General features: G+C 74.3%; 46 protein-coding genes. 37 read left to right on the top strand and 9 right to left on the bottom strand.

The features are described 5' to 3' along the window. Positions 1-65 precede the first annotated feature (65 nt). Positions 66-1,154, bottom strand: a complete 1,089-nt coding sequence (locus tag LG943_RS23875; protein WP_270074603.1) for a DUF3558 domain-containing protein — start codon at positions 1,152-1,154, stop codon at positions 66-68. A gap of 506 nt (positions 1,155-1,660) precedes the next feature. Here LG943_RS23875 and LG943_RS23870 point away from each other — a divergent pair. Next, entirely contained in the window at positions 1,661-1,876 is a 216-nt protein-coding gene (locus LG943_RS23870; protein WP_270074602.1) for a hypothetical protein, read from the top strand. A gap of 104 nt (positions 1,877-1,980) precedes the next feature. Here LG943_RS23870 and LG943_RS23865 read toward each other — a convergent pair whose 3' ends face one another. Beyond that, on the bottom strand, positions 1,981-3,084 hold the full coding sequence (locus LG943_RS23865) for a coiled-coil domain-containing protein (RefSeq protein WP_270074601.1): 1,104 nt from the start codon (positions 3,082-3,084) through the stop codon (positions 1,981-1,983). 698 nt (positions 3,085-3,782) lie between these two features. On the opposite strand from LG943_RS23865, the gene LG943_RS23860 reads away from it, so the two are divergent. The 9 genes from LG943_RS23860 to LG943_RS23820 all read left to right on the top strand — a co-directional run bounded on the left by LG943_RS23860 (position 3,783) and on the right by LG943_RS23820 (position 13,346). Beyond that, positions 3,783-4,736: a methionine ABC transporter ATP-binding protein gene (locus tag LG943_RS23860; RefSeq protein WP_270074607.1), complete on the top strand. Its 954-nt coding sequence runs from the start codon at positions 3,783-3,785 to the stop codon at positions 4,734-4,736. Then, a complete protein-coding gene (locus LG943_RS23855; RefSeq protein ID WP_270074600.1) occupies positions 4,733-5,416 on the top strand; it encodes a methionine ABC transporter permease in 684 nt (227 codons plus the stop codon). The genes LG943_RS23860 and LG943_RS23855 overlap by 4 nt, the downstream gene beginning before the upstream one ends. 104 nt (positions 5,417-5,520) lie before the next feature. Next, positions 5,521-6,384, top strand: coding sequence for a MetQ/NlpA family ABC transporter substrate-binding protein (locus LG943_RS23850; protein ID WP_270074599.1), 864 nt, complete (start codon positions 5,521-5,523; stop codon positions 6,382-6,384). A gap of 286 nt (positions 6,385-6,670) precedes the next feature. After that, a complete protein-coding gene (locus LG943_RS23845; RefSeq protein WP_270074598.1) occupies positions 6,671-7,960 on the top strand; it encodes an extracellular solute-binding protein in 1,290 nt (429 codons plus the stop codon). Positions 7,961-8,199: 239 nt separating this feature from the next. Beyond that, positions 8,200-9,096 carry a carbohydrate ABC transporter permease gene (locus LG943_RS23840; RefSeq protein WP_270074597.1) on the top strand — a complete coding sequence of 299 codons (897 nt, stop codon included), beginning with the start codon at positions 8,200-8,202 and terminating at the stop codon, positions 9,094-9,096. Beyond that, complete coding sequence (locus LG943_RS23835) at positions 9,093-10,007, top strand: carbohydrate ABC transporter permease (RefSeq protein ID WP_270074596.1); 915 nt, start codon at positions 9,093-9,095, stop codon at positions 10,005-10,007. Before LG943_RS23840 ends, LG943_RS23835 begins: the two co-directional genes overlap by 4 nt. Before the next feature lie 38 nt (positions 10,008-10,045). Then, positions 10,046-11,464, top strand: coding sequence for a GH1 family beta-glucosidase (locus tag LG943_RS23830; RefSeq protein WP_270074606.1), 1,419 nt, complete (start codon positions 10,046-10,048; stop codon positions 11,462-11,464). Between the two features lie 103 nt (positions 11,465-11,567). Further along, positions 11,568-12,590 (top strand): LacI family DNA-binding transcriptional regulator, encoded by a 1,023-nt coding sequence (locus LG943_RS23825; protein ID WP_270074595.1) that lies wholly within the window; start codon positions 11,568-11,570, stop codon positions 12,588-12,590. Between the two features lie 75 nt (positions 12,591-12,665). Then, complete coding sequence (locus LG943_RS23820) at positions 12,666-13,346, top strand: hypothetical protein (protein ID WP_270074594.1); 681 nt, start codon at positions 12,666-12,668, stop codon at positions 13,344-13,346. 31 nt (positions 13,347-13,377) lie between these two features. Here LG943_RS23820 and LG943_RS23815 read toward each other — a convergent pair whose 3' ends face one another. Continuing rightward, positions 13,378-14,583, bottom strand: coding sequence for a M15 family metallopeptidase (locus tag LG943_RS23815; RefSeq protein ID WP_270074593.1), 1,206 nt, complete (start codon positions 14,581-14,583; stop codon positions 13,378-13,380). A gap of 597 nt (positions 14,584-15,180) precedes the next feature. Between LG943_RS23815 and LG943_RS23810 the strand changes: the two genes are divergently transcribed. From LG943_RS23810 to LG943_RS23795, 4 genes are all read left to right on the top strand, one after another. Then, positions 15,181-18,393, top strand: coding sequence for a sensor histidine kinase (locus LG943_RS23810; RefSeq protein WP_270074592.1), 3,213 nt, complete (start codon positions 15,181-15,183; stop codon positions 18,391-18,393). A gap of 235 nt (positions 18,394-18,628) precedes the next feature. Further along, positions 18,629-19,030 carry a roadblock/LC7 domain-containing protein gene (locus tag LG943_RS23805; RefSeq protein ID WP_179769872.1) on the top strand — a complete coding sequence of 134 codons (402 nt, stop codon included), beginning with the start codon at positions 18,629-18,631 and terminating at the stop codon, positions 19,028-19,030. Between the two features lie 20 nt (positions 19,031-19,050). Next, positions 19,051-19,530, top strand: coding sequence for a DUF742 domain-containing protein (locus LG943_RS23800; protein ID WP_270074591.1), 480 nt, complete (start codon positions 19,051-19,053; stop codon positions 19,528-19,530). Positions 19,531-19,564: 34 nt separating this feature from the next. After that, a complete protein-coding gene (locus LG943_RS23795) occupies positions 19,565-20,158 on the top strand; it encodes a GTP-binding protein (RefSeq protein WP_270074590.1) in 594 nt (197 codons plus the stop codon). A gap of 122 nt (positions 20,159-20,280) precedes the next feature. On the opposite strand, the gene LG943_RS23790 is transcribed toward LG943_RS23795, so the two are convergent. Beyond that, a complete protein-coding gene (locus tag LG943_RS23790) occupies positions 20,281-20,946 on the bottom strand; it encodes a cyclase family protein (RefSeq protein ID WP_270074589.1) in 666 nt (221 codons plus the stop codon). Between the two features lie 160 nt (positions 20,947-21,106). Here LG943_RS23790 and LG943_RS23785 point away from each other — a divergent pair, with 160 nt between their 5' ends. Beyond that, positions 21,107-22,762, top strand: coding sequence for a DUF885 domain-containing protein (locus LG943_RS23785; RefSeq protein ID WP_270074605.1), 1,656 nt, complete (start codon positions 21,107-21,109; stop codon positions 22,760-22,762). Between the two features lie 88 nt (positions 22,763-22,850). On the opposite strand, the gene LG943_RS23780 is transcribed toward LG943_RS23785, so the two are convergent. The 3 genes from LG943_RS23780 to LG943_RS23770 all read right to left on the bottom strand — a co-directional run bounded on the left by LG943_RS23780 (position 22,851) and on the right by LG943_RS23770 (position 26,152). After that, complete coding sequence (locus LG943_RS23780; protein ID WP_270074588.1) at positions 22,851-23,384, bottom strand: carboxymuconolactone decarboxylase family protein; 534 nt, start codon at positions 23,382-23,384, stop codon at positions 22,851-22,853. Between the two features lie 138 nt (positions 23,385-23,522). Further along, on the bottom strand, positions 23,523-24,986 hold the full coding sequence (locus LG943_RS23775; protein WP_270074587.1) for an MFS transporter: 1,464 nt from the start codon (positions 24,984-24,986) through the stop codon (positions 23,523-23,525). A gap of 11 nt (positions 24,987-24,997) precedes the next feature. Then, on the bottom strand, positions 24,998-26,152 hold the full coding sequence (locus LG943_RS23770) for a serine hydrolase domain-containing protein (protein ID WP_270074586.1): 1,155 nt from the start codon (positions 26,150-26,152) through the stop codon (positions 24,998-25,000). Between the two features lie 141 nt (positions 26,153-26,293). Between LG943_RS23770 and sigJ the strand changes: the two genes are divergently transcribed. From sigJ to LG943_RS23680, 18 genes are all read left to right on the top strand, one after another. Next, positions 26,294-27,199: an RNA polymerase sigma factor SigJ gene (sigJ, locus tag LG943_RS23765; protein ID WP_270074585.1), complete on the top strand. Its 906-nt coding sequence runs from the start codon at positions 26,294-26,296 to the stop codon at positions 27,197-27,199. 241 nt (positions 27,200-27,440) lie between these two features. Next, entirely contained in the window at positions 27,441-28,379 is a 939-nt protein-coding gene (locus LG943_RS23760) for a TerC family protein (RefSeq protein ID WP_270074584.1), read from the top strand. Positions 28,380-28,537: 158 nt separating this feature from the next. Continuing rightward, positions 28,538-29,083 carry an HIT family protein gene (locus tag LG943_RS23755; RefSeq protein ID WP_270074583.1) on the top strand — a complete coding sequence of 182 codons (546 nt, stop codon included), beginning with the start codon at positions 28,538-28,540 and terminating at the stop codon, positions 29,081-29,083. 47 nt (positions 29,084-29,130) lie between these two features. Then, positions 29,131-29,505 carry a thiol-disulfide oxidoreductase DCC family protein gene (locus LG943_RS23750; RefSeq protein ID WP_270074582.1) on the top strand — a complete coding sequence of 125 codons (375 nt, stop codon included), beginning with the start codon at positions 29,131-29,133 and terminating at the stop codon, positions 29,503-29,505. Between the two features lie 82 nt (positions 29,506-29,587). Next, complete coding sequence (gene pgsA, locus LG943_RS23745; protein WP_270074581.1) at positions 29,588-30,220, top strand: phosphatidylinositol phosphate synthase; 633 nt, start codon at positions 29,588-29,590, stop codon at positions 30,218-30,220. Beyond that, positions 30,220-31,245, top strand: coding sequence for a phosphatidylinositol mannoside acyltransferase (locus LG943_RS23740; protein ID WP_270074580.1), 1,026 nt, complete (start codon positions 30,220-30,222; stop codon positions 31,243-31,245). Before pgsA ends, LG943_RS23740 begins: the two co-directional genes overlap by 1 nt. Positions 31,246-31,249: 4 nt before the next feature. Next, positions 31,250-32,398: a glycosyltransferase family 4 protein gene (locus tag LG943_RS23735; RefSeq protein ID WP_270074579.1), complete on the top strand. Its 1,149-nt coding sequence runs from the start codon at positions 31,250-31,252 to the stop codon at positions 32,396-32,398. Between the two features lie 5 nt (positions 32,399-32,403). Further along, positions 32,404-32,979 (top strand): LemA family protein, encoded by a 576-nt coding sequence (locus tag LG943_RS23730; protein WP_270074578.1) that lies wholly within the window; start codon positions 32,404-32,406, stop codon positions 32,977-32,979. A 201-nt stretch (positions 32,980-33,180) separates the two neighbouring features. Next, positions 33,181-34,110, top strand: a complete 930-nt coding sequence (pdxS, locus tag LG943_RS23725; RefSeq protein ID WP_270074577.1) for a pyridoxal 5'-phosphate synthase lyase subunit PdxS — start codon at positions 33,181-33,183, stop codon at positions 34,108-34,110. Between the two features lie 264 nt (positions 34,111-34,374). Beyond that, positions 34,375-34,983 carry a pyridoxal 5'-phosphate synthase glutaminase subunit PdxT gene (gene pdxT / locus LG943_RS23720; protein ID WP_270074576.1) on the top strand — a complete coding sequence of 203 codons (609 nt, stop codon included), beginning with the start codon at positions 34,375-34,377 and terminating at the stop codon, positions 34,981-34,983. Continuing rightward, on the top strand, positions 34,980-35,729 hold the full coding sequence (locus LG943_RS23715; protein ID WP_270074575.1) for a YebC/PmpR family DNA-binding transcriptional regulator: 750 nt from the start codon (positions 34,980-34,982) through the stop codon (positions 35,727-35,729). Before pdxT ends, LG943_RS23715 begins: the two co-directional genes overlap by 4 nt. Positions 35,730-35,888: 159 nt before the next feature. Beyond that, the gene (locus tag LG943_RS23710) at positions 35,889-36,512 is read left to right on the top strand and encodes a DUF4282 domain-containing protein (protein ID WP_270074574.1); all 624 of its coding nucleotides are present in this window, start codon (positions 35,889-35,891) and stop codon (positions 36,510-36,512) included. Positions 36,513-36,709: 197 nt separating this feature from the next. Further along, positions 36,710-37,276 carry a crossover junction endodeoxyribonuclease RuvC gene (gene ruvC, locus LG943_RS23705; protein ID WP_270074573.1) on the top strand — a complete coding sequence of 189 codons (567 nt, stop codon included), beginning with the start codon at positions 36,710-36,712 and terminating at the stop codon, positions 37,274-37,276. 2 nt (positions 37,277-37,278) lie between these two features. Beyond that, the gene (gene ruvA / locus LG943_RS23700; RefSeq protein WP_270074572.1) at positions 37,279-37,899 is read left to right on the top strand and encodes a Holliday junction branch migration protein RuvA; all 621 of its coding nucleotides are present in this window, start codon (positions 37,279-37,281) and stop codon (positions 37,897-37,899) included. A gap of 15 nt (positions 37,900-37,914) precedes the next feature. Continuing rightward, entirely contained in the window at positions 37,915-39,048 is a 1,134-nt protein-coding gene (gene ruvB / locus LG943_RS23695) for a Holliday junction branch migration DNA helicase RuvB (RefSeq protein WP_270074571.1), read from the top strand. 837 nt (positions 39,049-39,885) lie between these two features. Next, positions 39,886-40,209: a preprotein translocase subunit YajC gene (yajC, locus tag LG943_RS23690; protein WP_270074604.1), complete on the top strand. Its 324-nt coding sequence runs from the start codon at positions 39,886-39,888 to the stop codon at positions 40,207-40,209. 132 nt (positions 40,210-40,341) lie between these two features. After that, a complete protein-coding gene (locus LG943_RS23685) occupies positions 40,342-40,872 on the top strand; it encodes an adenine phosphoribosyltransferase (protein WP_270074570.1) in 531 nt (176 codons plus the stop codon). Between the two features lie 530 nt (positions 40,873-41,402). Next, the gene (locus LG943_RS23680) at positions 41,403-43,586 is read left to right on the top strand and encodes a RelA/SpoT family protein (RefSeq protein ID WP_270074569.1); all 2,184 of its coding nucleotides are present in this window, start codon (positions 41,403-41,405) and stop codon (positions 43,584-43,586) included. On the opposite strand, the gene LG943_RS23675 is transcribed toward LG943_RS23680, so the two are convergent. Then, on the bottom strand, positions 43,583-44,254 hold the full coding sequence (locus tag LG943_RS23675) for a hypothetical protein (protein ID WP_270074568.1): 672 nt from the start codon (positions 44,252-44,254) through the stop codon (positions 43,583-43,585). The two genes, LG943_RS23680 and LG943_RS23675, sit on opposite strands and share 4 nt — an antisense overlap. A 92-nt stretch (positions 44,255-44,346) precedes the next feature. On the opposite strand from LG943_RS23675, the gene LG943_RS23670 reads away from it, so the two are divergent. The 3 genes from LG943_RS23670 to LG943_RS23660 all read left to right on the top strand — a co-directional run bounded on the left by LG943_RS23670 (position 44,347) and on the right by LG943_RS23660 (position 45,529). After that, on the top strand, positions 44,347-44,937 hold the full coding sequence (locus LG943_RS23670; protein WP_270074567.1) for a MarR family winged helix-turn-helix transcriptional regulator: 591 nt from the start codon (positions 44,347-44,349) through the stop codon (positions 44,935-44,937). Between the two features lie 68 nt (positions 44,938-45,005). Next, positions 45,006-45,167 (top strand): hypothetical protein, encoded by a 162-nt coding sequence (locus LG943_RS23665; RefSeq protein WP_270074566.1) that lies wholly within the window; start codon positions 45,006-45,008, stop codon positions 45,165-45,167. Positions 45,168-45,196: 29 nt separating this feature from the next. Further along, positions 45,197-45,529 (top strand): cupin domain-containing protein, encoded by a 333-nt coding sequence (locus tag LG943_RS23660; protein WP_270074565.1) that lies wholly within the window; start codon positions 45,197-45,199, stop codon positions 45,527-45,529. Positions 45,530-45,622: 93 nt separating this feature from the next. Here the strand turns inward: LG943_RS23660 and LG943_RS23655 are convergent, their stop codons facing one another. Continuing rightward, positions 45,623-46,855, bottom strand: coding sequence for a DUF349 domain-containing protein (locus LG943_RS23655; protein ID WP_270074564.1), 1,233 nt, complete (start codon positions 46,853-46,855; stop codon positions 45,623-45,625). 515 nt (positions 46,856-47,370) lie between these two features. Between LG943_RS23655 and LG943_RS23650 the strand changes: the two genes are divergently transcribed. Further along, complete coding sequence (locus LG943_RS23650; protein ID WP_270074563.1) at positions 47,371-48,066, top strand: MBL fold metallo-hydrolase; 696 nt, start codon at positions 47,371-47,373, stop codon at positions 48,064-48,066. Positions 48,067-48,161 lie beyond the last annotated feature (95 nt).

The raw sequence follows: 48,161 nt of genomic DNA, 5'->3' as shown, positions 1-48,161 counted from the left end.
GGCGCGGCCAGTGGCCGCGCCCCCGCGCATGGTGCCCGTTGGTGCCCGTGGTGCGGGCGGCGGACTCAGCCGCCGACCGGACCCAGGGCCTCCGAACCCAGCGTGTGCATCATGTCCTCGACGTCGGAGAACTCCAGCGGCGCCGGCGTGTCCTCGGTGGCGCTCAGCCCCGGCGACAGCGAGTAGCGCACCTCGATGTTCATGTTCTCCTTGCGGATGAGCATCGTGGCCACGGAGTCCTGCGTGGTGAGGATGACCTCGGTGGAGAACACCAGCTTGGCCTCGTCGCCGAGGTCCACGTCCTCCTCGTTGTGCACCTCCAGCTCGCTGAAGCTGCCGCTCTCGTCGGTGACGTAGTCCAGGTTGGTGTTGAACTCCTCCTTGGCGCCCTCGACGGAGTCCGAACCCGCGTACGGGGTCTGGTAGGTCAGCGTGACGCCGCCGTAGGTCTCGCCCTCGCCGTCGACGTACCAGTTGCAGGTCGAGGTGGAGTCGGTGAGGCTCTTGCTGCCGTCCTCGATGCCGTACTGCGACAGCGTGCCCTCCGAGATCGCGCTGCACGGGTCCTCGGGCAGGGCGTAGGGCGGTCCGCCCGCCGCCGGCTCCGTGGGCTGCTCCTCGGTGGGCGCCTCGGTGTTCTGCTGCTCGGAGGGCGCCGTGGAGGGGTCGGCCACCGGCGGCGGGTCCTCCGGGTTGCGCAGCAGCACCACCAGCACCGCGATCACCAGGGCGACGATGACCACGCCGCCGCCGATGACCACGAACAGCCCGGCGTTGCTCTTCTTGGGGGGCTGCTGGTAGCCGCCGGAGTCCATGGGGCCGGGGCCGTAGGGCGGCTGGCCGCCGCCGGAGAACATCTGCTGGTCGGCCGGCTGCTGGAACTGCGGGCCGCTGGGCGGACCGTAGCCGGGGCCGTAGCCGCCCTGCCCCGCGTTGGGGTCGCCGCCGTAGGGGCCGCCGCCCGGCCCCTGCGGTCCGGGGGGACCCTGGGGGGACTGGTAGGGGCCCGTCCCGTAGGGCTGGCCGGAGTAGGGGGCACCCTGATCGGGACCGGGCTGGCCGTAGCCACCGCCGTAGGGCGGCTGCTGCCCGCCGGTTCCGCCCTCGCCTTCCGGATACTGCGGAGGCTGTGTGTAGGGTCCGTTGTCGCTCATGACTCCCCTCGCGCCAGCTTTGCTTTAAACGCATTGTGAGACGCGCGTCGGCGCGCTTCCGGTTCCACCTGCCGCGCACGGGCCGCCGGAGGGCGGCCGCGGGCGTTGTCGCGCTCCGCCGCACGGTGGCGCGGCGGCGCGGGCGGAACGTGACGTGTCGCCCCGCCCCATGGGCGCGGGCGGCACCGCGACAGCGGTGCGAGGCCGAGCGGGGGGCAGGACGTTCGCATCCTAGCTACCGAGTGTGCCCCGCCATGCCCCCTGAACGGGACGAAAGGGCCAACATCGTCATCGTTTCGTGGTCGGAACGGGTTGTTCCGTTTCCCGGTGGGGGAGGTGCGGCGGCCAAGTAAGGGCTGCGCGAGGCGGTGGGGGCGGGCCGATCGTTGCGCTATCGCAACCGGTGTCCCGCCGCCGCGTAGGGGTGCGGGCTACGGTGGACGGCGACCCCATCCACCCGGTGTCCGCCCGGCCCCCGCACGGGCCGCGCGGTGGGAAGGCCGGAGATGAGCCCCACCGACCCCGCCCCGCCCGACGACCCCGGCGCGCGCGACGCCCGTGGAGTGCCGGAAACCCCCGGTGCGCCGAACGCTCCCGGCCCGCCCCGGCGGCGCTACGGGTTCACGGCCTGGGCGGTCTTCGTCGCCGCGATCCTGGCCGTGCTGACCCTGGTCACCGGCTGCCTGTCGGTGCTCTACGGCCCCCTGCTCACCGGCGGGTGAGACAGGGGAGGGCCGCGGACGGCGGATGGCCGGCGTGAGCGGGCATCGGCCGTCCGCCCCGCCGACCGCTCACCGCCGGCCGCGGACGCGCTCCCCTCACCCGGCTAGAACATCGAGATGTGCACGTGGTCGAAGTGGTTCTCGGTGATGCTGCCCCGGTCGGACATGTCGCGCCACCCCTCGTCGCCGCGGCGGACGTCCCAGATCTGCTGGCGGTAGATGATGTACATGATCCCCAGCCGCTCCGCGTTGTCCTGCGCCCACTCGGAGATGGCGTACCCGCGGTCGATCTGCTTCTGCGAGGGCATCTCGCCGTTGGCGTTGAGCATGAAGTCGCAGGCGCGGCCCTTGGGGTGCTCGCCCACCACCCAGCCGCCCACGGGCCGGTAGCAGCCCACGCCGCCGGTGTCGGGGCTCTCGCCGAACTCCTCGATCACCAGCGCGCGCATCTGCTCGGTGCGCGGGGTCAGGTTGTACTGCCCGCCCATCTCCTGGGCCGGGTAGTCGGCGATCAGCTCCTGGACCTCCGAGCGCCGGGCCTCCAGCTCCTCCAGGTCCTCCTCGGCGGCCGCCAGCTTCTCCTCGGCGTTGTCGCGCGCCTTCTCGTCGCGCTCGATGGCCTGCTCCAGGCGGTCGATCTTGTCCTGGTTGGTGTTTGACAGGTGGCCCACCAACTGGGCCTGGTCGATGATCGCCTGGGGGTCGTCCTCCACGAACATCGCCATGGCGGGGTCGATGCCGCCGTTGGTGTAGCTGGCCGCGGCGAGTTCGCGCACCTGCACCTGGGCGTCCTCGACCTCCTCGCGGGTGGCGTCGGCGCGCTCCTCGGCGTCCTCGGCCGCGTCGATGACGCCCTCCATGTCGCGCAGCTCGCCCCGGTACTCCTCGCTCAGGGCGTCCGAGCGCGCGCGCAGGTCCTCCAGATCCTCGGCGGGCAGCGGCGCGGCCAGGCTCGCGGGGGAGGAGGCCAGCCCCCCGGCCAGGACGCACGCCGCCAGGACGGCGGAGGCGGGCCGGCGGGGGTGGAGCGGGAGGCGGTCGGCGGGGTCGCGCGGGCACGGGGGGTCGGGCGCCCAGAAGTCGGCGAAGTCGGCCGCGTCAGCGTGACCGGCGGCAGCGGCGCGATCAGCCCGATCGGCGGATGCGGCGCGTTCGGCGACGCCGGCGGCGGAGGCGTCGCGCGCGCGGTCGGATCGGTCGGGTTCCACGAGGGTTCGCTCCTCGGCTGGCGCGCGGACCCGGGGCGGAGCAGGGGGCCGCGCGCTGGGGTCGGTTGCTCGGGGCGGCCGCGGCGGTCGAAGGCGCGGGCACGGGCGAGCACCCGCGGAACACGCGGGCGCGGGCCTCAGCAGGGTAGGGCACCGCACCGGGTTTGCCAATCGATCGGCCGCCCGCGAGCGCGCTCGGGCCGCCCGCTGGCGGCCCTTGGATTGTACGGAAAGCCCCTGCCCGCCGGGGGCGCGGGCGCGCCCGGCGGGGCCGGCGCGGCCCCGGTGCCCAGGGGGGCGGCGGGGGCGCGGCGGGGCGCCTGTGGCGAACCTAACGCCGTGTCCAGGCGCTGGGGCGTGGCAACGCGCCGCTCCTATGGTTAGCTGGAGGACGTGCCCACGACAGACCGCCGCGACACCGCCCCCGGCCGCCGACCCGTAGTCGGCGGCGCGTGTCGGCGCTGTCGAATGCGCGGGCTCTGTAGCGGCTGAGGACCCTGAGGACTCCCCTCCACCGTCTTCGCCCCCTGCGCGATCCGGCGCCCCGGCCCCCTTCGGCCGCGCGCGACCGCCGGACCCCGCTCGCCGCGCCCCCGACCCCGGGCGCGCCGGGCCGCCGCCCCCGAGGTCCCATCATCCCGCCTGCGCACACCCGTGCGCGCGGTGCGACAACGACGAGGATTCCCGTGATTGAGGCTGTGGGCCTGCACAAGGTCTACCGATTGAAGGGACGCCAGGTGCGCGCGCTCGACGGCGTGGACCTGCGCGTCGAGCAGGGCGAGGTCTACGGCGTCGTGGGCCAGAGCGGCGCCGGCAAGAGCACCCTGCTGCGCTGCGTCAACCTGCTGGAGCGGCCCACCTTGGGCACCGTCACGGTCGACGGCACCGAGCTGACCGCGCTGCGCGGCCCCCGCCTGCGCGCCGCGCGCCGGCGCATCGGCATGGTGCACCAGCACTTCGCCCTGCTGTCCTCGCGGACCGTCGCCGGCAACGTCGCCTTCCCCCTGGAGGTCGCCGGCACCGACCGCGCCGAGCGCCGCCGCCGGGTGGGCGAGCTGCTGGAGCTGGTCGGGCTGTCGGACAAGGCGCGCGCCTACCCCGCCCAGCTCTCCGGCGGCCAGAAGCAGCGGGTGGGGATCGCCCGCGCGCTGGCCTCCAACCCCAGCGTGCTGCTCAGCGACGAGGCCACCTCGGCGCTGGACCCCGCCACCACCGAGTCCATCCTCGACCTGCTGCGGGGGCTCAACCGCGAACTGGGCCTGACCATCCTGCTGATCACCCACGAGATGGACGTGATCAAGCGGGTGTGCGACTCCGCCGCGATCCTCACCGACGGCACCGTGCGGGAGTCGGGCCGTGTCATCGACCTCATCGGCCGGCCCGGCTCCCTGCTGGCCCGCTCGCTGTTCCCGCTGCCGGCCGTCGACCACCCCGACGCCGTGCACCTCACCTACACCCGCTCCTACGACGAGCCGCTGATGTCGGAGCTGACACGGCGCTACGACGTGGACGTCAACGTCCTGGGCGGCGCGATCGAGGAGGTGTCGGGCCACGCGGTGGGCCGGCTGGCCGTGCGCGTCAGCGGCGCCCGCCGGGCCGACGCCCTGGCCTGGCTGGACGGAAAGGGACTGCTCGTGGAGGCCGCGCGATGACCGCACTGCTGGAGGAGATCGCCCGGCGCTGGCCCGAGATGGCGCCCGAGCTGTGGCTGGGCACCCTGGACACCGTCTACATGGTGGTGTGGTCGGCGCTGTTCGCGGTGCTGGGCGGGCTGCCCCTGGGCGTGCTGCTGGTGACCACCGACCGCGGCGGCCTCACCCCCGCCCCGGTGCTGCGCGCCGTGCTCAGCGGCATCGTCAACGTGGGGCGCTCGCTGCCCTTTATCGTCCTCATGGTGGCGGTGCTGTCGCTGACCCGGCTGCTCACCGGTACCACCCTGGGCCCCACGGCCGCGATCGTGCCGCTGAGTATCGGCGCGATCCCCTTCTTCGCCCGGCTGGTGGAGACCGCCGTGCGCGAGGTGGACCGGGGCGTGGTCGAGGCCGCGCACGCCATGGGCGCGGGCAAGCCGACCATCGTGGCCAAGGTGCTGCTGCCCGAGGCCCTGCCCGGCCTGGTCGCCGGCCTGGTCATGACCCTGGTGACGCTGGTGTCCTACTCCGCCATGGCCGGCGCCATCGGCGGCGGCGGGCTGGGCGACATCGCCATCCGCGAGGGCTACCAGCGCTTCGACGACCTCTACCTGTGGGCCACGGTGGTGCTGCTGGTGGTCGTGGTGCAGGCCGCCCAGTCCCTGGGCGACCTCGTGATCCGCCGGATCTCCCACCGCTAGCACCCCCCGCCGCTCCACCCTAACCCGCGCGGCCGCCCCCCGCTCCCGCCCCCCGCCGTCCCCGGTGCCGACCCGGCACCACGACCCCATGTGAAGAAGGAACCATGAACACCGAGCTGCGAAAGATCTCCGGAGTCCTGGGCGCCGCCGCCCTGGCCGTGGGGCTGAGCGCGTGCGGGAGCCCCAGCGAGCAGGCGGCCGAGGAGGACTCCGGCGGCGGCGACCGCACCACCGTCCGCGTCGGCGCCACCCCGGTGCCCCACGCCGAGGTGCTGCGCTTCGTGCAGGAGGAGCTGGCCGCCGACGCCGGGCTCGACATCGAGATCGTGGAGTTCACCGACTACAACCAGCCCAACGCGGCGCTGGCCGAGGGCGAGATCGACGCCAACTACTTCCAGACCAAGCCGTTTTTGGCCGACTACGAGGACGGCAACCCCGACGCCGACCTGACCTGGGTCTCCGACGTCCACCTGGAGGCGTTCGGGCTGTACTCCGAGACGCTGGAGGAGGTCGGCGGCATCGAGCGCGGCGCCGAGATCGCGGTGCCCAGCGACGCCTCCAACATGGGCCGCGCGCTGAACCTGCTCGACGCCGAAGGCATCATCACCCTGGCCGAGGGCGCGGGCGAGACCGCCGGCGAGGGCGACATCGAGGAGAACCCCAAGGACGTCGAGCTGGTGCCGGTGGACGCCGCCCAGCTCCCGCGCTCGCTGGCCGACGTCGACGCCGCCGTGGTCAACGGCAACTTCGCCCTGGAGGCCGGGCTGGCGGAGTCGGCCAACGCGCTTGCCTGGGAGGAGACCGAGGGCAGCCCCTACGGCAACGGCCTGGTGGTCCCCGCGGGCCACGAAGATGACGAGAGCATTGCCAAGCTCGACGAGCTGCTGCACAGCGACGAGGTCCGCACCTTCATGGAGGAGGAGTGGGACGGCGTCGTGCTGCCCCTGGAGGGCGGCGGCGAGTCCTGACCGCGCCCCCTTCGGGGGGTTACGTCGACGCAGGTCACGGTCGTACCCTGGCGGGGGGGGGGGGGGGGGGGGGGGGGCGCCCCCCCCCCCCCGCCGTGTTTTCGCCGGTTGCCCCGCCCGGCGGCGGTGCGGCGGAAGGGGCCCTGCGGGTAACGGTTGAATTTCGTCAGTGTGTCCGGGCATTGACTGCGGCGGGTGATGGGGCTTGTCTTGTGGGAGCGCTCCCAAGAAGGGGGTACGGGGTCGCGGTCAACAGGTATTCCTCGTGACGTAAGGGGTCGCAACCATGTCAAAGCGTAGGCGCGGTGCCAGAGTGGCCGCCGCGATGCTGGGCGGCGGAGCGCTGCTCATGGCCACCGCGTGCGGCGGAGGCGGCGGCGAGGAGGACGGCGAGATCACCCTCGTCCTCGACACGTTCGGCGTGATGGGCTACGACGCTCTCATCGAGCAGTACGAAGAAGAGCACCCCAACATCACGATCGAAGAGCGCAACGTCACCGACCTCGCCAACTACACCCCGCAGCTCCAGCAGAACATCGCGGCGGGCAGCGGCGCGGGCGACGTGGTCGCCATCGAAGAGGGCAACATCGCCCAGTTCCTCGCCCAGCCCGACCAGTTCGTGGACCTCAACGACCACGGCGGCGCCGAGCTGGAGGACAACTTCCTGGGCTGGAAGTGGGAGCAGGGCCACGCCGCCGACGGCCAGCTCATCGGCCTGGGCACCGACATCGGCAGTATGGGCATGTGCTACAACGTCCCCCTCTTCGAGGACGCCGGCCTGCCCACCGAGCCCGACGAGGTCAGCGAGCTGTGGCCGACCTGGGACGACTTCATCTCCACCGGCGAGGAGTTCACCGAGGCCGACACCGGCGCCTCCTTCGTCTCGACCATCCAGCCCTACTTCCGCTCGGTGGTCGCCCAGCAGGGCGGTGAGCCCTTCCAGAACCGCGAGGGCGACCTGGTCGTGGAGCAGACCGACTCCACCCGCGAGGCCTACGACACGGTGACCGCCATGGCCGACGCCGGCCTGTCGGCCAGCCTGCCGATCTGGTCGGAGGAGTGGAACGCCGGCATCCAGAACAACGCGTTCGCCACCCTGCCCTGCCCCGCCTGGATGCTCGGCCACATCGAGAGCACCGCCGGCGAGGAGGGCGAGGGCCAGTGGAACGTCGCCGACGTCCCCGGTGAGGGCGGCAACTGGGGCGGCTCCTTCCTCGCGGTCCCCGCGCAGAGCGAGCACCCCGAGGAGGCCGCCGAGCTGGCCAAGTTCCTGACCAGCCCCGAAGGCCAGCTCAGCACCTGGGAGGAGGCCAACGTGCTGCCGTCCTCGCCCGAGGCGCTGGAGAGCGACGAGGTGACCCAGTTCACCCGCCCCTACTTCAACGACGCCCCCGTCGGCGAGATCTACAGCGCCACCGCCCTGGAGCTGGAGCCGGTCTACTACGGCCCCGACATGCAGGCGATCGACGACGCGTTCCGCCAGGCCCTTGAGTCCGTCGAGCAGGGCCAGGCCGAGCCCGACGAGGGCTGGGACAACGCGATCGAGGAAGCCCAGCGCGCCACCGGCGAGCGCTAGCCCCTCCCGGCACGGCGGCCCGGCCTCTCCCCTCCGGTGGTGAGCACGCCCCCTCACCACCAGGCCGGGCCGCCTTTCTCGCTGGCCGCACCCATGCACGCCAAGACATCTGAAAGGAGCGCGACGTGACCTCCCTCCAGCACGGCGCCCCGCCGTCACGCCCCCCAGGGCGCGTTGACGGGGGCGCCCGCACCCAGGACCGCGACCCGCGGCGGCAGGCGCGTGCGCGCCGCCGACTGATGTGGAGCCGCCTTGACGTACGCGCCTCCCCCTACGCGTTCATCGCCCCGTTCTTCCTGCTGTTCGGGGTCTTCGGGCTGTTCCCCCTGCTCTACACGGTCTGGGTCTCCCTGCACGACTGGAGCCTGATCGGCGGCAACGAGGGCTGGGCGGGCCTGGACAACTACGCCCGCCTGGTGACCGACCCCGTCTTCTGGAACGCCCTCTACAACACGATGGGCATCTTCGTCCTGGCGGTCGTACCGCAGCTTCTGCTCGCGCTGCTGCTGGCCGACACGCTCAACCGGCGCATCAGGTTCGCCAACCTGTTCCGGATGACGATGATCCTGCCCTACATCACCTCCATCGCCGCGCTGGCCATCGTGTTCAGCACGCTGTTCGGCGGTGAGCAGTTCGGCCTCATCAACCAGTTGCTGGCCGCGGTGGGCCTGGAGCCGATCGCCTGGCACGGCGACCGCTACGCCGCCTGGACCGCGATCGCCGTCATGATCGACTGGCGCTGGACCGGCTACAACGCGCTCATCTACCTGGCCGCCATGCAGTCGATCCCCAAGGACGTCTACGAGGCGGCCGACCTCGACGGCGCCTCGCGGATGCGCCAGTTCTGGCAGATCACCATCCCGCTGCTGCGGCCCACCATTGTCTTCACGGTGATCATCTCGACCATCGGCCAGATGCAGCTCTTCACCGAGCCCGCCATCTTCGACAACAGCGCCGGCTACGGCGGCGGCACCCAGGGCCAGTTCCAGACGGTCATGATGCTCGTCTTCGAAGAGGTCTTCACCTACCAGAACTACGGCTACGCCGCGGCGGTCTCGTGGGTGCTGTTCCTGCTCGTCGTGGTGCTCGGCCTCATCAACACGTGGATCACCAGCCGGATTCGAGGTGCGGAATGACGGCGACCACTGTGCGGCCCGCCTCCACGCAGCGGCCCGCCCAGCACCGCAGGCGGGCCAACCGGCGCCCCGGCTCCCTGCGCCGGATGCGCCAGGCCACCCCCCTGACCTACTTCGCGCTGCTGCTCACCCTGGTGCTGTCGGTGTTCCCGCTGTGGTGGATGTTCGTCATCGCCACCCGCACCACCACCGCCGCCAGCCAGTTCCCGCCGGCCCTGCTGCCCGGCCCCAACTTCGGCGCCAACATCGTGCGCCTGTTCGAGAACCCCTCGGCCAACTTCACCACCGGCCTGCTCAACTCCCTCATCGCCTCCACCACGGTGGCGGTGTCGGTGGTGTTCTTCTGCTCCCTGGCCGGGTTCGCGCTGGCCAAGCTGAACTTCAAGGGCCGCACGGTGGCCACCGTCGCGGTCGTGGTCACCATGGCCGTGCCCGTGCAGATCGGGCTGGTGCCGCTGCTGATCCTCATGGAGTGGTTCGGCTGGCGCGGCGAACTCCAGTCGGTGATCGTGCCGTTCATGGTCAGCGGCTTCGGCGTGTTCATGATGCGCCAGTACGTCACCCAGACCATCCCCGACGAGCTGATCGAGGCGGCGCGCATCGACGGCTGCTCCACCTTCCGCATCTACTGGAGCATCGTGCTGCCCGCCCTGCGCCCGGCCATGGTGGTGCTGGGCCTGCTGACCTTCATGCAGACCTGGAACGAGTTCATCTGGGCGCTGGCCGTGCTGTCGCCCAGCAACCCCACCGTCCAGTTCTCCATCCAGCAGCTCAACGAGTCCGCCTACGCGCGCGACTTCGCCCTGATGTTCACCGGCGCGACCTTCGCGACCCTCCCCCTACTCATCATTTTCGTCGTGCTCGGCCGCCAGCTCGTCGGCCGCATCATGGAAGGTGCGATCAAAGCGTGACCCAGTCCCTTTCCCACGTGCCCACCGCCGCCGAACCGATACCCGCCACCGAGGCCGCCGTCCGCTTCCCCGCGGACTTCGTGTGGGGCGCCTCCACCGCCTCCTTCCAGATCGAGGGCAGCACCACCGCCGACGGCCGCGGCCCCAGCATCTGGGACACCTTCGCCAACACCCCCGGCAAGGTCCTCAACGGCGACACCGGCGAGCCCGCCGTGGACCACTACCGCCGCTACGCCGACGACATCGGGATCATGCGCGAGCTGGGGATCGGCGCCTACCGGTTCTCCGTCGCCTGGCCGCGGATCCTGCCCGAGGGCGGCGGCGCGGTCAACCAGGCCGGCCTGGACTTCTACGACCGCCTCCTCGACGGCCTGCTCGCCGCCGGGATCACCCCCTGGCCCACCCTCTACCACTGGGACCTGCCCCAGGCGCTGGAGGACAAGGGCGGCTGGCCCAACCGCGACACCGCCTACCGCTTCGCCGAGTACGCCCAGGTGCTGCGCGACCGCTTCGGCGACCGCGTCAGCGACTGGACCACCCTCAACGAGCCCTGGTGCGCGGCGTTCCTGGGCTACGCCGACGGCGTGCACGCGCCGGGCCGGCGCGAACCCGCCGCCGCCCTGGCCGCCGCCCACCACCTCATGCTGGGCCACGGCCTGGCGGCGGCGGTGCTGCGCGAGGGGGCCGGCCCCGGCGGGGATGGGCGGCGCGTGGGCCTCACCCTCAACCAGACCACCGTGCGGCCCTACACCACCTCGCCCGCCGACATCGCCGTGGCCCGCCGCGCCGACGGCGTGCGCAACCGGGTGTTCACCGGGCCGCTGTTCCGCGGCAGCTACCCCGCCGACATGCTGGAGGACCTCGCCCACATCAGCGACTTCGCGTTCGTCCGCGACGGCGACCTCGCGACGATCAACGCGCCGCTGGACCACCTGGGCGTCAACTACTACACCCCGCACTGGGTCTCGGCCACCAGCGAGGGCGTCGACCCCTCCCGCGTGGAGAGCGGCGGCGACAGCGGCGCCTACGTCGGCTGCGACGACGTGGTGTTCGTCAGCCAGGGGCTGCCGCGCACCGGCATCGGCTGGGAGATCGACGCCACGGGGCTGTACGAGGTGCTGGTGCGCCTGGCCGCCGAGTGCCCCGGGGTGCCCATGTACGTCCACGAGAACGGCGCCGCCTACGAGGACGAGGTCGGCCCCGACGACCGGGTGCGCGACCCCGAGCGCACCGCCTACATCGACGCCCACCTGCGCACCGTGCACGAGGCGCTGAAGGCCGGCGTGCCCATGCGCGGCTACTTCGTGTGGTCGCTGCTGGACAACTTCGAGTGGGCCTGGGGCTACTCCCAGCGCTTCGGCCTGGTCCACGTCGACTACGAGTCCCAGCGGCGCCGCGTCAAGGACAGCGGGCGCTGGTACGCCGACGTCATCCGGCGGGGTGGGCTGGCCGTGTAGCAGGGGATGTAATGCTGGTAGGGGCGCCGGGGCGGGGAGGACCGCCCCGCTCGGGCGCCCAGGGACACCCGGTCGGGTGCGCGGGGATGGGGAAGGTGTTGCGATGAACGGGGGCCGGCGGCCGACGCTGGAGATGGTGGCGATGCGCGCGGGGGTCGGGCGCGGCACCGTCTCCCGCGTCATCAACGGCTCGGACCAGGTGAGTCCGGCCACGCGCGAGGCGGTGCGCACCGCCATCGCCGAACTGGGCTACGTCCCCAACCACGCCGCCCGCACCCTGGTCACCCGGCGCACCGACACGGTGGCCTTCGTGATCGCCGAGTCCGACGACCGCCTGTTCGCCCAGCCGTTCTTCGCCCAGATCGTGCGGGGGGTCAGCAGCGCGCTCAACGAGATGGGCCTGCAACTGCTGCTGACCACCGTGCGCTCGGCCCAGGAGTACGAGCGGCTGGGCGACTACCTCACCGCCCACCACGTCGACGGCGTGCTGCTGGTGTCCCTGCACGCCGACGACCCCCTGCCCGACCGCCTGGTCGAGGCCGGGGTGCCGTTCGTGATCGGCGGCCGGCCCTCCTGGCAGACCCGCCACCCCGTGCACTCGGTGGACGTCGACAACGTCGGCGGCGCCCACACCGCCACCCGCCGCCTCATCGAGACCGGGCGCCGGCGCATCGCCACCGTCGCCGGCCCGCCCGACATGGTGGCCGGCGCCGACCGCCTGGAGGGCTACCACCAGGCGCTGCGCGAGGCCGGCCTGCCCCCCGCGCCCGAACTGGTGGCCCGCGGCGACTTCAGCTACGAGAGCGGCGAGTCCGCCATGCGCCGGGTGCTGGAGGCCGCCCCCGACGTCGACGCGGTGTTCGTGGCCTCCGACCCCATGGCGCTGGCGGTGCTCAGGGTGCTGCGGGCCGCCGGGCGGCGCATCCCCGACGACGTCGCCGTGATCGGCTACGACGACTCGCCCTTCGCCCCCCACAGCGACCCCCCGCTGACCAGCGTGCACCAGCCCACCGAGCGCATGGGCCGGGAGATGGCGCGCATCCTCGCCGACATCGCGATCCCCGGCACCGCCGACCACACCGAGCGGATGCTCGACACCCACCTGGTCATCCGCGAGTCCGGCTGAGCGCCCCCGGGCCGGGCACCCGCCCGGGGCCGCTACCGTGAACAGCGGATGTCGCCGGTGAGGGGAGCGAGCGCCATGCGGTGGGTCACCTATCTGTCGCCCAGCGGGGGACTGGAGCGGCCCGGAGTGGTCGACGACGGCTGCGTCTTCGGCTACCCCGGCACCGAGCCCCTGCCCGCCCTGCTGGAGCGCGGACCCGAACCGCTCGCCGCGGCCCACCGCGCCGCGCTGGACTCCCCGGTGGAGATCATCGTGGAGTTCGAGACCCGGCTGTGCGCCCCGGTCGCCTTCACCGCCCCGGTGCCCGCGCGGGTGGGCGACGCCTGGACCGACCTCGACCCCGCCCTGGTGCGCGGCACCGACGACGGGATCGCCCTGCCGCCGGGCGCCGACACCCTGGTCGCCGACGTGGGCGTGCTGGCCCTGTTCGACGCCGGCGGGCGGCACACCGGCTACGCCCCCGCCTGCCTGTGGAGCACCCCCGAGGGCCGCCAGGTGGCGCTGACCACCGGCCCGGCCGTGGTCACCCCCGAGGAGGCGGGCGGCGCGCCGCTGCGGGTGACCGCCGGAGTGGAGGACACCGAGCTGGCGGCGGCCGCCGTGGACGGCGGTCTGGCGTGGGCCTCGGGCGCGCCCGGCGCGGTGGCGGCGGCGGTGCTGCCGGCGCGCACCCGGCCGCTGGAGGCCGGCGAGGAGCTGTTCGTGGACGGCGGCGCGCTGGGGGAGTTCGAGGTCCGCGTGGGCGCGGGCGGCTGAGCCCCCCGGCGCCGGTGCGCCGGGCGCCGGGTCAGCCGGTGTACTCCCAGTGCCAGGGCTCGAACCCGCCGCGCGCCCACTCGGGGTTGTGCCAGCCGTGCTGGGGCGCGGTGCGCAGCATCCAGGCGTGCTCGGGCGAGCCGTGCTCCTCGACCCCGCCGCACAGGTCCACGGCGATGCCCCGCCCGTGGGTGCTGGTGCCCGGATCGGCGGCCATGCCCGCCTCCTTCTCGTGGAACAGCCGCACCTGCTCGGCGTAGGGCCGGTAGGAGTCGGTGACGCACATCGGCCGGCCGAACCGCTCCCGGAACTCCCCGTCCAGGCGGATGAACGCGGCGGCGGCGTCGGCCCGCAGCATCTCGCCGGGCTGGGGGAGGGGGCACAGCGCCGACTCGGGGATGCGTCCGTTGGGGTGGTCGGCGGCGCCCGAGGCGGTGCAGGGCTCCCCGGCCGCCGCGGAGGAGGCCGGGCCCGCCCCGGCCGAGGCGGCCGCCGAGGCCCGCTCCAGCGCGGCCGCGCGCGTCTCCTCGGGCTGCCCGGCGGTGCCGCCCGCCCGGGCCAGCCGCAGCTCCAGGTCGGTCTGCTCGGCGATGACGCCGGCCAGGGCGTCGCGCTGGCCGGCGACCGCCTCCAGCGCGGCGTCGCGGGCCTCGCGCGCCTCCTCGGCGGCGTCGGCCCGCTCCTCCTCGGCCTCCTCCGCCCGCTCGGCGAGGGTCTGGGCGACCGTGCTCGCGGCGCCGGCGGTGGCCACGGTGTCGGCGCGGCGCCCGCCCACCACCGCGAGGTAGGCCGAGCGGTCGAGGACCTCCTGGGGGCCGCGGGCCGTGCTCCAGGCCGCGGCCGGGCCGAGTTCGGCGCCCTTGTAGGCCGCCGCCGCGTAGCGGGCGGCGTCATCCCGGGCGTCCTCGCCGCGCCCGGCCGCGCGGTCGGCGGCGCGGCGGGCCGACTCGCTGTCGGAGCGGGCCTCGGCCAGCCGGTCGGCGGCCTCGGCGTAGTCCAGCACGGCGGCGTCGGCGTCGGCCTGGAGGTCGTCCAGCCGGGCGCGGACCGCCGCCAGCCGGCTGGTCAGCTCGGCCGCCGAGGACTCCGGGCGGCCGGAGGCGCCCCGCGCCTCCGTCGCCCCGGCCGGCGGGTGGGCGTGGGCGGCGGCGGACAGGACGGCGGCCAGGCACAGCCCCAGCGCGGCGGCGCGGCGCGCGCGGCCGGGGCGGGCGGCGGCAGGCGGAACCGGGTTCACGGGCGCTCCCCCCAACATGCGTCTCACCTGCAACGGTGACACGCTGAACAGGGGTCTTCACCGAAGCCTCCCGGCGTGTTCCAAAAGTTATGAATGTGATGCGGGTGGCGGGGTAGGGGGCGCAGGCGCCGTGGTCGCGGGCTCGCCGAGGGCGCGGGCGCCTCCTGCCGAGCCCTGCCGCACCCACGGCGCCGGACGACGGGGACGATCGCCAGCCGCGAGGCGTCTGCGCGGATTGATACGCTATCCACCTCACGTGCACCATTTTTGGTTTATGGTGCACAACGCCTCTTCACTCCCCCTGAGGCAGCGTCCAGCGCGGAACCCCACCTTTTCCGCGCCGGCGGCCGAACACGGCAGGCCCGCTCTGGCGCCTATCACCGAGGGTCCCGTACGGTCTCTTTCGGATCCGGTACCACCTCATGGGGACCAACATCCGGTAGCTGAGGCGGTGGACACGAAAGGTTGCGAGGGTCCGTGCCGACACGAGCGACAGATGACGCAGGCGGCGCCTCCCGGGGCGCGCCTCATGAGGCCGACAGCGCCGTCACGGCCGCCGAGCCCCGTGCGCGCTGGTGGGCGCCGCGCGAATGGCGGGTGCGCCCCCGACTGATCGCTCTGATCGTCATCCCGACCGCGGCGGCGCTCGTCCTGGGCGGGCTGCGGATCTCCGAGAGCATCGTCAACACCGTCACCCACGACCGCATCGAGCAGATGGCGGCCCTCACCGAGTCGATGGTCCACCTCGGCGACGAACTGGGCCGCGAGCGGGTGTACTCCGCGGCCTACATCGCCGACAACGTCGACCCCGACGAGCGCTCCCAGCAGAAGCTCGACGCCCTCCAGGAGCAGATCCAGGAGAGCCGCCAGGCCGAGCAGGAGGTCCGCAACCTCATCGACGGCCTGGGCGACCCCGGCACCCAGCTCGCCGCCAACCGGCTCCAGGGGCTCCAGGGCAGCCTGGGCAACCTCGACACCGTGCGCACCGAGGTGCAGTCCACCCGCACCTCGGTGCTGTCCATGGTGACCAAGTACCGGCAGGTCATCGGCTCCCTCGCCGACTTCACCCAGATCATCGCCGAGGCCACCAGCGACACCGAGCTGCGCGAGAGCGTCCGCGCCCTCACCGCCCTGGCCAACGCCCGCGAGGAGCTGTCCTACGAGGGCGCCCTCATGCTGCACTCGCTGAGCACCGGCACGATGTCCAACGGCATCCGCTCCGAGATCGAGGACAGCCGCGCCGGCTTCGAGCACGAGCGCGAGAACTTCCGCGACAGCGCCACCACCCAGCAGGCCCAGTTGTACGAGGAGATGTACGCCGGCGCCGAGGTCAGCCAGGTCGACACCATGCGGCTGCGGGCGGTGATGCGGGCCCGCGACAGCCAGGACATCACCAGCGTGATGCAGGACTCCACGCCGCAGGACTACCAGGACGCCCTGGACGGCACCCTGGACCGCATGCACGACCTGGAGAGCACCCTGGCCTCCTCGGTGCGCACCCAGGCCGACGGGCTGCGCTCGGGCGCGTTCAACCTGGCGCTGCTGGACACCGCGCTGGTGCTGGCCGTCCTCATCGCCGTCTTCGTGCTGACCTCCATCGTGGTCCGCTCGCTGGTCCGCCCGCTGCGCGCGCTGCGCGAGGGCGCCCTGCGCATCGCCGAGGAGGACCTGCCCGGCGCCATCGCCCGGATGCAGGAGTCCAGCTCCGCGCCGGGCGACGTCGAGGTCACCCCCATCGAGGTCACCTCCCGCGACGAGATCGGCGAGGTCGCCCGGTCCTTCGACGAGGTCCACCGCGTGGCGCTGCGCCTGGCCTCCGACGAGGCCGCGCTGCGCAGCAACGTCAACGCGATGTTCGTCAACCTCTCCCGCCGCAGCCAGACCCTGGTGGAGCGGCAGTTGCGCCTCATCGACGGCCTGGAGCAGGGCGAGCAGGACTCCGACCGGCTGTCCGACCTCTTCCAGCTCGACCACCTCGCCACCCGCATGCGGCGCAACAACGAGAACCTCCTGGTCCTGTCGGGGCAGGACAACACCCGCAAGTGGGCCCAGCCCGTCCCGCTGGTGGACGTGCTGCGCGGCGCCATCTCCGAGGTCGACGAGTACGAGCGCGTCAACGTGCGCGCCCCCTCCCACATCTCGGTCCTGGGCCGCCCCGTCAACGACGTCATCCACCTGGTGGCCGAGCTGGTCGAGAACGCCACCGCGTTCTCCTCTAAGGACACCCAGGTGGCGGTCAACGCCCAGGTCCTGGAGGACGGCGGCGTGCGGGTGGAGGTCACCGACAGCGGCATCGGCATGCCGCCCGACGAGATCGCCGCCACCAACGCCCGCCTGGCCGAGCCGCCCGTCATCGACGTCGGCGTCTCCCGCCGCATGGGCCTGTTCGTGGTCAGCCGCCTGGCCGCCCGCCACGGCATCCGGGTGTGGCTGTCCGAGGCCCACAACGGCGGCGTCACCGCCACGGCCGTCCTGCCGCCCGACCTGCTCATCACGCCGGTGGAGCCGCAGGCCCCCGTCGAACCGCCCGCGCTGGGCCCCTCGGCGCCCGACACCTACGCCGAGGCCGCCGCCGCCTTCGCCGCCAACCCCGCGCCGCCCGAACCCGGGGTGTGGGGGAGCGCCGACGACTACGGCCGCTCCCCGGCCGGCTCCGACCTGCCCAAGCGCGAACCCGGCTACAACCGGCCCGCCGTCTCCGGCAGCGCCGCCCCCGCCGAGCACCCGCCCAGCGGCGAGGACCTGTGGGCCACCGGGTCGACCGGCTGGGCCAACCCGCCCGCCGGCCCGCCCGCCCGCCCGCTGCCGCCGGCCGAGCCGCGCCGGAGTGAGGCCCCGCGCGCCGAGCCGCCCGCCACCGAGCGGCCCCCGCTGCCCGAGCGCCCCGCGCCCGAGCGCCCCGCGCCCGAGCCGCCGCGCGGCCCCTCGCCGTGGGACACCCCCGGCTGGAGCGGCGAGCCCCGCCGCCCCGAGCCCGAGGCGCCGCGCCCCCACGACCGGCAGGCCCCACCCCCGGCCCAGCCGCCCGCCCAGCCCTACGCCGAGGAGCGCCGCCCCTGGCAGGGCGACTCCGCGCCGGCCCTGCCCAGCGACAGCGTCTGGGCCGCCCCGCCCCAGCGCGCCCCGCAGCCGCCCCGGCCCGAGTGGAGCGCCGACCACGACACCCGCGAGGGCTACGGCTCCACCGCCTACATCTCGCGCCGCTACGGGGGCACGGGCGCCGGGCAGAACACCGTGGTGCCGCCCTCGCCCGAGGAGAGCAGCTCCGAGGCGCTGCCGATCTTCGACGCCATCGAGTCCAACTGGTTCCGCCGCCGCAGCGGGGGACCGGCCTCCGAGCCCGAGACCGGCCCGCTGCCGCGCTTCTCGCCCGACAACGGCTCCGCCGACGGCGCCCGCCGCGAGGCCCCGGCCGCCGACGCCGGGCGCTACGGGCCGGCGCCCGCCGCGCCGGCCCCCGGCGGGGCGGCAGGCGGCACCGGCGGTGCGGCCGGCGCCAACGGCCACGCCTCCCGCAACGGCGCCGCCCAGCGCCCGCCCGAGGACGAGTGGCGCTCCGACGCCGACCGCGGGTGGCAGGCCGCCCGCTCGGCGGCCGAGCCCATCGCCGGCGGACTGACCTCCTCGGGGTTGCCAAAGCGCGTTCCCAAGGCGAACCTGGTTCCCGGAACCGCTCCCGCGCCCGAGCACGTCAAGCAGATCCCCACGCGCTCGGCCGACCGGGTCCGCAACCGCTTCTCCGGATTCCAGCGCGGAGTCCGCGAGGGACGCAGCCAGCTCGGCGGCCAGCCGGGCGAGGACGACAAGTGAACCGCGCGAGTACGGCCGAGCGGACCCCGACTCGACGCGCCCCGACCCGCGGGCCGTGTCATCCGGGTCCGCATGGATCACGGAAACGCCACGGATTAGGATCTACCGAACCATTTGTGCATACCGTGATGATCGACACCAACCACTCGAATAAGGTCACTACAGGAGCCCACTCGGCCGACGGCCGGCCCGCGGGCCACGGTCACTCCCCCGGCCGGTATGGACAGGAGAGCAGATGAATCAACCGGTGAATGAGCTGAACTGGCTGATCACTGACTTCGCGAATCGAGTGCCGGACGTCGCACACGCGATCGTGGTGTCGTCGGACGGCCTGCCCCTCGCCTCCTCGACCGGCTTCCCCGCCGACCGGGCCGACCAGCTCGCGGCCATCGCCTCGGGCCTCTCCAGCCTCACCCAGGGCGCCGCGCGCGTCTTCGAGGGCGGCGCCGTCGCCCAGACCGTGGTCGAGATGGAGCGCGGGCTCCTGCTGATCATGTCGATCAGCGACGGCTCCTGCCTTGCCGTACTGGCGGCCGCCGAGTGCGACCTCGGCCTGGTCGCCTACGAGATGACCCTGCTCGTCGAACGGGCCGGTCGCGCGCTGACCCCGGCGGCGCGCACCTCGGGAATCCACTGACCCACCACCGACAGGAGGAAGTGGTGGCACCTCACAGCCGAGACGCCGGGTCGTGGTTCGGGCAGCTTCCCCCCGGCTCCTCCAGGCCGCTCGCGGCCGGGCCGGGCGGCGCGGACCTTCCACGATCCCCCCATCAACACGCCGACCAGGCGGCGGCCGGAGCACCCAGCTCCCTCGTCCGCCCCTACGCTGTCACCAAGGGCCGCACCCGACCCAAGTCGCAGTTGCCGCTGGAGACCCTTATCTCCTCCACGGCCACCGCGCGCAACGAGTCGGGGACCCTCACCCCCGAGTGCCAGGCCATCAGCGACCTGTGCCGCGAATGGCGCTCCGTCGCCGAGATCTCGGCCCTGCTGCGGATCCCGCTGGGAGTCGCCAGGGTGCTGGTCGCCGACATGTCCGAACAGGGACTGCTCCAGATCAGGTCGTCGATCAACGCCGACAGCCGGCCCAACGCCAACCTTCTTGAAAGGGTGCTCAGTGGACTTCGCAAGCTCTAGCGCGGCCGACGAGGGCGCTGCTGCGGCGAGTGCGATGACGTCGGTCAAGATCGTCGTCGCCGGAGGCTTCGGTGTCGGCAAGACGACATTCGTCGGCTCCGTCTCCGAGATCGTGCCGCTGACCACCGAAGCGGTCATGACCAGCGCCAGCGTGGGCGTGGACGACCTCGCCAAGACGCCGGACAAGCAGACCACCACCGTGGCCATGGACTTCGGCCGCGTCTCGCTGGACTCCGACCTCATCCTCTACCTGTTCGGCACCCCCGGCCAGCACCGCTTCTGGTTCATGTGGGACGACCTGGTCAAGGGCGCGATCGGCGCCGTGGTGCTGGTCGACACCCGCCGCCTGGCCGACTGCTTCCCCGCCATCGACTACTTCGAAGAGGCGCGGCTGCCGTTCATCGTGGGCATCAACGGGTTCGACGGCTACTACCCCCACGCCGCCGAGGAGGTCCGCGACGCGCTCACCCTCAGCCCCGACATCCCCATCGTGCAGGTCGACGCGCGCGACCGCACCTCGACCAAGGCCACGCTGATCACCCTGGTGGAGCACGCCATCAACGTGGGCGACACCGGCGGCGCCGGCCAGCAGCCCACCTCCACCGGCGGCCAGGGCTCCTGGCGCTGATCCGGGGCCAGGCCCGGTCCGCACCGGACCGGCCCCGGACCGCGGCCCGCACCGGGCGCTGAGCCCCGGCGGGGCACCCGCCGGAGCGCCCGCGCGCCGCGCGGGGCCCGCGCGCGCCCGCCTCAGCCGGTGCGCACCGCCACCGCGCGCACCGGGGCGCCGTCGCCGCTGGCCAGCCGGATCGGCAGCGCGCAGAACAGCGGGTCGGCGAAGTTCACCTCCTCCAGGCGGCACAGGTTCTCCACGACGGTGCCGCCGGCGCCCAGCACCGCCAGGTGCGCCGCCCAGTCCGGTTCGGGGTCCCCGGGGCGCGGCGTGGGGTCGGGGCTGGGCGCGTCCAGCCCCACCGTGCGCACGCCCGCCCCGGTGAGCAGGCGGGCCGCCGACCCGTCCAGGTAGGGGTGGTCGAAGTACCGGTCGGTGCCGTAGTGCGCCGCCCACCCGGTGCGCACCAGCACCGCGGTGCCCGGCCCCAGCCGCGCCGCCCACGGCGCCAGGTCGGCGGCGGTGATGGGGGAGCGGTCGGGCCGGCCGGTCACGTCGACCACCACCGCCGGGCACACGAACAGCTCCAGCGGCAGCTCCTCCAGCCGCGGCCCGTCGGCCAGGAAGTGGAACGGCGCGTCGGCGTGGGTCCCGTTGTGGGAGCCCATGTGCACCCGCGTGGAGGTGTAGCCGTGCTCGGCCAGCACGGCGGCCTCCTCCAGCACCGGCGGGTCGTCGCCCGGGTAGGGCTGGGTGTCGGGTCCGATGCTCCGGCTCAGATCCACCACGCGCAGCGCTTCCACGGCCGCCTCCTCACCTCGTTCGCCTGGCGCCATGGATACCACGCCGAACGGATCCACCCGACCCCGCCAACCGGGGTGCGCGGGGAGCGGCGACCGGGCAAGATGGCAGGCGATGACTTCACATCCTGCCCACGGCCAGCCCGACCCCGGCGCCAACGCCATGACCGACCGCTTCCACGAGGTCGGCGAGCGCATCCTCGACGCGCTGCTCGCCGAGTCGCCGGAATGGGCCGATGACCTCGGGGACCACCGCTACGCCGACCGCCTCAGCGACCACTCCGCCGAGGGCGACGCCCGCCGCGCCGGCGTGATCACCGACGCGCTGGGCGCCCTCGACCAGATCGACGACCTGCTGCTGCCGGCCGCCGACCGGGTCGACCTGGAGATGCTGCGCAACCGCCTGTCGGCTGACCTGTGGCAGCTCACCGAGCTGCGCCCGCAGACCTGGGACCCCCTCGACCAGCTCCCCGGCGACGCCCTCTACAGCCTCGTCGCCGGCGAGGACCTGCCCGCCGAGGAGCGGCTGACCGCGCTGGCCGCCCGCTGCCGCGCCGTCCCCGACTTCCTGGCCACCGCGCGCGCCCGCCTCGACGAGGGCCCCGGCATGCCCAAGGTCCACGTGCAGACCGCCGCCGCCCAGGCGCGCGGCGTCGCCGGCCTCCTCGGCGGCCCCGTCGACGCCCTCCTGGAGCAGGCACCCGGCGCGCGCGGCGACGTCGACCCCGCCCGGCGGGCCGCCGCCGCGGCGCTGGAGGAGCACGCCGCGTGGCTGGCCGCGCGCGCCGAGGCCGCCAACGCCGACCCCCGCCTGGGCGCCCGCGACCACGCCGCCCGGCTCTGGTACACCCTCGACTCCGAACTGAGCCAGGACGCCCTGCTCACCCGCGCCGAAAGCGACCTGCTGGCCACCGAGGAGGCCATGGCCGAGGCCGCCGCCGAGTTCGCCGGCGCGCCCGCCCGCCCCGGCCAGGTCCGCGAGGTCCTCGACCGCATCGCCGCCGAGAGCGCCACAGACGAGCACACCATCCGCCCCGGCTGCGAGGAGATCCTGGCGCACCTCTACGCCCGCACCCGCGAACTGGACTTCGCCACGGTGCCCGACCACCCCGTGCGGGTCATCCCCATGCCCGAGTCCCGGCGCGGCATGGCCGTGGCCTACTGCGACCCGCCCGGCCCGCTCTCGCCCACCCCCGACCGGCCCACCCTCATCGCGGTGGCCCCGCCGCCCGACGACTGGCCCGCCGAGCGCCGCGCGTCGTTCTACCGCGAGTACAACGCCGACATGCTGCGCGAACTCATGATCCACGAGGGCGTGCCCGGCCATGCGCTGCAACTCGCCCACGCCGCCGCCTACACCGGCGGCACCCGGCTGCGCCGCGCCCTGCTCAGCGGCACCTTCGTGGAGGGGTGGGCCGTCTACGCCGAGGAGGCCATGGCCGAACTGGGCTGGTCGGAGGACCCGGCGCTCAACCGGCGGCTGCGGCTCATGCAGCTCAAGACCCGGCTGCGGATGATCATCAACGCCATCCTCGACGTGCGGGTGCACGCCCACGGCATGACCGAGGCCGAGGCCATGGCCCTGCTCACCGAGCGCGGCCACCAGGAGGAGGGCGAGGCCGCGGGCAAGTGGCGCCGCGCCCAGCTCACCAGCGCCCAACTGGCCACCTACTACGTCGGCTACCAGGAGGTCTCCCAGATCGTGCGCGACCTGCGCACCGCCCGCCCCCAGGCGTCGCGCCGCGAGATCCACGACACCGTGCTGGCCCACGGCTCGCCCTCACCGCGCCACCTCCGCACCCTGCTCGGCCTGGGCTGAGGGGAGCGGGGCCGCGCCGGCCGCCGACCGGAAAACGGAAAGAGGGGTGCGGAACGGTCACCGTTCCGCACCCCTGAGCCCGCCGGTGCTAGTCCCGCCACTGCTCCGCGGGCGACACCCCGGGCAGCGGCTTGCCGATGAGGGCGAGGGGGAGGAAGAAGCACACCTGGCCGATCGCCATGATGAGGGTGGTCAGCGCCGTCTCGTCGTAGTGCGCGGCCGCCCGGGCGTACAGCTCGTCGGGGACCCGCTCGCCGTGGGGGTTGGCGGTCAGCACGGCCTCCACGAGTTCGAGCGCGACCCGCTCGGCCTCGGTGAAGTGGGGCGCGTCCCGCCAGGACGCCACGGCGGAGATGCGCTCCTCCGCCTCCCCGGCCCTGCGGAGGTTGCCGGTGTGCAGGACGGTCAGGTAGGTGCTGTCCGCGATCTGCCCGGCGCGCAACTGGACCAGGCCGATGGTGGTCTGCGGGATCGAGCCGTTCCCGGTGGCCTTGAACAGGGCCCCGGCGATCTGCCCCAGTTCGGGGACGAGCTTGGCGGGGTTGGGCAGACGCGACTGGAGGGCGGTGCTCTCGGTCTCCGCGGCGGCGGAAGCGGGGGTGGAGGCGGGAGTGGTGGTCATGGTGGGTTTTCCTTTCCCGTTCTTGGCTGTCATCTTCTTGACGGGTCGCGGGCGGCGGATGTGACCGGTGAGCGCGACGAATTTTTTCGGCGGGCGCGGTGGCGGCCCGGCGCGCCCGCCGGACCGCCCGCGAACCGCTCACGCGGCGGCGGTGGGCGCCCCGCCGCGGGCCGGTGACGGCTCGGCCCCGCTCCGGCCCGAACGCGGCCGGACGAGGAGCACGGCGGCGCAGACGGCGGCCAGGTAGAACGCGCCCGCGCCGAGCAGCCCGGTGGTGTAGCCGGCGGTCAGGGCGTCTGGCAGGGGCGCCCCCGTCGGCTGGCCGGCGGTGGCGGCGGCGGCGACACCGGCCAGGACCGCCAGCCCCAGCGCGCCGCCGATCTGCTGGCTGGTGTTGACGAGCCCGGAGGCGATGCCGGAGTCCGCCGCGGCCACGCCCCGCACGCCGCCGATCGTCGCCGCGACGAAGCCGATCCCCAGGCCGACGCCCCCGACCAGTTGGGCCGGCAGCAAGGCGATCAGGGCGTTCTGGTCGGGGGTCAGCACGCTGAACCAGACCATCGCCGCGGCGGCCACCACCAGGCCGGCCGTCAGCGTGGTCCGGATGGAGGTGCGGGCGAGCAGGCGGGGGCCGACCACGCCGGAGCCGATGCCGATGCCGATCGCGAACGGCAGGTAGGCCAGCCCGGTCACCATGGGCGGGTAGTCCTTGACCGCCTGCATGTAGAGGGTGAGGAAGTAGAACGTCGCCAGTTGGCCCGCGCCCATGAGCAGCATGACCAGGTTGGCGCCGAACCGGGTGCGGTCGGCGAGCACACCGGCCGGGACCAGCGGGGTGCGGGCGCCGCGCTGGATGGCGACGAACACGACGGCCAGCACGACGCCGGCCGCGCCGAAGGCGAGGGTGAACCCGTCGCCCAGGCCGTGGGAGCCGGCCCGGTTGACGGCGTAGACCAGCGAGCCCAGCGCGAGGGTCGCGGTGATCGCGCCGGGCAGGTCGATCCCGCCGCGCCGCCGGGTGCCGGGTACCACCGCGAGGGTGCCGGCGAGCAGCAGCAGGGCGAAGGGGATGTTGACGAACATGATCCACCGCCAGCCGAGGTACTCGGTGAGCGCGCCGCCGAGCAGCAGCCCGACCACGGCGCCCAGCCCGCCCATCGCGCCGTACACACCCAGCGCCTTGTCGCGCGCCGGCCCGGCGGGGAAGGTGTCGGCGAGCAGGGACAGCGCGGCCGGGGCGATGATCGCGCCGCCCACGCCCTGCACCACCCGGGCGGCGATGAGCGTGGCCCCGGTCTGCGCCACGCCGCCCAGCAGGGAGGCGAGCAGGAACACCACCAGCCCGATCCGGAACATCCTGCGGCGGCCGAACACGTCACCGGCCCGGCCGCCGGCCAGCAGCAGCCCGCCGAACGCCAGCGCGTAGGAGGTCAGGACCCAGTCCAGATCGGACTCGGCCATGTGCAGTCCCGCGCCGATGGCGGGCAGGCCCACGGTCACGATGGTGCCGTCCATCACGATCACCAGTTGCGCCGCGGCCATCACCCACAGCGCCAGGCCGCCGGACCGGGTGCGGGACGGGGTATCCAGGTGCGAAGTCATGTCGAGCCTCCTCAGGCACCGGTGGCGGCGCGGTGGACCGCGGCGGCCAGCCGGTCGTGTTCGGGGTAGGACCAGTCGAAGGAGAAGCGGCGGCGGGTGTAGCCGAAGGCGATGCCGCCGCGCGGGTCGGCGAACGACTCCGCGCCGGCGGACCCGTTGTGGCCGAAGGAGTTCGCGCTCAGGAAGGGGTAGCGCAGCCCCTTGGCCTGGAACCCCAGGGCGTACTGGCCGGCCTCGCCGGTGACCAGGTCGCCGCCGGTGGAGTGGAGCATGGCGAACTCGCCGAGGGTGTCGGGGGTGAGCAGCGGCGCGGCGCCGTCCACGCCCCAGACCGCGGCCGCGTACATCCGGGCCAGCCCGCGGGCGCTGCCGACGCCGCCGGCGGAGGACTGGCCGAGCGCGCGCACCCGCCGGGTGTTGAGGAAGGCCACCTGGTCCAGGGGCGGGGTGGAGTTGAGGCCGTAGCCGATGCCGGTGATGCTGTGCGGTCCCGGAACGTTCGCCCAGAACGCGGCCAGCTCCTCGGGGGACGCCAGCCCTGGCAGCACCTCCCGGAACCGGTCCTCCAGCGCCTCCGGCAGCCCCAGGTACAGGTCCAGCCCGTGGGGTGCGCGCACCCGCTCCTCGAAGTGCTCCCGCAGCGGGCGGCCGGTCGCCCGCTGGACCACCTCGTTGACGACCGCGAACGTCACGAACCCGCCGTAGCCGTAGGCCGAGCCCGGACGCCAGTACGGCCGCTGCCCGGCCAGCCGCCGCGCGATCACCCGGTCGTCGGCCAGTTCGTCGGCGGTGAGGCCGCCGTCCACGCCGATCACCCCGGACCGGTGGGTGAGGACGTCCCGCACGGTGATCCGGTCCTTGCCCTTGGCGGCGAACTCCGGCCAGTAGTGCGCGACGGGCCGGTCCAGCTCCAGGGCGCCGTCCTGGACCAGCAGCGCCGCCACCAAGGTCGCGGCGCCCTTGGTGGCGGAGTAGACGCCGGTCAGCGTGTCGCCCGTCACCTCGTCTCCGGCCCACAGGTCGACCACCCGGCGGCCGTGGACGTAGACGGCCAACTGCGCGCCGGCCTGGCCCGGGCCCCTCTCCCCGGCCATCACGGCGGCGAACTCCTCCCGCACCGCCTCGAAACCGCCGGTGACCGTCCCGTGGACGTCGATGTCGCTCATCGTCGGTGCTGCTCCGTTCATCGTGTTACCGATTCGACGGAGGCATGACGCACGGGCCGCCGAAAGTGTGACCGGACCCCGGCGGTCACATCGCCGGCGCGGTGTCCGTCATGGACTCGACCGCCAACCCGGAGGACGACCATGAACGAACACGACTTCCTCTTCCTCGCCCGGCGATTCGAGGAGCACCGCACGCACCTCACCGCGGTGGCCTACCGGATGCTCGGCTCCCTGACCGACGCCGAGGACGCCGTCCAGGAGTCCTGGCTGCGGCTCGCCCGCACCACGGGCGACGACCGCGCCGCTGACATCGACAACCTCGGCGGCTGGCTGACCACGGTCGTCGGCCGGGTCTGCCTGGACATGCTGCGTTCGCGCCGGACGCGCCGCGAGGACCCGCTGGATGCGCGCCTGCCGGACCCCGTCGTCAGCGACGACGGCGCCGACCCCGCACACCAGGCCGTGCTCGCCGACTCGGTGGGGCTGGCGCTGCTGGTGGTGCTGGAGTCGCTGAAACCGGCCGAACGGCTGGCCTTCGTCCTGCACGACCTGTTCGGCATGCCGTTCGAGCAGATCGCCCCGATCATGGACCGCACACCGGTCGCGGCCCGGAAACTCGCCAGCCGCGCCCGCCGGCGCGTCCAGGGCGCGGCCCCCACCCCCGACCCCGACCCGGCCGCCCAGCGTCGCGTCGTCGACGCCTTCCTCGCCGCCGCGCGCGGCGGCGACCTCACCGCCCTGCTGGCCGTCCTCGACCCCGACGTCACGCTGCGCGCCGACACCGGAAAGGCGCTCCCCGGCGGCATGCGGGTCCTGCGCGGTGCCCAGGCGGTGGCCGGGCAGCTCGCCACCTTCCAGCGCATGGCCACCGTCTCGACCACCCGCCCCGCACTGGTCAACGGCGCCGCCGGACTGGTCAACACCATCGACGGCACGCTCATCTCGGTCATGGGCTTCACCGTCGCGGACGGGCGGATCCTCGAGATCGACATCCTCTCCGACCCCGACCGGCTGGCCCGCCTGGACCTCGCCGGCCTGGAGCGGTGAGGCCCCGCCCCTCGGAAGAAGGTCCCGTTCAGGCGGAACCCGCCGGGCGGTCCGCCCCCCGCCCTCCGCCCGCCCCGGGCCGGCGGGCGGGGGGCGGGTCCGGCGGGTGGTACCGGGGCGTCCTGTTCCGGCCAGGCGGGCGCCGCGCGATGTTACCTGGGCGCGTATACGGATGATCTAGACTCCCTAGGCCAGTGGTAGCCCCTCGACCGACACCTGACCCCGGAGCTGACGCCCCGCCATGAGCACAGACCTGATCGTCGGATTCTTCACGCTGACGGCGTTGGAGATCGTCCTCGGAATCGACAACCTCGTCTTCATCTCGATCCTGGCGGGCAAGCTCCCCGAGCACCAGCGCGCCCGCGCCCGCCAGATCGGCATCGCGCTGGCGCTGGTGGGCCGGCTGGTCCTGCTCGCCTCGATCACCCTGATCATGCGGCTGACCGTGCCGCTGTTCACCATCGCCGGGATCGAGTTCACCGGGCAGTCGCTCATCCTGCTGGCGGGCGGCCTGTTCCTCATCGCCAAGGCCACCTACGAGATCCACGAGAGCCTCGAGGGCGAGGAGGACCACAAGGGGTCCAAGGTGCGCGCCGCGTTCGGAGCCGTGCTCCTCCAGATCGTCGCGCTGGACCTCGTCTTCTCCCTGGACTCCGTCATCACCGCCGTCGGCATGATCGGCGACGAGCCCGGCGGCATCTGGGTCATGGTCGCGGCCGTGGTCATCGCGGTGATCGTCATGCTGGTCTCGGCCGGCCCGCTCAGCCGGTTCGTCAACGCCCACCCCACCGTCAAGATGCTGGCGCTGTCGTTCCTGCTGCTCATCGGGTTCACCCTGGTCGCCGAGGGCCTGCACTTCCACGTGCCCCGGGGCTACATCTACTTCGCCATGGGCTTCTCGCTGTTCGTGGAACTGCTCAACATCTTCGCCCGGCGCCGCCGCAAGGCCCAGCCGGTCAAGCTCAACAGCCGCTACGCCGACTCCTCCTCCGGCGACGGCTCGGCTCCGGTGGCCGCCGGCCACTCCACCGGCACCGGCACCGACACCCCCGCCGAGCCCGTCGCCACCCCCGCCACCGACCCCACCCCTTCGGCCGGCCCGTCCGCGGGCGGATCCAGCGGCTCTGACGGCGGCTCCAGCGGCGGTTCCGACGGCGGCGGTGGCGGCGGCGGCGACTAGCCGCACCGTGCGGGCGGCCCGCCGCCCGCACGCCCCGCGCCACCCCACGGCCTCCGGACTCCTATGCTGGATGGATGAACGGGCGCCGTCCGCCGACGGCGGGCGGCGCCCGCGCCATTCGGGCACCACGACCAGCCGACGCGGTGAGGTGAACGCGCATGAGTGAGGCCGAACGGGACACGCGCCCCGGCGACCCCGACGGCTTCGACCGCCTGTGGACCCCCCACCGCATGGCCTACATCAAGGGCGAGAACAAGCCGCGCGGCTCCGCACCCGAGGACGGCTGCCCCTTCTGCCGCGCCCCCGACCTCCCCGACACCGAGAGCCTGGTGGTGGCGCGCGGCAAGACCGCCTTCGCGGTCCTCAACCTCTACCCCTACAACAGCGGCCACCTGCTCGTCTGCCCCTACCGGCACGTCGGCGACTACACCGACCTCGACGACCCCGAAGCCGCCGAGTTCGCCGCCCTCACCCAGGCCGGCGTCACCGCGCTGCGCCGCGCCTACGACCCCCAGGGCTTCAACATCGGCATGAACCTCGGCTCGGCCGCCGGCGCCGGGATCGCCGCCCACCTGCACCAGCACGTCGTGCCCCGCTGGGGCGGCGACAACAACTTCATGCCCGTCATCGGGCGCACCAAGGTCCTGCCCGAGCTGCTGCGGCAGACCCGCGACGCCGTCGCCGGAGCCTGGCCCGACCACTGACCGGCTCGACACCGCCGTCGGCCCCGGAGAGGAGGTGAACCCCGTCCATGCCCCGACCCGTCCTCTTCTACGACGGCGACTGCGGCTTCTGCACCGACTGCGCCCGCCTCGCCCGCGACCGCGTCACCCCCGGAATCGACACCGTGCCCTGGCAGCGCGCCGACCTCACACCCGCCCAGCGCGAGCGCGCCCGCCACGAGGTGCTGCTGCGCGACGCCGCCGGAACCCGCGTGTGGGGCGGCGCCGACGCCGCGGCCGTGCTGCTGCTGGCCAGCCCCCGCCCCTGGTGGGCGGCCGCCGGGTGGCTGCTGCGCCGCGTGCCCGCGCGCCCCGTCGCGGCCGCCGCCTACCGGTGGGTGGCCCGCAACCGCCACCGCATGCCCGGCGGCACCCCCGCCTGCTCCCTCGACCCCCCGACGTGAGGACCCTCACGTGCCCGGCCGCCCGCGCGCCGGAGCGCCGCGTGGCCGCCCCCTCCGCCTGGCCGTACGATCCTGAGAGATCATGCTGAGATATCTGCGTCCCCTGCTCGCGCGGCTGCTGCTGCCCCTCGGCCGCTTCCTGGCCCGGCTCGGCGTCACGCCCAGCACCGTCACCCTCGTCGGCGCCCTGGGCACCGTCGCCAGCGCGCTCGTGTTCTACCCCCTGGGCGAGCTGTTCACCGGCTCCGCCGTCATCACCGCCTTCGTGCTCTTCGACATGCTCGACGGCGCGGTCGCCCGCGCCTCCGACAGCGCCAGCAAGTGGGGCGCGTTCCTCGACTCCACCCTGGACCGGCTCTCCGACGCCGCCATCCTCACCGGACTGGTGGTGTGGTTCTTCGGCGGCGGGCGCGAACCCGTGCTCGGCTACCTCGCGCTGTTCTGCCTGGTCAGCGGGTTCGGGGTGTCCTACATCAAGGCGCGCGCCGAAGGGCTGGGCGCCAACTGCGACGTCGGGATCGCCGAACGCCCCGAACGGCTCGTCATCACCCTGGTCGCCGTGGGCCTGGGCGGCGCGGGCGTGCCCTACGTGCTGGAGGCCGGCCTGGGCATCCTCGCCGCGCTGAGCGCGATCACCATCGTCCAGCGGCTCATCGAGACCCGCAACCGGCTCACCCGGCCCCGCCGGCCCGCCGGCGACCCCGAAACCGCGTAATGGGCGCCGCCGAGCGCGCCGTGGCCGCCGTCTACCTGCTGGGCTGGCGGCTGGTCCGCCACACGCCCGAGCGCGCCGGGCGGCGCGCCGCCCAGGCCGTGGCCGACCACCTGTGGCGGCGGCGCGGCGCGGGGGTGCGCCGGCTGGAGGCCAACCTGCGCCGGGTCGCCGGCCCCGGCGCCGAACCCGCCCACATCCGGGCGCTCGCGCGCGCCGGCATGCGCTCCTACCTGCGCTACTTCTACGAGATGTTCCGGCTGCCGGCCCTGGCCCCCGCCGACATCGCCGCCCGCGTGCACTGCACCGGCCTGGACCGGGTCCAGGACGCCCTGGCCCAGGGGCGCGGCGCCGTGGCCGCGCTGCCCCACATGGGCAACTGGGACCTCGCCGGGGCGTGGGTGGCCCAGCAGGGCATCCCCCCGACCACCGTCGCCGAACGCCTCCGGCCCGAATCCGTCTTCGCCCGCTTCGTGGCCTTCCGCGAAGGGCTGGGCATGGAGGTGCTGCCGCTGACCGGCGCCGGCAACCACATCGCCGGCGTGCTCGCGCGGCGGCTGCGCGCCGGCCGCCTGGTGTGCCTGCTGGCCGACCGCGACCTCACCGCCACCGGGGTGGAGGTGGAGTTCTTCGGCGAACCCGCGCGGCTGCCCGCCGGCCCCGCCGCGCTGGCCGAGCGCACCGGCGCCGCGCTGCTGCCGGTGGCGCCCTGGTACGACGGCGACCGGCTGCGCGTGGACATCGGCCCCGAGATCCCGGTTCCCCCGGCGCCCACCCGGCCCGAGCGGGTGCGGCTGATGACCCAGGAGTTGGCCCGCGCCTTCGAGGCCGCCATCGCCGCCCACCCCGAGGACTGGCACATGCTCCAGCCGGTGTTCACCGCCGACACCCCGGCCCGGCGCACCGGTGATGAGCGCGCCCGCGCGGGTAGCGTTGAGGCGTCCGCTGAGACGTCCACCGAGCCGCCCGCCGCCGCACCCCGGCCGCGCCCGCGGGAGCGCGGCGGCGGCGCGACCCGGAAGTGGTGAGGCCATGAGGGTTGGCCTGGTCTGCCCCTACACCTGGGAGGTCCCCGGCGGCGTCCAGCAGCACGTCGGCGACCTCGCCGAGGCGCTGCTGGACCTGGGCCACGAGGTGTCGGTCCTGGCGCCCAGCGACTCCGCCGCCGACCTGCCGCCCTACGTCGTCTCCGCCGGGGGAGCGGTGCCGGTGCCCTACAACGGGTCGGTGGCGCGGCTGGCGTTCGGGTTCCGCGCCGCCGGACGGGTGCGCCGCTGGATCCGCGACGGCGGCTTCGACCTCCTCCACGTCCACGAGCCCGCCGCGCCCAGCCTGTCGCTGCTGGCGTGCTGGGTGGCCGAAGGACCCATCGTGGCGACCTTCCACACCTCCAACCCGCGCTCGCGCGCCATGGCGGTCTCCGCCGCCGCGCTGCGGACCGCCCTGGAGCGCATCAGCGGCCGCATCGCGGTCTCCGAGGCCGCCCGCAAGACGCTGGTGGAGCACCTGGGCGGCGACGCCGTGCTGATCCCCAACGGGGTCGCCGTGGACCGCTACGCCCACGCCGCGCCCTTCGAGGGCTGGCCCGGCCCCGGCGGCGCCATCGGGTTCCTCGGCCGCCTGGACGAGCCACGCAAAGGGCTGGCCGTGCTGCTGGAGGCGTTCGACGTCCTCGGCCGCGAACGCCCCGGCCTGCGGCTGCTGGTGGCCGGCCCCGGCGACACCGACGAGGTCCGCGCCCGCCTCGCCCCCGACCTGCGCGACCGGGTGGTCGCCCTGGGCCGGGTGGACGACCACGACAAGGTCCGCGCCTACCACTCCGTGGACGTGTTCTGCGCGCCCAACACCGGCGGCGAAAGCTTCGGGATCGTGCTGGCCGAGGCCATGTCGGCGGGCGCCCCCGTGCTCGCCAGCGACCTGCCCGCCTTCCGGCAGGTGCTGCGCGGCGGCGCCGCCGGCCGGCTGTTTGCCACCGGCGACCCCCGCGACCTGGCGCGCGGCGCCGCCGAGCTCCTCGACGACCCCGCCCGGCGCCGCGAACTGTCCGCCGCGGCCCGCGCCGCCGTGCGCGCCTACGACTGGCGCACGGTCGCCGCCGACGTGGTCGCCGTCTACGAGACCGTGCTGCCGCCGGCGGCCGCCGCCGGCCCCGTCACCGCCGGACGCAAGGAGAGCGTGTAGTCCCCGTGCCCGAGTGGATTCCCCCCTGGATCACCGCCGCCGCCCTGATCGTCACCGCCGTGGTGCTGCTGTCGGCCTACGTCTCCTGGCGGGCCGGCCGGCTGGACCGCCTGCACACCCGGGTCGAGACCGCCTACGCCGCCCTGGACGCCGCCCTCGTGCGGCGCGGCGCGGTGGTGCTGGAACTGGCCGCCGCCCCCGCGCTGGAACCCGCCTCGGCGGTGCTGCTGGGCGACGCCGCCGCCCGCGCCCGCCGCTCCCACGGCGCCGACCGGGCCGAACGCGAACTCGCCGAGAGCACCCTGTCGCGCGCGCTGCGCGCGGTCCTGGCCGAACCCGGCCTCGCCGAGGCGCTGCGCGCGCCCGAGGGCGTCGAGTCCGCCGGCGACGACCTGGTGGCCGAGGTGGAGGCGGCCGCCAAGCGGGTGCTGCTGGCCCGCAGGTTCTACAACGACGCGGTCGCCGGGATTCGCGAGGCCCGTTCGGGGCGGCTGGTGCGGCTGCTGCGCCTGGCCGGGCGCGCACCCATGCCGGAGTTCTTCGAGATGGACGACGAGCCGCCGGTCACCGCCCCGGTCTAGCCCGGACGGCGCCGACCGGGCCGCCAGGAGCGCCGCGCGTGGAACAGCGACCGGCGCCCTGCCGTTATGTCCATAAAGCAGTACGAACGGGTGATCTACCATTGGAGGCGGAGCGCGCCCCCCGCCGCGCGCGGCTGACGTGCCGCGACGATCATCCCGCGCGCCGCCGGGGCCGCCGCCCCGCGTCGCGCCCACAACCCTTTGGAGTCCGCCACCGTGACCAACACCGTTGACACCTCGGCCACCGGCGCCGCCGTCGGCACCACCCGGGTCAAGCGAGGCATGGCCGAACAGCTCAAGAACGGCGTCATCATGGACGTCGTCACACCCGAGCAGGCCAAGATCGCCGAGGACGCCGGTGCTGTCGCGGTCATGGCCCTGGAGCGCGTGCCCGCCGACATCCGCCGCGACGGCGGCGTGGCCCGCATGTCCGACCCCGACATGATCGACGGCATCATCGACGCCGTCTCCATCCCGGTCATGGCCAAGGTCCGCATCGGCCACTTCGTGGAGGCCCAGGTCCTCCAGTCCCTCGGCGTCGACTTCATCGACGAGTCCGAGGTCCTCACCCCCGCCGACGAGGCCCACCACATCGACAAGTGGGCGTTCACCGTGCCCTTCGTGTGCGGTGCCACCAGCATCGGCGAGGCGCTGCGCCGCATCGCCGAGGGCGCGGCCATGATCCGCTCCAAGGGCGAGGCCGGCACCGGCAACGTGGTCGAGGCCACCCGCCACATGCGCGCCATCCGCCGCGAGATCGCCCGCCTGGGCACGCTGGACGAGCCCGAGCTGTACGCCGCCGCCAAGGAGTTCCAGGCGCCCTTCGAGATCGTCAAGGAGGTCGCCCAGCTCGGCAAGCTGCCGGTCCCGCTGTTCTCGGCCGGCGGTGTGGCCACCCCCGCCGACGCCGCGCTCATGCGCCAGCTCGGCGCCGAGAGCGTGTTCGTGGGCTCGGGCATCTTCAAGTCCGGCGACCCCGCCAAGCGCGCCGACGCCATCGTGCAGGCCACCCTGCACTACGACGACCCCGAGGTCATCGCCAAGGTCTCCCGCGGCCTGGGCGAGGCGATGGTCGGCATCAACCTGGACGAGCTGGACGACTCCCAGCGCTACGCCGGCCGCGGCTGGTAGCCGGCGCCCGCCCGCCCCCGGCGGGGGGGGGGGGGGCGGCCCCCCCCCCCCCCCGGCGGCGGCGGGGGGGGGGGGCGCCCCCGCCCCCCCCCCCCCCCCCCCGCCCCCCGCGCCGCCCCCGCGCCGGCCGCCGGGCCGTAAGGTCGACCGGGCCGCCGGTCGGCCGGGGTCGGCGCCGCCGGTCGGACCGGCCACGCCGCCGACCCGCCGGTCCGCCGGGTCCCGTCGCCCTTCCCGCCCCTCACCACGCAAGCGAGGTAGCCGTTGTCCGCCACACCCACCATCGGGGTGCTCGCCCTCCAGGGCGACACCGCCGAGCACCTGCGCGTCCTCGGCGGCCTGGGCGTCGCCGCCGCGCCCGTGCGGCGGCCCGAGGACCTCGACCGCGTCCAGGGCCTGGTCCTGCCCGGCGGCGAGTCCACCACCATGTCCAAGCTCGCCGTGCGCTACGCCCTCATGGAGCCGCTGCGCAAGCACATCGGCGAGGGCATGCCCGCCTACGGCACCTGCGCGGGCATGATCATGCTGGCCGACCGCATCCTCGACGGCGCCCAGGGCCAGCAGACCGTCGGGGGCCTGGACATCACCGTGCGGCGCAACGCCTTCGGCCGCCAGACCGAGTCCTTCGAGGGCGCCGTCGACATCGACGGGCTGGCGGGCGGCCCCTTCGAGGCGGTCTTCATCCGCGCCCCCTGGGTCGAGGCCGTGGGCGCCGACGTGCGCGTGCTCGGCCAGGTCGCCCACGGCGAGCGGGCCGGTAGGATCGTCGCCGTACGACAGGGCGGCCTGCTGGCCACCTCTTTCCACCCCGAACTCACCGGTGACCCGCGGATCCACCGGCTCTTTGTCGACATGGTGAAAGGACAGGCATGAGCGGCCACTCCAAGTGGGCCACCACCAAGCACAAGAAAGCCGTCATCGACGCCAAGCGCGGCAAGCTGTTCGCCAAGCTGATCAAGAACGTCGAGGTGGCCGCGCGCACCGGGGGCGGCGACCCCGACGGCAACCCCACCCTGTACGACGCCATCCAGAAGGCCCGGAAGAACTCCGTCCCGCTGGACAACATCGAGCGCGCCCGCAAGCGCGGCTCCGGTGAGGAGGGCGGCGGCGCCGACTGGCAGACCATCATGTACGAGGGCTACGCCCCCGGCGGGGTGGCGCTGCTGGTGGAGTGCCTCACCGACAACCGCAACCGCGCCGCCTCCGAGGTCCGCGTGGCGGTCACCCGCAACGGCGGCTCCATGGCCGACGCCGGGTCGGTGTCCTACCTGTTCAACCGCAAGGGCGTCGTGATCGTGCCCAAGGAGGGCACCACCGAGGACGACATCACCCTGGCGGTCCTGGAGGCCGGCGCCGAGGACGTCAACGACCTGGGCGAGGCGTTCGAGGTCGTCTGCGAGGCCGGCGACCTGCTGGCGGTGCGCACCGCGCTCCAGGAGGCCGGCATCGACTACGAGTCGGCCGAAAGCTCGTTCCTGCCCAGCGTCGAGGTCCCGGTCGGCGAGGAGGACGCCCGCAAGGTCCTGCGGGTGGTCGACGCCCTGGAGGATTCCGACGACGTCCAGAACGTCTTCACCAACGCCGACATCCCCGACGACATCATGGAGAAGATCGGCTGAGCCGGCTCCACCCACCTTCGCCGCACGCCCCGCGCCAGCCGCAGCGGGGCGTGCGGCGTTTCGGGGGCTCCCCGCGCGGCCGCCCCGAGGGCGCGGCCGCCAACCGGTAGGGTGCCACTCGCCGACGCGCCGTCCCCGCGACCGATCAGGAAGGCAGCCATGAATCCCCCCGGCGAAAGCCCCTACGAGCCCGGACCCCGGCCCTACGACCCCGGCGCCTCCGGCCCCCAGCAGGGCTGGGAGCAGCAGCCGCAGCAGCACCAGGCACCGCCGCAGGCCCACGCGCCCCAGCAGCACCAGCAGCCCTACGCCGGCCGCTCCTACGAGCAGGCGCCGCCCGAGCAGGCCTACGACCCCGCCTACGACCAGGGCCACGCCGGGGGCCACGCCGGGGGCTACGCCCCGCCGCCCGGCGGCCCCGCCCCCGCACCGCCGCCCGCACCCGGCGGCCAGGGCGCCGGCGGCGGCCAGGGTACGGGGAGCGGCTCCGGGTTCCTCAGCGGCCTGTTCGACCTGCGGTTCCGCACCCTGGTGGCCACCCAGATCACCCGGGTGCTGTTCGTCCTGGCGCTGGTCCTCATCGGCATCTCCACGCTGAGCGGGATCGTCGGGTCCTTCGGCCTGATGGCCATGGCGCCCTTCGACGGCCTGCTCACCCTCCTCGGCTCCCTGGTCGGCGGCGCCGTCGCCGTCCTGGTCACCCGGGTCGTGCTGGAACTGGTCATCGTCGTCTTCCGCATCGGCGAGGACCTGGCAGCCGTCCGCGCCAGAGGCGGCCGCTGAGTCGCCGCGAGCCGAGGCGCCGTGCGCCGAAGCGGCGCACGCCCGGTCGCCGGGTTCCGGAGCCGGGGGCCACAGCCGTGGGGAACCGGCCCGGCGGGCGCCGCGGGGCCGTGTCCCGCGCGCGCGGCCCCGCCCGGCGACGGTAGGCTCTGCGAACGGACGTTCGAGCAGGCAGGTCCACGAGGGGGAGGCGAGCGATGCGCGTGCTGGGGGTCGACCCCGGCCTGACCCGGTGCGGACTCGGCGTTGTCGAGGGCGCCGTGGGCCGGCCGCTGGAACTCCTGGAGGCCGGGGTGGTGCGCACCGACCCCGGCGCCGACCTCGCCGACCGCCTGCTGGGCGTCGAGCGCGGCGTCGAGGAGTGGCTCGACCGCCACGCGCCCGAGGCCGTCGCCGTCGAGCGGGTCTTCGCCCAGCACAACGTCAGCACCGTCATCGGCACCGCCCAGGCCGGCGCCGTCGCCATCACGTGCGCGGCCCGCCGCGGCCTCCCGGTGGCGCTGCACACCCCCAGCGAGGCCAAGGCCGCCATCACCGGCAGCGGCCGCGCCGACAAGGCCCAGGTGCAGGCCATGGTCGCCCGGCTGCTGCGCCTGGCCGAGGCGCCCAAGCCCGCCGACGCCGCCGACGCCGTCGCCCTGGCCATCTGCCACATCTGGCGCGGCGGCGCCCAGGCCCGGGTCGCCCAGGCCCAGCAGGACTTCGCCCGCAAGGTCGAACTGGCGCGCCGCGCGCGCCCGGCCCCCAACCCCCAGGGAAGGTGACTGTGATCGCGTTCCTCAGCGGACGGGTCGCCGCCCGCTCCGCCCAGACCGCCGTCATCGAGGTCGGCGGGGTCGGCATGACCGTCCACGCCACCCCCGCCACCCTGGCCCGGCTGCGCGTGGGCGAGACCGCCACCGTGCCCACCTCGCTGGTCGTGCGCGAGGAGTCGCTGACCCTCTACGGGTTCGCCGACGACGACGAGCGCGCGGTCTTCGAGCGCCTCCAGTCGGCGAGCGGGGTCGGCCCCCGCCTGGCCCTGGGCATCCTCGCGGTGCACACCCCCGACGCACTGCGCGCGGCCGTGGCCGCCGAGGACACCGCCGCCCTCACCCGCGTGCCCGGGATCGGCCCCAAGGGCGCCCAGCGCATCGTGCTGGAGTTGCGCGGCAAGCTCGGCGAGCCCGCGCCCGGAGCCGGAGCGGGCACCGGCGGACCCGGCGGCGGCCCCGCCGCCACGGCCGCCTCGCCCTGGCGACCCCAGGTGGTCTCGGGGCTGGTCAACCTCGGGTGGTCGGCCAAGGACGCCGAGGCCGCCGCTGAGGCCGTGGCCGCCGAGGCCGAGCACACGCCCGACGTCGCCCTGCTCCTGCGCAGCGCCCTGCGCAGGCTCAGCCGGGTCTAGCAGAGGGAGGCGGCCATGGCCGACTACGAACGCGACACCGTCTCCCCGGAGGCCGACCTGGACGAGCGCGCCATCGAGGGCGCGCTGCGGCCCAAGCGGCTGGCCGACTTCGTCGGCCAGGAGCGGGTGCGCGAGCAGCTGTCCCTGGTGCTGCGCGGCGCCCAGCGGCGCGGCCGGGCACCCGACCACGTGCTGATGTCGGGCGGGCCGGGCCTGGGCAAGACCACCCTGGCCATGATCATCGCGGCCGAGTTGGGCGCGCCGCTGCGCATCACCTCGGGGCCGGCGATCGAGCGCTCCGGCGACCTCGCGGCGGTGCTGTCCACCCTGCACGAGGGCGAGGTGCTGTTCCTCGACGAGATCCACCGCATGGCCCGCCCCGCCGAGGAGATGCTCTACGTCGCCATGGAGGACTTCCGGGTCGACGTGATGGTGGGCAAGGGGCCCGGCGCCACCGCCATCCCCCTGGACATCGCGCCGTTCACCCTGGTCGGCGCCACCACCCGGGCCGGGCTGCTGCCCGCGCCGCTGCGCGACCGCTTCGGGTTCACCGCGCACATGGACTTCTACGACCCCGCCGACCTGGAGTTGATCCTGCACCGCTCGGCCGGGCTGCTCCAGGTCGAACTCGCCGCCGACGCCGCGGCCGAGATCGCGGGCCGCTCGCGCGGCACCCCCCGCATCGCCAACCGGCTGCTGCGCCGGGTCCGCGACTACGCCGAGGTCCACGGCGACGGCCGCCTCACCCGCGACACCGCCCGCGCCGCGCTGGCGCTCTACGAGGTCGACGCCCACGGCCTGGACCGGCTGGACCGCGCCGTGCTGGACGCCCTGCTCACCAAGTTCCGCGGCGGCCCGGTGGGGCTGTCGACCCTGGCGGTGGCGGTGGGCGAGGAGCCCGAGACGGTGGAGGTGGTGGCCGAGCCGTTCCTGGTGCGCTCGGGTTTCATCGCCCGCACCCCGCGCGGCCGCGTGGCCACCCCGCGCGCCTGGGAGCACATGGGCATCGCCCCGCCCCCGGACGCCGCCTTCGGCGCGGGCGCGGTGGCCGACCCAGCCTCGGGCACGGCGCCGGCCACGGCCCCGGCCGACGGCGGTGCCGCTCCCGCCCCCGCCCAGCCCGGAAGCGCCGGGACGTCCCAACCCTAGGGGTGAGGGCGGTTCCCGGGACGGTCCTCATCGACCAGCGGGTCGATCGGCCGGGCCGGCGACGGGGAAGCGAGGCGACGGTCCAGCCCGCGTTCACCGCCCAGCGGGTCGGACGCGTGGGGAAGGGCGCGAGAGCTTAAGTCAGGCGCGGGGCGGGGCGCGCGCCCCCCGGTTCCCGGGGCGGACGGTCAGGTGGCGACGAGCCACCGAATGGTCGGCTGCCTCAGTCCCTCGGCGTCCTCGCCGCACCGGTCGCTCGCCTCAGCCGCGCGCCGCGCGACCCGGTGACCGCCTGCCCGGCCATCCGCTGCCTTCGCTGTCTCCGGCGCCTTCCCCGGTCATCCGCCCCGCGCCGTCGTGGTCGCCCGGCCCCGGGCGCCGCCGCGCTGGGCGCCCCGTCGCCCCCGACCACGCGCGCACCGCGCGCCGGTCGCCTGCTCAGGCCACCGGCCGCCGTCGCCGCACCCGTCACCCGCCCCGGCCATTGGCCCCAACGATTGGACCGGCGTCCCGACGTCGGCTCGGCCCGGCCAGCGGGCGCCGTCGCCTCCCGAGGCCACCCACCCCGCCGGCCGGTGGCGGGTCCCCCTCCGCCCGATGGCCTAAGCTGGAACGCGGACCTTGCGAAACGGCAACGATGGCCGCGCCGATCCGGCCGCGGGGAACGCCTCCCGCCCCGCCGCTCGTTGACGGGCGGCGGCGAACGCCGTGGCAGCGGCCCGCCGCACGTCGGCGCGCCACCAAGGTCGAGACAAACCAAGGGAAGGACACCCCGTGCTGGCCCAGACGATTTTGGCCCAAGGAGGCGCCGCCGCTCAGGACGGCGGGCTCCTCGGGATGCTCCTGCCGTTCGTGCTCATCGCACTCGTCTTCTGGCTGCTGATCCTGCGCCCGCAGCAGAAGCGCAGGCAGCAGGAGACCAAGATGCAGAGCGACCTCCAGCCGGGCGTCGAGGTGCTGACCAAGGCGGGCTTCTTCGCCACCGTGGTCGAGGTGCGCGACACCGAGGTCGAGCTTGAGGTGTCCCCGGGCACCCGCATCCGCATGCTCAAGGCGGGTGTCGGCGACATCGTGCGGCCCAACGAGGCCCCGGCCGACGACACCCCGGTCGAGGACCGCCCCGACTTCCCGGGCAACGACGACAAGAACGACGGCAAGTAGCGCCCCGACCCGGCGCTGCCCGCGCGCCTACCGGCCCCGCGACCGCGGGGCCGGTAGGCGCGCGCGTGCCGGCCGCCCGGCCGCCCCCCCCGGCGCGCGCCCCACTGCGACGAAGGCGAGGACCACACCACCATGTCCGCGGACCTCTCCGACCTGATCAAGGCCGGCCTGCGCGACGTCCCCGACTTCCCCCGGCCGGGGGTGGTCTTCAAGGACATCACCGGACTGCTGGCCGACGCCGCGTCCCTGCGCGCGGTCGTCGAGGGGATCGCGAGGCGGTACGCGCCCGGCACCGTCGACACCGTGCTGGGCCTGGAGGCGCGCGGCTTCATCCTGGGCGCGCCCGTCGCCCTGGAGTTGGGCGCCGGATTCGTGCCGGTGCGCAAAGCGGGAAAACTCCCCCGCGAGACCTACCAGGCGACCTATGATCTGGAGTACGGCTCCGCGACGGTCGAGATCCACACCGACGCCGTCCAGCCCGGCAGCCGCGTGCTCATCGTGGACGACGTCCTCGCCACCGGTGGCACAGGGGAGGCCGCGGTGCGCCTGGTCCGACAGGCGGGTGGTACGGTCGTGGGATTCTCGGTCCTCATCGAACTCGGTTTCCTTGAGGGCCGGCGGAGACTGACCGACGTGGAACCGCACGCGCTCGCCGTCCTCTAGCGGTCGGCGACCGGGAGGCGCCCCCGCCCCCGGAACCGCCCCCGCCCCCTTGAGCCGGGCCGCCCGACCCCCGGGCAGTAGACTTGCGGGCATAACGGAGCCGCAGCGGCGCGTTGGTACAGGTGAGCCCTAACGTTCACAACGTTCACGACGCTGACGTCGACCCCGGCGGCCGGACCACGGCGACACCGCCCCTTCCCGGGCGGTGCCCGACCCGTACGCGGTAGCGGTTTCGGCCCCGGGGACGACCGGCCGCGGGAGGGATGTCCATGCCAGGCGAAGCGGTACCGGCTGAAGCGGCGTCCGCGCTGCGCGCGGCCACACCGGACACCCAGGAGCGTCAGAGGGGCGCCGCGGAGACCGCGGCGCCCCTCGCCGCAAGCGCGCGGGCCGCGGCCCCCGCCGCGCCGCCGGCCGGAACCGCCGCCGAGCCCGATCCTCGGAGCGCCTCCACCAACCGGCCCAGCCCGTCGTCTACCGTGCGAGTCCGCCGCAGACTCGCCCGACTCGGTGCCCAGCGGGGGGTGTCCATGAACCCGGTTCTCGAACCGCTCATCAAGACCGTGCGCGCGACCCACCCCAAGGTCGACGTCCGGCTGATCGAGCGCGCCTACGAGGTCGCCGCCTACCACCACCGCGACCAGAAGCGCAAGAGCGGCGACCCCTACATCACCCACCCCCTGGCCGTGGCCACCATCCTCGCCGAGCTGGGCATGCAGGAGGCCACGCTGGCCGCCGCGCTGCTGCACGACACCGTCGAGGACACCACCTACACCCTCGACCAGTTGCGCGCCGACTTCGGCGACGAGATCGCCGAACTGGTCGACGGCGTCACCAAGCTCGACAAGGTCAAGTACGGCGAGGCCACCCAGGCCGAGACCGTGCGCAAGATGGTCGTGGCGATGTCCCGCGACATCAAGGTGCTGGTCATCAAGCTGTGCGACCGGCTGCACAACATGCGCACACTGCGCTATCTGCCGCAGGCCAAACGCGAGAAGAAGGCCCGCGAGACCCTGGAGATCTTCGCTCCGCTGGCCCACCGCCTGGGCATGAACACCATCAAGTGGGAGCTGGAGGACCTCGCGTTCGCCACGCTCTACCCCAAGCGCTTCGACGAGATCGCCCGCCTGGTCTCCGAGCGCGCCCCCCGCCGCGACGTCTACCTCCAGGACGTCATCGAGGCGGTGTCGGCCGACCTGCGCGAGGCCAAGATCAAGGCCACCGTGCGCGGCCGGCCCAAGCACTACTACTCGATCTACCAGAAGATGATCGCCCGCAACTGCGGCTTCGACGAGATCTACGACCTGGTGGCCGTGCGGGTCCTGGTCGACAGCGTCCGCGACTGCTACGCCGCCCTGGGCACGATCCACGCGCGGTGGAACCCCGTACCGGGGCGGTTCAAGGACTACATCGCGATGCCCAAGTTCAACATGTACCAGTCGCTGCACACCACGGTCATCGGCCCCTCCGGCAACCCCGTCGAACTCCAGATCCGCACCCGCGCCATGCACCGGCGCGCCGAGTACGGCATCGCCGCGCACTGGAAGTACAAGGAGGACCGCAACACCGGCAAGGAGGGCGGGCGCGGCGACGGCAAGTCCAAGGGCGCCGGCGACATGGCCTGGCTGCGCCAGCTCATCGACTGGCAGCAGGAGACCAAGGACCCCGGCGAGTTCCTGGAGTCGCTGCGCTTCGACCTGTCGGTGCAGGAGGTGTTCGTCTTCACCCCCCAGGGCGACGCCGTGGCCCTGCCCCAGGGCGCCACCGCCATCGACTTCGCCTACGCGGTGCACACCGAGGTCGGGCACCGCACCGTGGGCGTGCGGGTCAACGGCCGGCTGGTGCCGCTGGAGAGCGAGCTGCACAACGGCGAGACCGTGGAGGTCCTCACCTCCAAGGCGCCCGACGCCGGCCCCAGCCGCGACTGGCTCCAGTTCGTCAAGAGCGCCCGCGCGCGCAACAAGATCCGCCAGTGGTTCACCAAGGAGCGCCGCGAGCAGGCCATCGAGCAGGGCAAGGACGCCATCGCCCGGGTCATGCGCAAGCAGGAGCTGCCCATCAAGCGGCTGTTCAGCGGCGAGGCTTTGATCGCCCTGGCGCGCGACCTGCGCTACGACGACGTCGACGCGCTCTACGCCGCCGTGGGCGAGGGCCGGATCGGTCCGCAGAACGTCGTGCAGAAGCTGGTGGACTCCCTCGGCGGCATCGAGAGCGCCGAGGAGGACATCGCGGAGTCCTCGGTGCCCACGCGGGCGCGCCCGCGCCCGGCGGGCAACCCCGGCGTGGTGGTCGAGGGCGACCCCGACGTCTGGGTGCGGCTGTCCAAGTGCTGTACCCCGGTGCCCGGCGACACCATCGTGGGGTTCGTGACCCGGGGCAACGGCGTGTCGGTGCACCGCAAGGACTGCGTCAACACCCGCGCCCTGGACCCCGACCGCATGGTGCACGTGGAGTGGCAGCCCACCGAGGACTCCATGTTCCTGGTGGCCTTGCAGGTGGAGGCGCTGGACCGCGCGCGGCTGCTGTCGGACATCACCCGGGTGCTCTCCGACCAGCACGTCAACATCCTCTCGGCCACGGTGCAGACCAGCCGCGACCGGGTCGCGCTGAGCCGGTTCACCTTCGAGATGGCCGACCCCACCCACCTGGGCCACGTGCTGAAGGCCGTGCGCGGGGTGGACGGGGTCTACGACGTCTACCGCATGCGCAACTAGCCGCGCGCCGCCCGGCCGTCCCCAGTGGCGCCGCCCGGCCGTGCCTGGCCGCGCCGGTCCGCGTCCGCGCCCTCCGGCGCGGCGGGTGCGGGAGGTGCGGGAGGTGCGGGGGTCGCGGCCAGCAGGCGGCCGCCCTCCACCAGCGCCTGGCGCAGGGCGCCGACCACCCAGACCAGGGCGAAGGCGATGACGGTGACGTTCTTGACGGCGAGCAGCACGGCCCAGTAGAGGTCGTGGGCTCCGGCGGGGATCCACAGCGGCACCAGCCACTCCGGGATCACGGTGGACACCGCGGCAAGTGCCAGCAGCAGGGCCGTCTGGGCGAGCACGCTGGGCCACCGATGGTCCAGGAACGCCTGGACGCGGCGGCCGAACCCGGCCGCGGCGTGCTCGCGCACCCGCTCGTCGGCGAGTACGGCGATCCGGACGAGCAGCACCACCAGCACCACCCGCGCGCCCTGGGCCAGGACCTCCAGCGCCGCGTGTGCCGCCGGCGCCAGGGCCTCGCCCCACAGCGCCACGCCGAAGCGCTCGGCGGCGGGGATGAGGGAGAGGCCGACCACGAGGGGGAGGCGGCGCAGGGTGAAGTGCCAGGCCCAGCGGGGGACCTCCAGGGCCAGGCGCAGGTGGGCGGGTTCGGGCGGCGCGGAGGTCGTGTGTTGCGGCACAGTGCTCTCCCATTCGTTTTATTTCACTAAACTAAAATAAACCGAAGTGTCGGCGCAACAGCATGCCGTCGCGACGAGGAGAGGACGGACACGTGGATGACGCACCGAGCGGGCCCGATGCGGCGGGTGACGACCTCGGGCAGCGGCTGAGCACCGCCGTCGTGCTGTTCCACGAGGCGGTGGGGCGGCGCCTGGGCCTGCGCGCGCTGGACCACCGCGCGCTCACGCTGATCGAGCGCGAGGGACCGCTGGCCGCCGGCTCGCTGGTCGAGTTGACCGGGTTGACCCCCGGGGGCGTGACCGGCCTGCTCGACCGGCTCGGCGCCCTGGGCTACATCACGCGCGAGACCGACCCCACCGACCGGCGGCGGGTGGTCGTGGCGGTGCACCCCCGGGCGCGCGCGGCGCTGGCCGACGCCTTCGGCGGGTTGGGGCGGGCGATGGCCGGCCTCATGGCCGGCTACGACGACGCCGAACTCGCCGCCATCACCGAGTACGTGACCGGCACGATCGACATCCTGCACGCCGAGACGCGCCGGCTCTCCGCCGAAAAGCCGACCGGGGAGGAGCCGGCCGGGGAGGAGTCAGTCGAGGAGGATCCGACCGAGGACGAGCTGGCCGAGGAGGATCCGGCTCAGGAGGACTCGGTCGAGGAGGAAGTTGGCCGAGGTGGGGCTGGCTGAGGAGGACTCGGCCGAGGAGGTGGGCGCCGAGGAGTTGGGTGAGGAGGTGCCGGCCGAGGTGGGGGCGGTTGAGGAGGACGTCGGCCGGGGAGGAGCCGGCCGCCGCCGAGGAGTTGGCTAAGGAGGTGTCGGCCGAGGAGGGGCTGGCCCGCCTGGCGGAGGATCAGGAGGCGGGGAAGTCGGCCGCGGGCGGCGGGGGAGCGGGGCGCCCGGGCGGGGTGCAGGTGTGAGGCGGCGCTGAGCGGTCAGAGTGGGTGCCATGAACAAGTTCTCGCTCGACGCACTGGCACGCAAGCATCTGGAGGAGGCCGCGGCGGCGTCGGCCGGCCGCAGTTCCGAGACCTTCTACGGCGGGCACGAGCAGACCCTGCGGCACACCGTGATCGGCCTGCGCCAGGGCGCCACCGTCTCCCCGCACCCCAACCCGGTGGACTCCACGGTGGTCGTGCTGCGCGGCCGGGTCCGGCTGACCGCCGGATCCGACACCTGGGAGGGCCGACCGGTGGACCTGCTGGCCGCGCCCGACACCGAGCACACCATCGAGGCGCTGGAGGACTCCGCGCTGCTGCTCACAGTGGTCATGGACACCTGAGCGCACCCGCGGGCGCGCCGGGCGCGGGGCCGGTGCCGCGCCCCGGTGGCGGGCGGCGCGGCCGGCGGCCGCGAGGGGACGCCGGCCCGCGCCTCAGCGCATCTCGTTGAGGGCCTTCTCGGCTTCCTCCAGCCACGAGCGGCGGGCTGTCAGCGCGTCCTCGATCTCGCGGATCTTGCGCTCGTTGCCGCGCTCGCGCGCGTGGGCCAGGTCGGCCTCCAACTGGACGATGGAGTCGTGCAGCCGGCTGGCCGTCGCCTCGGCGCGCGCCCGCGCCTCGGGGTTGGTGCGCTGCCACTCCTGCTCCTCGGCGCGGCGCACGTCGTCCTCGATCTTGCGGAACGCGCCCTCCAGCCGGTCGCGTGAGTCGCGCGGCGCCGGGCCGGCCTCCTCCCACGCCTCCTGGAAGTCGCGCAGCCGCGCGCGGGCCTCGCGGGGATCGGAGATCTCCGCCAGCTCGCGTCGGGCGTCCTCCAGGATCCGCTCCTTGGCCTCGGCGTTGACGCGGAGTTCGGCGTCGCGCTCGGCGAAGACCGCGTTGCGCGCCTGGAAGAACCGGTCCTGGGCCGCCTTGAAGCGGGTCCACAGCTCGTCCTCGCTGGCGCGGTCGGCGCGGCCGCTGGCCTTCCACTGCTGCATCAGGTCGCGGTAGCGCCCGGCGGTGGGGCCCCAGTCGGTGGAGTCGGACAGGGACTCCGCCTCGGCGACGATGCGCTCCTTCTCCTCGCGCACCTGCTCGCGCTGCTGGTCCAGCCCGGCGAAGTACGCCTTGCGGCGCTTGGAGAAGGAGTTGCGCGCCGCCGACATGCGCTTCCACAGGGCCTGCTCGGTGGGGCGGTCGGTGCGCGGCGCGGCCTTCCACTCCTCGATGAGCTGGCGCATGCGCTCGCCGCCGGACTTCCAGTGCGTGGTCTCGGCGGCCACGCGCTCGGCCTCGGCGACGATGCGCTCCTTGGTCTCGCGCGCCTCCACCCGGGCCTGCTCCTGGGCCTGCTTCTGCTCGGCGCGGCGCTCCTCGGCCTGGCTGGTCAGCGCGTCGAGGCGGCGCTCAAGCGCGTCGAGGTCGCCCACGGCGTGGGCCTCGCGCACGGCCGCGCGCAGCTTCTCGACACTGGACATGGCCTGCGCGGCGGACAGGTCGGTGGTGCGCAGCCGCTTCTCCAGCAGCTCGACCTCGGTCACCAGGGCGTCGTACTTGCGGCGGAAGAACGCGAGGGCTTCCTCGGGCGCGCCGGCCTGCCACGAGCCGACGACGCGCTCGCCCTCACTCGTGCGCACGTAGACCGTGCCGTCGTCGTCAACGCGGCCCCAGGGGTCCGTGGTCACCGTGTCCTCCAGCAGTCATGAGCCTGGCTCCTGCGGCCAGGTTCGGGTGGTCCCGGCGCCGCCCCGCCCGTGGCCGGGGACCGCCGTGACTATGCACGATATCCGCACACCTCACCGGATACCGCCCGCTTTTCCGCCGGCGTCGCCGCATATCAGCGGCTCGCCCCACCGCGTCGAGGGTGCCGCTCGGAACACCGCCGAGCGGGTGCGACGCGACCAATATGACACTGACGGGGCGATTGGCAAAGGGCCGTGGCTGGCGCGGTGATCGAATGGTGATGAACCGGAACGACGGGGGCGCGCCGGGCACCGGGGAACCCGGTCGCCCGCCCGCGCGGACCTCGGTAGGCTCGGAAACAGCGGCCCGCCCGCCTCTGGTCGGCGCGGCCGGGCCACCCGCCCGGCCCGGCCATCCGGTGCGGCCCGCCCCGGACCGCCGGCGGCCCCGCCGCCCGCGGCCCCACCCGTGCTTGCCCGTGCATGCCAACAGGAGAAGAAGGAAGGCCGCGCGCACCGTGTTCATCACCGCTTTCCCCGCCGGGCCGCTCGCCGCGAACTGCTACGTGGTCGCCGCGGCCGCGGAGAGCGGTGCGCCGTGCGTGGTGGTCGACCCCGGCCAGGACGCCGCCGAGGGCGTGGCCGCCGCCGTCGCCCGGCACGGGCTCAGCATCGAGGCGGTCCTGCTCACCCACGGCCACTTCGACCACGTGTGGTCGGCGGCGGCCGTCGCCGGCCACGGCGGAGCCGGCGCGCCCACCCACATCCACGGCGCCGACCGGGTGCTGCTCACCGACCCCGCCAAGGGCCTGGACCCCGTGCTGGGCGGCCAACTGTCCGCCCTGCTGGGCGACACCGCGCCCGCCGAGCCCCACCCGCTGGTGGAACTGGCCGGCGGCGAGCGCCTGGCCCTGGCCGGCCTGGAGTTCTCCGTCGAGCACGTGCCCGGCCACACCCCCGGGTCGGTGGCCTTCGGCGTCGCCGACGCCCAGGACGGCGCGGGCGTGCTGTTCACCGGCGACCTGCTGTTCGCCGGCTCCATCGGCCGCACCGACCTGCCCGGCGGCGACCACGCCCAGATCCTGGCCAGCCTGGAGCGGGTCTGCGCCGCCTGGGGCGAGGACACCCACGTGCTGCCCGGCCACGGCCCCCGCACCACGCTGGGCCGCGAGCGCGCCACCAACCCGTTCCTGCGCGATATCGCCGGCCGCTGACGCCGCCGGCGCGCCGCGTGCGCGCCCGCGTCGGCGGCCCGCGGCCCGGACCGCCCGCCGGGCGGCGCCGACCGCGCCCGCGGCACCGCCTCCGC

The sequence above is a fragment of the Streptomonospora mangrovi genome, from assembly GCF_027604915.1.
Classification (GTDB): Bacteria; Actinomycetota; Actinomycetes; order Streptosporangiales; family Streptosporangiaceae; genus Streptomonospora; species Streptomonospora mangrovi.
The sequence above is the reverse complement of the archived record's forward strand: the minus strand, read 5'-3'. Positions and strand labels throughout refer to the sequence as shown.

What these genes read in the sequence shown, in the direction of transcription:
- LG943_RS23750 (WP_270074582.1), top strand. Translation starts at nt 29,131, where the DNA reads ATGCCCCGACCCGTCCTCTTCTACGACGGCGACTGCGGCTTCTGCACC.
- LG943_RS23775 (WP_270074587.1), bottom strand. Translation starts at nt 24,986, where the DNA reads ATGACTTCGCACCTGGATACCCCGTCCCGCACCCGGTCCGGCGGCCTG.
- LG943_RS23785 (WP_270074605.1), top strand. Translation starts at nt 21,107, where the DNA reads ATGACCGACCGCTTCCACGAGGTCGGCGAGCGCATCCTCGACGCGCTG.
- LG943_RS23870 (WP_270074602.1), top strand. Translation starts at nt 1,661, where the DNA reads ATGAGCCCCACCGACCCCGCCCCGCCCGACGACCCCGGCGCGCGCGAC.
- LG943_RS23835 (WP_270074596.1), top strand. Translation starts at nt 9,093, where the DNA reads ATGACGGCGACCACTGTGCGGCCCGCCTCCACGCAGCGGCCCGCCCAG.
- LG943_RS23680 (WP_270074569.1), top strand. Translation starts at nt 41,403, where the DNA reads ATGAACCCGGTTCTCGAACCGCTCATCAAGACCGTGCGCGCGACCCAC.
- LG943_RS23875 (WP_270074603.1), bottom strand. Translation starts at nt 1,154, where the DNA reads ATGAGCGACAACGGACCCTACACACAGCCTCCGCAGTATCCGGAAGGC.
- yajC (WP_270074604.1), top strand. Translation starts at nt 39,886, where the DNA reads ATGCTCCTGCCGTTCGTGCTCATCGCACTCGTCTTCTGGCTGCTGATC.
- LG943_RS23825 (WP_270074595.1), top strand. Translation starts at nt 11,568, where the DNA reads ATGAACGGGGGCCGGCGGCCGACGCTGGAGATGGTGGCGATGCGCGCG.
- LG943_RS23735 (WP_270074579.1), top strand. Translation starts at nt 31,250, where the DNA reads ATGAGGGTTGGCCTGGTCTGCCCCTACACCTGGGAGGTCCCCGGCGGC.
- pgsA (WP_270074581.1), top strand. Translation starts at nt 29,588, where the DNA reads ATGCTGAGATATCTGCGTCCCCTGCTCGCGCGGCTGCTGCTGCCCCTC.
- LG943_RS23855 (WP_270074600.1), top strand. Translation starts at nt 4,733, where the DNA reads ATGACCGCACTGCTGGAGGAGATCGCCCGGCGCTGGCCCGAGATGGCG.
- ruvC (WP_270074573.1), top strand. Translation starts at nt 36,710, where the DNA reads ATGCGCGTGCTGGGGGTCGACCCCGGCCTGACCCGGTGCGGACTCGGC.
- LG943_RS23770 (WP_270074586.1), bottom strand. Translation starts at nt 26,152, where the DNA reads ATGAGCGACATCGACGTCCACGGGACGGTCACCGGCGGTTTCGAGGCG.
- LG943_RS23760 (WP_270074584.1), top strand. Translation starts at nt 27,441, where the DNA reads ATGAGCACAGACCTGATCGTCGGATTCTTCACGCTGACGGCGTTGGAG.
- LG943_RS23710 (WP_270074574.1), top strand. Translation starts at nt 35,889, where the DNA reads ATGAATCCCCCCGGCGAAAGCCCCTACGAGCCCGGACCCCGGCCCTAC.
- LG943_RS23740 (WP_270074580.1), top strand. Translation starts at nt 30,220, where the DNA reads ATGGGCGCCGCCGAGCGCGCCGTGGCCGCCGTCTACCTGCTGGGCTGG.
- LG943_RS23840 (WP_270074597.1), top strand. Translation starts at nt 8,200, where the DNA reads ATGTGGAGCCGCCTTGACGTACGCGCCTCCCCCTACGCGTTCATCGCC.
- LG943_RS23780 (WP_270074588.1), bottom strand. Translation starts at nt 23,384, where the DNA reads ATGACCACCACTCCCGCCTCCACCCCCGCTTCCGCCGCCGCGGAGACC.
- LG943_RS23850 (WP_270074599.1), top strand. Translation starts at nt 5,521, where the DNA reads ATGAACACCGAGCTGCGAAAGATCTCCGGAGTCCTGGGCGCCGCCGCC.
- LG943_RS23845 (WP_270074598.1), top strand. Translation starts at nt 6,671, where the DNA reads ATGTCAAAGCGTAGGCGCGGTGCCAGAGTGGCCGCCGCGATGCTGGGC.
- LG943_RS23660 (WP_270074565.1), top strand. Translation starts at nt 45,197, where the DNA reads ATGAACAAGTTCTCGCTCGACGCACTGGCACGCAAGCATCTGGAGGAG.
- LG943_RS23820 (WP_270074594.1), top strand. Translation starts at nt 12,666, where the DNA reads ATGCGGTGGGTCACCTATCTGTCGCCCAGCGGGGGACTGGAGCGGCCC.
- ruvB (WP_270074571.1), top strand. Translation starts at nt 37,915, where the DNA reads ATGGCCGACTACGAACGCGACACCGTCTCCCCGGAGGCCGACCTGGAC.
- sigJ (WP_270074585.1), top strand. Translation starts at nt 26,294, where the DNA reads ATGAACGAACACGACTTCCTCTTCCTCGCCCGGCGATTCGAGGAGCAC.
- LG943_RS23755 (WP_270074583.1), top strand. Translation starts at nt 28,538, where the DNA reads ATGAGTGAGGCCGAACGGGACACGCGCCCCGGCGACCCCGACGGCTTC.
- LG943_RS23715 (WP_270074575.1), top strand. Translation starts at nt 34,980, where the DNA reads ATGAGCGGCCACTCCAAGTGGGCCACCACCAAGCACAAGAAAGCCGTC.
- LG943_RS23805 (WP_179769872.1), top strand. Translation starts at nt 18,629, where the DNA reads ATGAATCAACCGGTGAATGAGCTGAACTGGCTGATCACTGACTTCGCG.
- LG943_RS23795 (WP_270074590.1), top strand. Translation starts at nt 19,565, where the DNA reads ATGACGTCGGTCAAGATCGTCGTCGCCGGAGGCTTCGGTGTCGGCAAG.
- LG943_RS23685 (WP_270074570.1), top strand. Translation starts at nt 40,342, where the DNA reads ATGTCCGCGGACCTCTCCGACCTGATCAAGGCCGGCCTGCGCGACGTC.